Source organism: Oceanicella sp., from assembly GCF_056449545.1.
Window position 1 is genome coordinate 1 of sequence record NZ_JBWOMN010000137.1, and the last position, 57012, is coordinate 57012.

The window sequence follows — 57012 nt, forward strand, 5'->3', positions numbered from 1 at the left end:
CGCGCGCGCCGCCGCCGCCGCCGCGCCCGGCAGATCGCCCCGCGTGGCCAGCATGTCGGCAAGCTTCAGCAGCGTCGCCTCGCTGTCGCCGGCGGCCGCGGCGCCGGGCGCGTCGACCACCGGCATCCACAGCTCGCCGTCCTCGCGATGCGGCGGATGATAGCCGCGAGCGGCGGGCACCGGCGCGAAGGCCGCGCCGTCCTCGTCGGCGAGGTAGTCGTAGCCGATCGCCTGCAGGCGCCGTTCAGGGTCCAGCGCCGCGTAGAGGTCGCGCCGCGCGCGCCGCCGCGCCGGGGCGATCATTTTCAGGTGGTAGAGATTGATGCCGCTGTCGCGGATCTGGTAATCGGGCCCCGGCGGCAGCCATGGCGCATGCAGCGCGCCGGCGTTGCGGCGCTGCCCGTCGATCAGCGGAAACAGCCGGATGACGGTCTTGCCGCCCCAGATGCCGTCGGTGCGATAGGCGTCGGGCGCGTACAGTTCACGCAGGCGAAAGCTCCAGGCCGCCGGGCCATCGGCCGAGATCAGCTCGGGCATGGCCTCGCGCATCCCGGTTTCGAAACGTTCGTCGGGATCCACCGGCAAGACCCAGCGCGCCCCGGCGGCGCGCGCCGCGTCGAGCAGCGCGCCCTGTCGGTCCGGTTCGCTGGACACCGCGTCGCGCGCCTGCCGGTCGTCCAGAGAAATCCAGCCATCGACGAAGGGGCGGATGTTCTCGATCAGATCCGGCACCAGATGCGCGTCATAGCGGAACGCGAACACTGCCAGCACACGCGGATTCGGGACAAGAAGCCGGGTTTCGATCATCGGGCAATCGTTACGGTCGGGACAAGGCGAGGGCCGGCAAATCCAGATCTGCAATTCCGGGTCGAGACTGCGTCTTGATCGGTCATGCGAAGGCGATTGCGGCTGTCTATCGCGCATGGTTGCGGCTGGCAACCGGTCAGGGCGCGCCGCCCGGATCTGGCGGTCGGTCGCGCCGCCGCGCGGGTTCAGTCGTCCACATTGCCGAAAAGCCGGTTATGGGTCGGGCTGACCAGGATCTCGTTGAGGCAGACATGGGGCGGTGATTCGGCGACGAACCGCACCACACGGCCCAGATCCTCGGCCTGCAGCATCAGCGCGCGCGCCGCTTGCGACGGCGGCGAGGGGCGGGCGTCGAGGATCTCGGTCGCCACTTCGCCGGGCATGATCGCCGAGGCGCGGATGCCGTTGCGCCCTTCTTCCTGGTTGAGCGAATGCGCCAGCGCCACCACCCCGTGCTTGGAGGCGTTGTAGGCGCCCCCCGAGAGCGGCAGCGGGTGGCGCCCGGCCCATGAGGCGATCATCGCCACCAGCCCGCCGCGCTGCGCCCGCATCGCCGGCAGCGCCGCGGCCACGCCGTGCATCACCCCGGTGAGGTTGACGTCGATGATGCGCGCCCAATCGGCCATGGAGACTGCGGCGAAGCTGCGCTCGGCGACGTTCATCCCGGCATTGGCGACGAGGATGTCGATGCGCCCATGGCGCGCGAGGATGTCGTCGGCCACGGCCTGCGCGGCCTCGGCGTCGGTGACGTCGAGCGTCGCCGCATCGGCGTCGCCGCCCGCGGCGCGGATGTCGGCGGCGACCTGTTCCAGCGGTTCCGCGCGCCGCCCGCTCAGCACCACGCGGGCGCCGCCCTGCGCCAGCGAATGCGCCGTCGCGGCGCCGATGCCGCTGCCGGCGCCGGTGATCCACGCCACCTGTCCGTCGAGTTTCATGCCGGTCTCCTGCCTGTTGTCGGGGTCGGTTGCAAAGCTTGGACGCCGAAATCCTCGACCGGGCGCAGCGGGCCGCGGTCCAGCCGCCAGACGAAATCCGCCGCGCCCGACGCGCGCGGGAAGATTTCGCGCACCAGCGGGTCGTGGCCGGGGATCACCAGCCCGGGATCCGAGGCCAGCGACTGGATCAGGTCGAACCCGCGCAGCATGTCCTCCATGTCCACAAGGATCGGAAACGGGCTGCGCTTGCGGTAGTTTTCGTAATAATGCGCCGCGTCCGAGGCGAGGCACAGCCACCCCGACGCGGTCTTGACCCGCACCGCCTGCAGCCCGCGCGAATGCCCGCCGATGCGGTGCACGGTGACCCCGGGGGCCACCGCCGCGTCGCCGTCATGAAAAATCACCCGGCCCGAGAACGCATGCCGGACCATTTCGCAGACATGCTCGACGGTGAAGGGGTGGTTGAGCGCCGTGTCGCACATGCAGGGGCCGGTGGCGTAGGCCATCTCGGCGGTCTGCAGGTGGAAATGCGCGTTGGGAAACCGGTGCAGCCCGCCGGCGTGGTCGTAATGCAGATGGGTGATGATGACGGAGTCCACGTCCTGCGCCTCGACGCCCAGCGCCGCCAGCGCCGTCGCCGGGTCGCGCTGGATCGGGCGGCCGCGCCGCCTGGCCTCGACGCCGTCATATCCGGTGTCGACGACGATGACCCGGTCCCCCTGCTTCAGCGCCCAGACATAGTAGTCGATGGGGTGGGGCGCATCATGGTCGTCGGCCATGATGAAGGAATCGCGCCGCGTGCGGGCGTTCCGGTCGGCGTATTTCAGCGCGTAGACTTCCCAGACATCGTCCATGGCCATCCCTTTCCCGGCTGCGGCTATGCGGTTTCAGTAATGCGGCGGCGGCTGGTCGGGCGGGGGCGCGTCGCCGGTCTGCGGGTCGGCCTGCGCCTCGGCCAGCCGCTGCGCCACGAAGGCGAGCCGGCGTTTCAGCGCGTCGATCTCGTCCCATTGGCGGCGCACCGTGTCCGACAGTTCGTCGATGGTCAGGGTCTGGTGGGCGACGTGGATCTCCAGATCCGTCAGCCGCGCCGCCAGCGCCGGCGCGCCGGCCTGCGCCGCATCCCCGGCCCCGCGTTGGTCGCGATCCTGCGTTCCCGTCATGCCTTGCCCCGCCCCTTGCGCCCCGCTGCGCCGAAAGCCACGTTAAATCAGCGAGGCTTTGAAAGCGAAGCCGTTATATGTTCTTGTCGTGGAACCATTCGAACGCCCTGTCGCGGCTGGGCGGGGCCATAGGCATCCTGGGGGGTCGCCGTTGCGTGTAACCATCACCGTCTCGGGCATCGGCGCCGGCGCCGCGCGGGCCGCCGGGGGCGATTTCCGCGAGGTCGAGATCGGCCCCGCGCCTTTTGTCATCGGGCGCGGCGAGGTCAGCGACCTGCAGGTTGAGGATGACGCGCTGGAAATCTCGCGCCTGCATTGCGAACTGCGCGAGCACGAGGGCCGGTTGGTGCTCACCGACCGCTCGTCCAACGGCACCTTTGTCGGCTCGCGGGCGAATCAGCTGGTGAAGAATCAGCCGACGCATCTGCCCGACAGCGCCGTGCTGCTGGTCGGCGGCGCGCGGCTGGAGCTGAAGGTGCTGCGCCCCGGGGCTTCGGCGATCGAGGACAGCGGCGGGCTTGATCTGGATTCCGCCGATGACGGCGACGACGTGTTCGGGGTGCGCAACGTCACCGGCGCGCGGCCCGAGCCCAGGCGCCGCGCCGCGCCGGCGGAACCGCCGCTGGATCTGGACGTGGGCGCGGCGGCGGGCGGGCTGGCCGGGTTCGCGGATGATCCGGCGGGCGCGTCGGATGGCGGCGGCGATCTGGGTTTCGGCGCGAATTCGCTGCTGGCGCGCGAGGCGGCCCGCGCCGCGGCGGCCGAGGACGGCCCCGCCCCGACCAGCGCCGACATGAGTTTCGCCCCGCCGCGGCAGGCGCGCCCGCCGGCCGACGCGGCCCCGATGGCGGGCGGCGCGGCGCGCGCCGGATCGGGCGCCCGATCCGGTGACGTGAAGCTGCCCGATGACTGGATGGATGATTTCGGCGACGGGCCTTCGCTTGACGACGACGATCTTGATCCCGGGGCCCCGGTCGCGCCCGAAGACGACCCGCTGGCCCGGATGGAAATGGATCTCGACGATCTCGATCCCGGCGGGCCTGCGCCCGATCCGACCCCGACCCCGGCCCCAACCCCAACCCCGGCCCCAACCCCAACCCCGGCCCCTGCGGCGTCGATCCCCGATCCGGCGCCGATCGATCTTGAACCTGTTCCCGTTGCGGCGCCCGTCGCCGCGCCCGCGCCTCAGCCCGCCGACTCCGTGGCCCTGCGCGAAATATTCGAGGCGGTGGGGCTCGACTACGACGCCACGCCGCCGGCGCGCCGCGCCGGTCTCGCCATCGAAATCGCCCGCCAGCACCGGGCCATGGCCGACGGGCTGCGTCGCCTGCTGCTCATGCGCCGGGACGCGAAGATCGCGCTCGGGGTGCGATCGAGCCAGGTCGAGGTCGGCATGAATCCGTTGAAATGGGCCCCTGACGCCAACGCCGCGGTGGACGCGCTGCTCGGGTCCGGGACCGGCAGCTACAAGCGCGGCGACGCGGCCATCGACGACGCGGTGCGCTCGCTGGAAAGCCACCAGCTGGCGATGATCGGCGGCGTGAAGGCGGCGTTGCGGATCGCGCTCGGGGCCTTCGATCCCAACGAACTGGAGAAGAAGATCAAGTCCAGGGGCCTGTCCGCGGTGCTTCCGCAATTGCGCCGGGCCGAGCTTTGGGACAAGTTCGTGGAGAATTACACGGGCTTCGTGGAACAGGCGAATGACGACATTCGCATGGTTCTGGGCCGCGAGCTCGACAAGCTGTATTCTGACGACGGCGCTTCCGGGGGCCGCAACAGGCTGGATTGATGCAGGGGCCCGCCGGCTTGGCGGGCGACGAAAGGGAGTGGCATGGCGCTGGAACGTCGCGTGATGTGGGTCGAGGGCATGTTCCTGCGGCAGCATCACTTTCAGCAGCAGGACCGGTATGTGGACGCGACCGTCCGGGACCGCATCGCCGCCCTGTTCCCGTTCGGCTGGGGCCTGCGCCGCGCGCGCGTCGACGAAACCGCGCTGGCCGCCGGGTCCTTCGCGCTGGCGGAGGCCGAGGGGCTGCTGCCCGACGGCGCGCCTTTCGCCTTTCCCGGCCGCGATCCGGCCCCGGCGGCGATCGAGCTTGACCGCGACGTGATCAACCAGAACGTCTATCTGGTGGCCCCCGAAATCCGCCCCGGCCAGTTGCTGGGCGCCGCCCCGCGCGAGGGCGGCGGCCAGGTCGCCACCCGCTACGTGGTCGAGGAGGCGGAGGTTCGCGACAATCTCAACGAGGCGACGCAGCCGGTTGAACTGCAGCTCGGCGCGTTGAACCTGCGCTACGAGATCGGCGACCGCGACCGCCCCGGCTTCGTCGCCATGCCGGTGGCGCGGATCGCGGAACGCGGCGGCGACCGCATGGTGGCGCTGGTCGAAAACTACATCCCGCCGGTGCTCAGCGCCTCGGCCAACCCGGCGCTGACCGGTTATCTGGCCGAGATCGCCACCCTGCTGGACGCGCGCGCCGACGCGCTGGCCGGGCAATACAGCCAGGTTGGCGGGACCGGCGGCGCGGCGATCCACGAATTCATGCTGCTGCAGCTGGTCAACGCCAAATGCTGCCAGTTCAACGCCCTGCGCGACGCCGCCCATCACCACCCCGAACCGATCCACCGCCAGATGCTGGAACTGGCCGGGGCGCTTGCCGCCTTCACCCGCGAGGACACCCGCCGCCCGCCGAGATTCCCCAGATACGACCACGACAACCTGACCGCCACCTTCGCCCCGGTGATGGAGGAGCTGCGCCGCGGGCTCGCCTATCTGGGCGAACAGAAGGCGGTGCGCATCCCGCTCAAGGTCAACCGCCACCAGATCCATTTCGGCCCGATCCCGCATACGGACATCATCGACAACGGCCGCTTCGTGCTGATCGCCAACGCCGCCATGGACAGCGAGGAGTTCCGCGCGCTGTTCCCGCGTCAGGTCTCCATCGGCTCGGTCAACGAGATCAAGTCGATCATCGGCGCAGCGGACCGATCGGTGCGCATCCGCCCGCTGGCGCATCCGCCCCAGGAACTGCCGCGCATGGCCGGGTGGCTGTATCTGGAACTGGACAAGACCACCGCCGGTTGGCAGGACGTGGCCCGCAGCCAGTCCATCGCCATCCACTACGCGGCCCGCTTTCCGGAGCTGGAGATCCAGCTCTGGGGCATCAGGGAATAGGAGCGCGGCATGGCTGACAGCGACCCGCCGGAGTCCGACCCCTTTGACATCGGCGGCCAGAACGGCGGTCAACAGGGGGGCGCCGGCCCGGCGCCGCGCACCGTGGTCATCCCCAACCCCGCCGGGCGGCGCGCGCCGCGCCCCGCCGCGGCGGCCGCGCCCTCGGCCCCCGCCTACGGGCTCAACGAAGCCGACGCCGGGCGCCCCGGGGTCAATCCGCTGGTTGACGCCGCCGCCCCGGTATTCGAGCTGATCGTCTATCTCGGGCGTCAGGCGCAGCCCATGGACCTGGGCGAGCTGCGCAGCCGCATCCTGCTGATCATGCGCCGTTTCGTCGAGGCGGCGACGGCGGCGGGCGAGCCGCGCCAGGTGGTGGGGGTGGCGCGCTACGCGTTGTCGGCGACGCTCGATGACGTGATCCTGTCGCGCCCCTGGTCCGAGGATCTGACGCTGGAATGGGGCGCGCGCACGCTGATTTCGGAACTGGAGAACGAGGTGATCGCCGGCGATCGCTTCTTCGAATTTCTCGAAAAGGCCGAAAGCGACCCGGCGCGGTTCCGCAACCTGATCGAGCTGATGTATATCTGCATCAGCCTTGGCTTCATGGGCCGCTACCGGCGCGAACGCGCGCTGCTGCCCGAACTTGAACGCATCCGCGCCAAGGCGTTTCAGGTCATCAACGACACGCGCGGCGGGCTTGCCGACCGGGTCAGCCTGCATTGGCGGGGCGAGCCCCGCGACCGGCGCAAGATCCGCGAACTGATCCCGCTGTGGCTGGCCTTCGCGGTCTCCGCCGGGGTGGCGGGGCTGATGTTCGTGCTCGCCTACGGCTTTGTCGGCGACGCGGCGGCGCGGTCGGTGGCGGCGGTGTCGGCGATGCCGCTGAAGGGCGTCACCGAGATCGTGCAGTATCAGCCGCCCTACACCCCGCCGCCGGTGATCGTGGCGCCGCCGTCGGAATCCAGCGATCTCGAGGAGGTCGAATTCTTCCTGCAGCCGGAAATCGACGAAGGCCTGGTGCAGGTCTACGAACAATCCGGCGAATTGCGCATCCGCATCGTCACCGAGGTGGCGGGCAAGGCCATGTTCGGATCGGCCAAGGCCGAGGTGCAGGACGCCTACCGCCCGGTTCTGGAACGCGTCGCCAACGCGCTCAACGACAAGGATGGCGGGGTGATCATCGAGGGGCATTCGGATTCGATCCCCCTGAAGCACAACCGGAAATACGCCTCCAACTACCATCTGTCGCTGGCGCGCGCCGAGGCGGCGATGCGGGTGATGTCGGGCTTCATGGCCGAACCGGGGCGGCTCAGCGCCGTGGGCAAGGCCGAAAACGAACCCATCGCCTCCAACAAGACCCGCGAGGGGCGCGCGCTCAACCGCCGCGTCGAAATCGTGCTTGTTCCGCCCGAAGGGGACGCGCAGTGAAGAAGTTTCTGCTCCACCCGGTGTTTCTGGGCTTCGTGGCGCTGGTCATCCTGTCGCTGATCGCCTGGTTCGTCGGCGAATTGTTCGTCGCGACCGAAGGCGTCTGGACGCGGGTCGCCATCATCGCCGGGCTGACGCTGGTCTGGCTGATCTTCGTCGCCATCCGCTGGTGGCGCAAGCGCCGCGCCGCGAGGGCGCTGGTCGAGGGCATGACCGAAGACCCGGACGCCGACGCGATCAGCGACGAGGAAGCCGCCCTGCGCCGCAAATTCGCCGAAGCGGTGAAAAGCCTCGCCAGGCTGCGCTTCAAGTCGCGCTTCGGCGGCACGCGGCATCTGTATGAACTGCCGTGGTATGTGATCATCGGGCCGTCGGGCGCCGGCAAGACCACGGCGCTGAAGAATTGCGGGCTGGAGTTTCCGCTGCAAAAGGACGGCGACGGCGAAATCGCGCTGGACGGCGTCGGGGGCACCCGCAACTGCGACTGGGTGTTCACCAATGACGCGGTGTTCATCGACACCGCCGGGCGCTACGCCTCGCATGGCGCCAACGCCGCGGTGGACAGCGCCGCCTGGGGCAATTTCCTGAAGCTGCTGGAAAAGACCCGCCCGTCCGAACCCATCAACGGCGTGATCGTGGCCATATCCGTGGCCGAGATCGCCACCGCCGGGGCCGAGGAGATCGACGCGCTGGCCAAGGCCCTGCGCGAACGGCTGGGCGAGTTGAACGAGGCGATGTCGGCGGCGGTGCCGGTCTACGTGATGTTCACCAAGGCCGATCTGCTGGTGGGCTTCACCGAGATGTTCCAGTCCCTGCGCAAGGACGAGCGCGAACAGGTCTGGGGCGCCACCTTCCCCATGGGCAAGTTCAAGGATCTGACCGCCGAATGCGCCGAGAGCCTGGCGCTGGTCGAACCGGAATTCGACGCGCTGATCGCGCGCCTCGGCGAATTGCAGTTCGCGCGGCTGCAGGAGGAAACCGACCCCGGCATGCGGGCGCGGATCTTCGGGTTCCCGGCGCAGTTCTCCTCGATGAAGCCGGTGGTGGCGCGGCTCTTGCAAAAGACCTTCGAGCCCGACCGCTTCAGCCGACCGTTCGTGCTGCGCGGGTTCTATTTCACCTCCGCCACCCAGACCGGGCAGCCGGTGGACCGGCTGATCGCCCGCATGGCGGCGAATTTCGGGTTGGAGCGCCAGGCGGTGGGGCTGCTGTCGGGCGCCGGGCGCAGCTATTTCCTCGGCGACCTGCTGCGCAAGGTGGTGTTTCCCGAACAGGGCGTGGTGCGCGCCACCGCGCGCAAGAAACGCGGGCTGGCGGCGCTGAAGATCGCCGGGCTGGCGGCCAGCGTGGCGCTGCCGCTGCTGCTGGGGCTCGGGTTCTGGATGGTCTGGGACCACAACCGCCTGCAGGCGGACCAGTTCACCGCGGCGATGAAGCGATACGAGACGGCGCTGATCGACGGCGATTTCATGACCCTGAACGCCGAGACCGGCGAAACCGAACCCGTGCCGGTCGCCGATCAGAATCTGGAGGCGGCGCTGGCCCCGCTGGCCATCCTGCGCGACACGCGCGACGCGCTGGCCGCGCCGGACTCCGACCCGCCCTTCTGGGGCATGGGCATCGATGACAGCGCCGCGATCCGCGCCCAGGCCCAGCAGGCCTACGAGGAGGCGCTGGACGATCTGCTGCGCACCCGCATGATGTTCCGCCTCGAACAGCAGCTCGACGAACATCTGCACCAGCCGGAAATCGTCTACGACTACCTGAAAAGCTACATGATGATCGGCGGGGTGGCCCCGGCGTTCGACAAGGACTACCTGCGCGACTTTTTCGGCGAGGATTGGGCCGAGGCCTATCCCGGCATTCCCAACGCCTCGATCCGCGCCGCGCTGAGCGAGCATCTCGACGCCATGCTGGCGGCCGGGGTGCGGCCGCGCGATCTCAACAACGACTGGCTGGCCAAGGCGCGCGCCGCCGTCGGTCAGATCTCGCTGGCCGAACGCGCCTACCGGATCATGCGCCGCTCGCCCGAGGCGCGCGCGCTGAAGAACTGGGACCCGGTGACCAGCGGCGGGCGCACCGCGCCGGTGGTGTTCGTGCGCAAGTCCGGCGATCCGCTGGAAACGCCGGTGCGGGGCATCTACACCTATGACGGGTTCTGGGGCTATTTCATCCGCAGCCTCGGCGACGCCGCGCAGGCGGCGGTGGACGAACAATGGCTGGTGGCCGAGGCCCCGCGCAGCGGCGAGGACGAGACCCGCCAGATCATGGGCGACATCCTCGAGCTGTATTACGAGGATTACATATCGGTCTGGAACAAGACCGTCGAGGATCTGCGCTTCGTCACCTTCCGCGACGTTGACCACGCGGCGGACGTGTTCAGCGCCGCCTCCTCGACCACCTCGCCCTGGGTGCGGATCATGATCGACGTGGCGCGCGAAACCGATCTCGCCGCCGCCCCGGCGCAGGATTCGCCGCTGTTCAACGAGGTGCTGGAAAAGGGCATGCTGGCGCTGCGCCGCGGCACGCCCAAGGGCGCCGATCTCATCGGCGCCGCGGCCGCGCAGGCAAGCAGCAGCCTGCCGGGCGCGCCGGTGTCCAACGCGTTCGAGGAACTGCGCGATTTCGTCCGCGACGGGCGCCCCGGGACGGAGATCGACACCGTGCGCCGGGCGCTCAACGCGCTTTACGGGCGGGTGCTCAACATGAAGCGCCGCGGCGAACGGCTGGAAATCCTGTCCGCCACGCAGCAGGGGCAGGATCTGCTGCAGGCGGCCAAGCGCGCGCCGCTGGCGGTGGAGCAGTCGATCGTCGAACTGTTCGAACAGGCGGACGCGTTTTCGCGCGGGCAGAAACGCGCGCAGCTGTCGGAAATCTGGTCGTCGCGCATCTTCCCGATCTGCCAGCAGAACCTGCATGGCCGCTATCCCTTCGGCAAGGGCGCCCCGGCGCCGTTGCTCGACATGGCCTCGACCATCGGTCCGGGCGGCGTCATCGACACGTTCTTTCAGGAAGAACTGGCGCGCTTCGTCAACACAAGGGTCTCGCCCTGGCGCTGGACCGAGGAGGGCGCGGCGCTGGGCGTCTCCGGCAAGAACCTGGCCTTCTTCGAAAAGGCCGACCGGGTGCGCAAGGCGTTCTTCCCCGGCGGGGTGCTGGCGCCGCAGATGCGGCTCAACGTGATCCCGCGCGCCTTCGACCCGGCGGTGACCGTGGCGCGGATGCAGGTGGGCGGCGCGCAGGCGGCGTTCGAAAACGGCAAGCGTCAGGGCCAGCAGCTGATCTGGCCCGGCGCGCAGCCGGGCGCCGGCGCCACCCTGGCGCTGCAATACGGCGATGAGGGGCAGGAATCCTTCGTCTCCGAGCCCGGCGAATGGGGGCTGTTCCGCATGCTCGACAACGCCTCGGTGCGGCCCATGGGCGCCGGCGACCGGGTGCGGGTGCGCTTCATGGTCGAAGGGCGGCCCTTCATGGTGGAGATCAGCCTCGGGACCGCGAACAACCCGCTGTCCCTGAAGAAAGAAATCGGGGGCTTTCGGTGCCCGGCGCGGCTGTGACCCCGCTGGCGGTCGGCTATTGCGGCAAGGCGCCGCGATACGGCGATTTCGTCGCCCGCGGCCTGCCCGCGGCGGCGCGCCGCCAGATCGAGGACTGGCTGTCGGCGGGGCTCGCGGCCTCGCGCAAGGCGCTGGGCGACGGTTTTGACGCGGCCTGGCGGCGCGCGCCGCTCTGGCGTTTCGCCGCCCGCCCCGGCGGGCTGGCGGCGCCGCTGGCGCTGGGGGCGGTCGGGCCGAGCGTGGACAGCGTCGGGCGGTGCTACCCGCTTTGCGTCGCGGCGCTGTTCGACGGCGACGCCGCGCCGGAACGGGCGCTGGCCGCGCAGGCGGCGTTTCTGGCCGCGGCGGAGGATTTTCTGCTCGACGCGCTCGACCCCGGCGCCGATCTCGACGCGCTGTTCGCCGGCCTGCCCGCGCCGGCTGCGATGGCGGCGGGGGGTGACGGCGCCCTGGGCGACGGCGCCAGCGCCTGGGCGACGCTGGGCGTCGGCGGCGCGCCGGTCCTGAGGGTCTCCACCGACGGCCCGCCCGATCCGGCTGCGATCATGCCCCGGCTGCTGGCGGTCGCGCCGCCAACCGATTCCCCCCCCGACCCGCTGGCCGACCTTCCCCCCGGCGCGCCCGACGAGGCCGCCGCGTTAACCGAATCCCAACCTGTGAGGCGTGTCATGACCCCGCCCGAGCCGCTTGAGACCGATCCGGGCGACGACCCGCTTCATGGCCAACCGCTGGGGCTCGATCTTCATGAGGACACCCCATGACCCCGTTGCCCGGCCCAGCCACGCAAAGCCCGATCCACGCCGTGTCGGCGGGGTTGAGCGATGTGGGCGCGGTGCGCGAGCACAACGAGGACGCGCTGCTGCAGCGCGACGACATCGGGTTGTGGGCGGTGGCGGACGGCATGGGCGGCCATGCGCGCGGCGATTTCGCCGCCGCCACCATCATGACGCATTTGCAGGAGGCCGCGCCGGCGCTGCGCCCGCGCGACCGTCTGCGCGAATTGGTGACCCGGGTGGAGGCCGCCAACGCGATCCTGCGCTCGGTCGCCGCCGAGGAGGGCGTGGAGGCCATCGGCGCGACGCTTGTGGCGTTTCTCGAAGCCGGGACCACGGGCCTGTTCGTCTGGATCGGCGACAGCCGCGGCTACCACCTGCGCGACGGGGAGATGCGGCAGATGACCCGCGATCATTCGGTGGTGCAGGAACTGGTCGCGCGCGGCGAGATCTCCGAGGACGAGGCCGAATCGCATCCCCACGCCCATGTGCTGACCCGCGCCATCGGCGCCTCGGAGGACCTGGATTTCGATTTCGAACAGGTGCGGATCGCGCGCGGCGACCGGGTGCTGCTGTGCTCGGACGGGTTGACCCGCGCCCTGCCGCCGCTGCGGCTGGCGGAACTGTTCGACGCCGCCTCGGGGCCTCAGCAGGCGGTGGAGGATCTGATCGGCGCGGCGCTGGACGCGCGCGCTCAGGACAACGTCACCGCGCTGGCGGTGTTCTTCGAATAACCGCCGCCGGGCCGCGCGCCCGGCCACCGTTTGCGCGGCGCGCGTTGACTATCGGCCCTGCGCCCCCCATCTCAGATCCATTGAACGCTTGCAATTGAACGCCATGCACAAGGAGGCGCCCCATGCTGCGCATCATCTTCAGCGGCCTCGTCGCCGCAGCGCTGATCTTTCCGACCCTGTCCGGGGCGGCCGAGATGTCCTCGGATGAAATCCTGCAACGCCTTCAGGCGCAGCGCGCCGATCTGAAGAAGCAGGGCAAGACCCGCCAGGCCCGCACCCGCACCCTGTCCATCGTCGACGACGCCGCCGCGCCCGCGCCGCAAGCCGCCGCGACCCAGGCCCCCGCCGCGACCGTGGCCCGCGCCCAGCCCTCGCCGCAGGATACGGTGGTGGTGATCCCGGCGCAGAAGGAAACCCCGGCGATGCTGGTCTCCGCCGAACCGGGGGTCGCGGCCAGCGCGCCGCCGCCCCAGGCGCTGGACGCGGCGGTGACCATCGACCTGCAGATCCTGTTCGAATTCGACAGCGCCCGGCTCCAGCACCGCGCGCGCGGGCAGGTCGCCAAGCTGTGCAAGGCGCTCGGCGCCGATCGGGGCGAAGGCGTCTACCAGGTCATCGGGCACACCGATTCCTCGGGCTCCTTCGACTACAACCTGACCCTGTCGCGGGCGCGCGCGGCCGAGGTGATCCGGTACCTCACCGGTCCGGAATGCGGCATGCCCAAGCGCCGCTTCATCGCCGTGGGCATGGGCGAGCAGCGCCTCAAGCTCCCCGAATCGCCGCGCTCCGCCGCCAACCGCCGGGTGGAGATCCAGATCGCCGGCTGAGCCGCCCGAAATACGGGTCGTTTACGGTTCGTCAAGAAAGTATCTCCAAGAAAACAGATGATATCCTGTCGGCGCCCGCTATTCTGCGGGCGCCGAATTTGGTCCGGGAGAGTCGCTGCATGACCGACGAGCGGGAATTCACCCTCGACGATGCGTTCTACCAGCCCGTGTCGCCCGACGATCCGGCCGGACCGGATCTGCGCCGCGACGAAGACCACCACGCGTTTCGCCAGCTCTGCACCCCCCGCCCCGAACGCTACGACCCGATCGCCGGCAAGGAGCTGCCCGCCGAACCCGCCCGCTGGAAAGAGGCCCTGCCCGCCGGGCGCGCGCTGCTGGCGCGCACCAAGGACGCGACCGTGCTGGCGCTGGTCGCGCAGGCGGAACTGGCGGTGAACGGCCTGCCGGGGCTGGCCGGGGCGCTCGACCTGATGCGCGCGACCCTGAAGGACCACTGGCAGGCGATGCATCCGCGCGCCGACGAGGACGACGATTACTGGGAACGCGCCGCGGTGTTCCGCGCGCTCAACGGGGTCAACATGCTGGCGCGGCCCATCGAACAGGCGGCGCTGCACGTGTCGCCCGCGGTGGGGCCGCTGAGCTGGCGCACGCTGGCCATCGCCGCCGGCGAACTGGACGCGAAGAAAAACGAGATCGCGCTTGGCGAGGACAATCTGCGCCAGCTGCTGGCCGAGGAGAAGGGCGGCGCCGAAGCTTTCGCGCGCGCCTGGCGCGCGGCGGGGGCGGCCAAGGCGCTGCTGGGCGAAATCGAAACCATCGTGTCCGAGGCCGAGGGCTCCGAGCGCATCTCGCTCGCCGCCCCGGTGGGCGCGTTGGAAAAGCTGGAGGCGGCGCTCGCGCCCTATGCCGACGCCGCCGCCGCGCCGATAGAGGACGCCGCGGCGGACGCCGCCGGCGAGGACGCCGCCGCGCCCAACCGCGCCCGCCCCGGACAGATCGCCGATCGCGACGAGGCGGTGGCGCTGATGAACGCGGTGATCGCCTATTACGCGCGCAGCGCGCGTTCCAGCCCGGTGCCCTTCATCCTGATTCGGGTGCGCGACCTGCTCGACAAGTCGTTTTCCGAGGTGCTGGACGAGGTGGCGCCGGGCGACTGGGCCGACGCGGCGCTGAAGATCGACGGCATGAGCGCCGAGCTGCTCGGCGCGGTGCCTGATTCGCCCGCGCCCGGCGATCGCAGCGCCCCCCGGACCGGCGCCGCCGCGGGCGAGGCCATGTCCGACGCCGCCGCCCGCGTCGCCGCCGCGGTGGAGGCGATCGCGACGGCCGCCGCCGCGCCGGATGCGCCCGCCGCGCCCCCTGACGGCGCCTCCGAGGGCGACGCGGGCGACCGGATCGCCCCCCCCGCGCCGCCCGATCTGGCGCCGCTGATTGCAGAGGCGCGCGAGGCGGTTGCGGCGCTCGAGGCCGTTGCGACCGCGCCCGCCGGCGCCGCGTCGCCCGGCGATGCGCCGGGCGCCGAGTCGCCCGGCGGCATCGACGGGCGCGCCGAGGTGAAGGACGCGCTGGAGCGCCTGGCGCGGTTCTTCGAGGCCAATGATCCCAACAGCCTCGCGCCGGCGTTTCTGCGCCGCGCTCGGCCCTTGGTTGATCAATCGTTTCTGGATATAATCAAGGAACTGGCGCCCAAGGGCGCGGGGAGCGCGAAGCTGCTTTTGCATCGGGAATGACGGGCGATTCGCGTCGCCTCGTTGCGCGCGGGTTTGCTGATTGATCGAGTTCACAGAAATCTGAAGAAATGGGAGACGTCTTGATGGCGAGTGACAGCAGCCAGAAATTCATCGGGCGCAACCGCGCGCCCCGGGTCCAGATCGAATACGACACCGAGGTCTACGGCGCCCAGAAGAAGGTCAACCTGCCTTTCGTCATGGCGGTGATGTCCGACCTGAAGGGCAAGGCGCAGGACGGCGAGGAGGAGGTTCCCGTCGACGAGCGCGAATTCGACGATGTCGATGTCTCCACCTTCAACGCCTACATGAAGGGCACCAAGCCGCGGGTCGCCTTCCGCGTCGCCAACAAGCTCAATGACGAGGGCGGCGAGATCCCGGTGGACATGACCTTCACCTCGATGGACGATTTCACCCCGGCCAAGATCGCCGAGCAGGTGGCGCCGCTGAAGGAATTGCTCGACGCGCGCAATCAGCTGAAAAGCCTGCTGACCTTCATGGACGGCAAGGCCAACGCCGAAAAGCTGATCGAGGATCTGCTGAAAAACCCAACCCTGCTGAAATCCCTGAGTTCGTCCAAGGACGGCGAGTCCGGGGCGGAGGAGTAACCCATGGCCGAAACCGAAAGCGCAGCCGCAGGCGAAGCGCAGGAACTGGGGCTCGACCAGTTCGAGGAGCTGCTTCAGAAGGAATTCAAGCCGAAAAACGACTACGCGCGCGACGAGGTCAACAAGGCCGTGCGCACGCTGGCCGAACAGGCGCTCGACAAGGCCGGGCTGATCCCCGAGGAGGTGGTGTCCACCATCCGCGCCATGATCTCCGAGATCGACGCCACCCTGACCGCGCAGATCAACGAGATCCTGCACGCCCAGGATTTCCAGAAGATGGAGAGCGCCTGGCGCGGCCTGCATTTCCTGGTCAGCAAGACCGAGACCGGGACCGACCTGAAGATCAGGGTCATGAACATTTCCAAGAAGGACATCCGCAAGACCCTGTCCAAGTATCCCGGCACCGACTGGGACCAGTCGCCGCTGTTCAAGAAGCTGTATGAAAGCGGCTACGGCGTGCTGGGGGGCGAACCCTACGGGGCGATCGTCGGCGACTACCAGTTCGACCATTCCGGGGCCGACGTGGACATCCTGCGCGGCATGGGCCAGATCGCGGCGGCGGCGCATTCGCCCTTCATCACCGGCACCGCGCCCTCGCTGCTGGATCTCGACAGCTGGCAGGACATCTCCAAGCGCAAGGACCTGGCGACGCTGTTCGACACGCCGCCCTACGCCGAATGGCGTTCGCTGCGCGAAAGCGAGGACGCGCGCTACATCGGCCTTGCCATGCCCCGCTTCCTGGCGCGCCGCCCCTACGGCAAGAACAACCCGGTGGACGAGTTCGATTTCGAGGAGGAGACCAACGGCGCCGACGAATCCAAATTCGCCTGGTCGAACGCCGCCTACGCCATGGCCGCCAACATCACCCGGGCCTACAAGCAGTATGGCTGGTGCTCGCGCATCCGCGGCGTGGAGAGCGGCGGCGCGGTGGAAAACCTGCCGACGCACTCGTTTCCGACCGAAAAAGGCACTTTCGCCGAACAATGCCCCACGGAAGTTTCGATCACCGATCGGCGCGAAATGGAGCTGGCGAATCTCGGCTTGATGCCGTTAATCTACAAGCAGAACAGCAACATGGCGGCTTTCATCGGCGCCCAGTCGCTGCATCAGCCGGTGGAATACGACAACCCCGACGCAACAAAAAACGCTCATTTGGGCGCTAGATTGCCTTACATGTTTGCATGCTCGCGCTTCGCTCACTATCTAAAACACATGGTCAGGAACAAAGTCGGTTCCTACATGGAAAAGGAGGACATGCAGAAGTGGTTGGGTTCCTGGATCCAACAGTATGTGAATAACCAATCCGGCGCCACCGACGAGCAAAAAGCAAGGCGGCCTTTGTCTTCCGCCGAAGTGCAAGTCGAGGAGGATCCGGAAAATCCAGGCCAGTACTCTGCAAAGTTCTTCTTGCGCCCGCATTATCAGTTAGAGGGCGTTAACGTATCTCTCCGCCTCGTTTCGAAACTGCCATCTGAGGTGTAGGGGTGATTGATCTGATACCAGCCAACTAGAGGAGATTTATCATGGCTGTTCAAATGCTTCTGAAGTTCGACGACGCCGCCGGCATCAAGGGCGAGTCCAAGAAAGACAAGCATGTCGGCGAGATCGACGTCTATTCGTGGTCCTTCGGCATGGTGCAGTCCGGCACCTGGCACACCGGCGGCGGCGGCGGCGGCGGCATCGTCAACATGCAGGACATCACGCTGACCAAGTTGCTCGACGCCTCGTCCTGCGACCTGATGAAGCGCTGCTGCGACGGGTCCCATATCCCGGAAGCCACATTGACCGTCTACAAGGTCGGCGGCGAAAACCTCGACTACTACACGATGACGCTGAAGAAGGTGATCGTGTCCTCGGTCCAGACCTCGGGCGCCGAGGGCGGCGACACCGTCAACGAGACGCTGTCGCTGAACTTCGCTTCGATCGAGATCAAGTACAAGGAGCAGGCGGACGACGGGTCCGCGAAGGCCGAGTACGAGATGGGCTTCGACGTGGAAGCCAACGTCCCGCTCTGATCGGAGCCTGACCACATGTCCCGGAGCGATCCGGGCGCACCGCCGGGGGGCGCGATCCCCTCGGCGGCGCTTGCGTCTCTTCATGCGCGCCGCCGCGCCGTCCGAGGCCGGCCGCTGCGCGCCTGAATATCGCGCAGCGGCGCGAATCGCGGGGCTGGTTCGCCCGCGGCGCTTGCGCTAGGCTCGGCCGCAAGCGATTGAGGCGAAGGGGTTTCACCATGTCACAGGATGCCGCGCAGGACGCGCTGCGCCAGGGCGATCTGACCAAATGCCGGGATCTGCTGTTCAAGCATGTGCGGGCCAACCCCGCCGACCAGCCGGCGCGGATATTTCTGTTCCAGTTCCTCGCCCTGACCGGCGAGACCGAGCGCGCCAGGAAGCAGCTGATGCTCTACGCGCAGATGGACCCCGAATCGCTGGGCTTCGCGGCGATCTATTCCGCCGCGCTCGACGCCGAGGACACCCGCGAGCAGGTGATCGCCGGCAAGATCCCGCCGCCGGTGTTCGGCCAGCCCGAGCAATGGCTGGCCCAGCTCGGCGCGGCGCTGGCCGAGGATTCCGCCGGGCGCGCCGACGCCGCCGCCGCCCTGCGCGCCGAGGCCTTCGCCGCGGCCCCGGCCACGGCGGGAACCGCGGATGGCGAGAAATTCGACTGGATCGCCGACGCCGACGCCCGTTTCGGCCCGGTGCTGGAGGTGGTGATCGACGGCGGATATCACTGGCTGCCGGTCCAGCACGTCGCCAAGCTGACGCTGGAAGCCCCCAGCGACCTGCGCGACGTGATCTGGATGGAGGGCGGGGTGACGCTGGCCAATGGCGGCGAATTCGGCCTGCTGGTGCATTCCCGTTACCCGGGCGCGGCGAAGGCCGCCGACCCCGCCACCGTGCTGGCGCGGCGCACCGACTGGGAGCAGATCGGCGAGGGCATGTATCGCGGATCCGGCCAACGCATGCTTGCCACCGACCAGACGGACCTGTCGCTGATGGATCTGCGCGAGCTGGTCTTTGACAATGGCGGTTGAGACCACCGAGCGGTTCTGGCCATCGCTGCGCGACCGGCTGACCGCCGGCGAGCGCGACGGGCTGCCGCTCGACGATCATTTCCTGTCCGCCGAGGCGCTGCGCGCCCATGTGAAGCGCGATCTGGAAAGCCTGTTCAACGTCACCAATCTGGAGGCCACCGAGGACCTGTCGGGCTACCCGGCGATCCGCCGCTCGATCCTCAATTTCGGCGCCCCCAACCTGATCGGGCAACTGGCCTCGGGCATCGACGCCGGCGCGCTGGAACGCAAGCTGCGCACGGCGATCATCGCTTTCGAACCCCGCCTGCGCCCGGAAACCGTCGGCGTGCGCATCACCACCGTCACCAAGGACGGCCGGGTGGACGCCGAACGCCCGATCCAGTTCGACGTTTCGGGCGAGATCTTCGCCACCCCGGTGCCCGAGCAGATCTTCCTGCGCTCGGTCTGGGACGTGGAGCTTGGCGCCGCCAGCTTCGAGGTCGAATAGATGGAGGAGCGGCTCAAGACGTTCTACGAACGCGAATTGCAGCATCTGGAGGGCCACGCCAAGGAATTCGCCGAGCGCCAGAAATTCCAGAAACTGGCGGCGCGGCTCGGGCTCGGGGCCACGGTGGCGGTGCGCGATCCGTTCGTGGAATGGCTGCTGGAAGGCTTCGCCTACCTGACCGCGCGGGTGCAGCTGAAGCTCGACGAGGAATTCCCCCGCTTCACCCAGAACCTGCTGTCGGTGGTCTATCCGCATCTCTGCGCCCAGACCCCGTCGATGATCGTCGCTGAACTGATCCCCGATCGCAACAACAAGGCGCTGCTCGACGGCCCGGCGGCGCCAAAGGGCGTGCGGCTGCGCGCGAAGGTCTCCGGTCCGGACCGCAAGGAGGTCGCCTATCTCACCGGCCGTTCGCTGCGGCTCTGGCCGCTGGAGACGCGCGGCGCGGAATATCTCAGCGACCGGCCCTCGGTGATGGCGCGCGCCGAACCGACGGTGCAGGCCGCCGAGACCGCGCTGGCCCAGGCGGCGGCGCTGGCCGAGCCGGGATCGCGCCCGGCGCGAAAGGTGGAAAGCGGGCTGGCGCTGCGGCTGGGGCTGACCTGCGACGGGGTGATGGGCGACTGCCTCGCCGACGAGATCGACGTGTTTCTTTCCGGCTCGCCCAGCGTCGCCAACGCGCTGTTCGAGGCCTGCCTGATGGGCTGCGCGCGGGTCGATGCGGTGATCCCCGCGCCGCGCCGGGGCATGCGCGCGCGCCACATCCCGTTGACCGCCACGCCGCTGGGGTTCGAACGCGACCACCATCCCGACGGGCTCGGGGCCGAGGACGACGCGCTGCTGCCCCATGATCTGCGCGGCTTTGACGGCTATCGCCTTCTGCATGAATTCTTCGCCCTGCCGGAGCGGTTCCAGTTCATGCGCCTCGGCGGCCTGCAACGCGCCTTTCAGGCGGTCGAGGGCGACGAGATCCAGATCGTGTTCGCGTTCTCGGCTGAATTCGAGGCCCTGCGCGGGCGCGTCGGCAAGGAACATCTGCGCCTGCATTGCGTGCCCGCCGTCAACCTGTTCGCGCATCAGACCGACGACGTGCGCCTGACCAACAGCGCCGTGGAGCACCATCTGGTGCCCGATCGCGGCGCCCCGGCGGATTTCGAGATCCATTCCATCACCAGCGTCGTCGGGCGCGGCGAGGGCGGGATCGAACAGCGCTTCCTGCCGTTCTTCTCGACAAGGGGCTTTGGCGCGCGCGACCGGGTCAACCAGCGGTTCTTCGCCATCAACCGCGTCCCGCGCGAGGCGTCGATCACCGCCAGCGGCGACGCGCGGCTGAAGGAATACCGGGGCGACGAGCTGTACATATCGATCGTCGACGCCGAATGCGCGCCCTGCGACCCGGCGCTGAAACGGCTGGCGGTGCGCACCTTGTGTTCCAACCGGCACCTGCCGCTTTACATCGGCGGCGAGACCGCGGCGCTGACCTCGGACACCGATCTGGGCTGCGCGTCCATGCGCATCGCCGCCGGGCCGAGCCAGCCGCGATCCGGGGCCCAGTCCGGGGCCCGCATGTGGCATGTGCTCAGCCACCTGTCGCTGAACTACCTGTCGCTGATCGACACCGATCAGGGGGGCGGCGACGCGGCCATGCGCCAGTTGCTGGGCATCTACGCGCCCGAGGAGGACCGCGCCGCGCGCCAGCTTGTGGACGCCCTGCGCGCGGTGGCGGCGCGGCCCATATCCGGGCGCCTGCATCCGCGCGGCGGCGGCGGATCGCGCGGCGCGCCGCAACCCATCGCCTTCGGGCGCGGGCTGGAAGTCACGGTGACGCTGGACGAGCGTCAGGAACGTTCGCCGGTGCTGGCGTCGATCCTCGACCGGTTTCTTGCGGGCTATGCCGGGGCCAACAGTTTCACCCAACTGAAGCTGAATTATCTTGACGGACAGGAGCGTTTTCTGTGGCCGAAGCGATCGGGGACGAGACCGACCCTGTAGCGGCCCCCGCCGCGCAGCAGCTATCCGAGGCGGTCGCGGCGCTGGCCGACCGTCCGGAGGCGTTCGACCTCTACGCCGCCGCGCGCCTGTTGCAGGCGGCGCATCCCGACAAGCCGCGCATCGGGCGTTCGACCCGCATCGAACAGGATTTCGTGCGTTTCGCGCAGGAACCGACCCTGTCCTTCCAGGCCTCGCAGATCGCCGGCTTCGCGCCGCGCGACGGCGACGGGCCGCAGCTGCTGAAAAGCTACGTGTTCGGGCTGTTCGGCCCCAACGGCGCGCTGCCGATGCAGATGACCGAGGATGCGCTGCATGAACGCGTCGGCGGGCGCAGCGGCGCCACCGCCGAATTCGTCGATATCTTCCACCACCGGCTGATATCGCTGCTGTATCGCGCCTGGGAAACCACCCAGATCGCGGTCAGCCGCGACCGCCCCGGGCAGGACCCCTACGAGGGCTGGCTGAACGCCTTCAGCGGCGCCGAACCGCTTGCCATGCGCAACCGCGACGCGCTGCCCGACGATCTGCGCCGCCGGCTTTCGGGGTGGTTTTCCTCCGGGCCCAAAAGCGCCGCCGGGCTCGCCGCCGTGGCCGAGGAGGTGATCGGCGTGAAGGTCGCGATCGAGGAATTCCGCGGCGAATGGCTGGCCATCGCCCCGGACCAGCGCGCGCGGCTCGGCGGTTCGGCCATGGGGCTCGGGACCGACATCGTGGTCGGGGATCGTTACTTCAGCCTGCAGTCGCGCTTGCGGATTCGCACCGGGCGGCTCAACATCGACCAGTATCGCGCCCTGCTGCCGGGCGCGCCGATCTTCGCGCGGCTGCGCGACGCGGCGCGCGCCTATCTGGGGCTGGCGATCGGCTGGGAGGTGCAGCTGGTGCTCGATTCCGACGACGTGCCGCCGCTGCGGCTGGCGCGCGCCGACGAAACCCCGCTGCGGCTGGGTTACGAGACCTGGCTGACCGACGAGACGCCCATGCGCGACGCCGAAGATCTGGTGCTTGAGGGCGCCTATGCGGGGACCGGATGATTTTTTGAATGCGCCCTTCCAGGCATGAAAAATGAGGTTGATACATGTCCACGATCAAACGCTCGGACGTTCTGAACAAGCTCAACGCCCCGGCCCGCCGGGCCATGGAGAACGCGCTGAAATCCGCCAAGCTGCGCGGCAACCCCTATGTGGAGCTGCTGCACTGGATCGAGCAGCTGGCGCTCACCGAAAACGCCGACGTGATGAAGATCGCGCAGCATTTCGGCATCGACCCGTCGCGGCTGATTGCGGATCTGACCGCCAGTCTCGACGCGCTGCCGCGCGGCTCGACCTCGATCTCGGACATTTCGGATCACATTTTCGACGCCATCGAACGGGGCTGGGTGCATGGCTCCATGCGCTTTGACGACAACAAGGTGCGCTCGGGCTACGCGCTGCTGGGCGCGCTGGCGACGCCGGGGCTGGACCGGATCCTGCACCGCATGTCGCGCGAATTCGAAAAGATCGACGTGAAGGACCTGGAGGCCGGGTTCCCCGGCATCGTCAAGGGGTCCGTCGAGGACGGCGAGCCCTCGTTGCAGGCGCAGGGGCTGGACGCCGGCGCGCCCGGCGCGGCTTCGGGCGCCATGCCGCCCGCCGCGGGCAAGGGCAATGCGCTGGCCGTCTATGCCGAGGACCTGACCGAAAAGGCCCGGTCCGGCAAGATGGACCCGATCGTCGGGCGCGACGCGGAAATCCGCGCCATGATCAACATCCTCATGCGCCGGCGCCAGAACAACCCGATCCTCACCGGCGAGGCGGGGGTCGGCAAGACCGCCGTGGTGGAGGGGTTTGCGCAGCGTCTGGCGCGCGGCGACGTGCCGCCGCAGCTGCGCGACGTGAAGCTGCTGGCGCTGGATATCGGGCTGATGCAGGCCGGCGCCTCGATGAAGGGCGAATTCGAGAACCGCCTGCGCCAGGTGATCGACGAGGTGCAGAGCTCCGAAACCCCGATCATCCTGTTCATCGACGAGGCGCACACCCTGATCGGCGCCGGCGGCGCGGCGGGCACCGGCGACGCCGCCAACCTGCTGAAACCGGCGCTGGCGCGCGGCGAATTGCGCACCGTGGCCGCCACCACATGGTCGGAATACAAGAAATACATCGAAAAGGACCCCGCCCTGACGCGGCGCTTCGAAGTGGTGAAGATCGAGGAGCCTGACGAGGCCAAGGCGGTGCTGATGATGCGCGGCATCGCGTCCTCGCTGGAAAAGCACCACCGCATCCAGATTCTCGACGAGGCGCTGGAGGCCGCCGTGCAGCTTTCCGCCCGCTACGTCCCGGCGCGCCAGCTGCCCGACAAGGCGGTGAGCCTGATCGACACGTCATGCGCGCGGGTCGCGGTCAGCCAGCACGCGGTGCCGGCCGAGGTCGAGGACCTGCGCCGGCGGATTTCCGCGCTGGAGGTCGAACAGGCCATAATCGGCCGCGAAAAGGCCATCGGGCTGGAGGTCGCGGAACGCGAGGCCTCGGTGCTGGCCGAACTGGAAGCCGAGGCGGCGGCGCTGGTCGATGTCGAGGCGAAATGGGATCGGGAAAAGGCGCTGGTGGATGAAATCCTCGACCTGCGCGCCCGGCTTCGCGGCGACAGCGCCCCGGTCGAGGGCACGGGATCGGCGGTGGAGGCCCGCGCCGAGGCCGAGGCGGAAACCGAGGAGGCCGAGGCCGAAGCCGCCGGCGAACCGGTCGATGACGGCCCGCTGGAAGGCGAGGCCCGCGACGCGGCCATGGAAACCCTGCAGGGCAAGCTCGCCGAACTGGAGGACTTGCAGGGCGAGGCGCCGCTGATCCTGCCAAGCTGCGACCGCCAGGCGGTGGCGGCGGTGATCCAGGACTGGACCGGCATCCCGGTGGGGCGCATGGTCTCCAACGAGATCGAGAACGTGCTGACGCTGGCCGACCGACTGGCCGCGCGGGTGGTCGGCCAGGACCACGCCATGGAGGCGGTCGCCAAGCGCATCCAGACCAACCGCGCCGGGCTGGACGCGGAAAACAAGCCCATCGGGGTGTTCCTGCTGGCCGGCCCTTCCGGCGTCGGCAAGACCGAAACCGCGCTGGCGCTGGCGGAAATGATGTATGGCGGCGAACAGAACGTGGTCACCATCAACATGTCGGAGTTTCAGGAGGCGCACACGGTTTCGACCCTCAAGGGCGCGCCGCCGGGCTATGTGGGCTATGGCGAGGGCGGCGTGCTGACCGAGGCGGTGCGCCGCAAACCCTATTCGGTGGTGCTGCTCGACGAGGTGGAAAAGGCCCACCCGGACGTGCATGAAATCTTTTTCCAGGTGTTCGACAAGGGCCTGATGGAGGATGGCGAGGGCCGGCGCATCGACTTCAAGAACACCCTGATCCTGCTGACCTCGAATGTGGGCTCGGACCTGATCATGAAGCTGTGCGAGGACCCGGATCTGGCCCCCGAACCCGACGCCATCGCCACCGCGCTGCGCCCGGAGCTGCTGAAGGTGTTTCCGGCGGCGCTGCTGGGGCGGCTGGTGGTGATCCCGTATTTCCCGCTGTCGGATGAAATGGTGGACATGATCGCCGGGCTGAAGCTCAAGCAGATCCAGCGTCGGGTGACCGCGACCCACGGGGCCGAGCTGACCTATGATCAAAGCGTGCTGGATCTGGTGCGCGCGCGCTGTTCGGAACTGGAATCGGGCGGGCGCATGATCGACGCCATTCTCACCAACACGCTGCTGCCCACCATCAGCCGCGAGGTGCTGAACCGCATGGCCGAAGGCGCGCCGATCCGTTCCATCGCGGTCAGCGCCAAGGACGGCGAATTCGCCTACGAGATCGACTAGGCGCAAACGCGCCCCGGGTCAGGCCCGGGGCGCGGCGCGGGTTCGGGCCGCGCGCCCCGACCGCGGATCAGTCGAGCCCGTTGGGCCTGAAGGGCAGGATGTCCTCGCCGCCGTCGCTTTCCACCAGAAAGCGATCCACAACCTTGCCGAACATCTGCCCGATCTGCCCGTCATCGCAGGTGGGCAGGAAATCGCGCAGCACCCGCGGGTCGTAGAAGCGGAAATAGCAGAACTGGCCGTCGGGCATCTCGACGATGGTCAGACGGCGGAAATGCGCCCGCAGGTCCAGCATCTCGGATTCCGAGGTCAGCCACACGTTCCAGCTGTTCCCCCAGCCGTTGTCGAACAGCCAGTCGAAAAACCGATCATCGTCGCGCAGTTCCACCAGATAGGGGGCGACCACGGCGACTTCGGGCTCCAGCTCGCCCAGATACAGGCATTCGCGGGGCGGGGCCATGTCGTCGAAACGATCAAGCAGTTCAAGGCATCGCGCGCCGTCGATGATCGCGTAGGCCTTCAGGAACGGATCCGCGAACAGCGCCTGCTCCAGCGCCGCCTTGGATTTGGTCTGGTCGACTCCGTTGCCACCGGTCATTGCCGCGCCCCCCCGAGCGTTGGCGAGAGCCTGCGCGAATGTCGCAGCGCCGGCAACCTGTTTTCGTTGGTCATCGTCATTGCGCCGCCTCAATTCGTCTTTTGGCAGATGGCGCAGAACGGCGCGCCGGAATCGGCGGCTTTCAGCAGCGCGGCGGCGACCGGATTCTTGTCCAGTTCCAGTCTGGTCGGCGTGCGGCTGCGCGCCTTCAACGCGGGCGAAACCGCGCCGGGCTCCTCTTCGCGGGGCTCGATGGGCGGCTCGGCCTTCGCCGGCGAGGTGCCCGGGCCTGATCCGGCGCTGCCGCCGGAATTGATCTTCACCATGGTTCCGACGATGTCGACCCCGGCCATGCTGATATTGACGAAATTGCCGCCAACCTTCAGCGACAGCTGCATGCCGGCCTCGATGATGACCTTCTGGCCGCCCTTGATGTGAATCGACTGCCCGGCCTGTTCGACGATGTTGCCGCCGGATTTCAGCAGGTGGTCGCTGGTGACATCCACGTGATTGGCGCCCGAGATCGTCAGGTGATTGTCGCCGCCGATGGTTTCGTGCGAATCCTTGCCGACCTCGCGATGCGACTTGGCGTCGATCTGCTGGTGTTCGTCGTTGCCGATCCATTCGATGTGATCGTTCCTGGTGCGCAGATGCGTGTCCTTCTGCGAATGCAGGAACACGTGCTCCTCGCCCGAAACGTCGTTGAACTGCAACTCGTTGAAGCCGCTGCCGTTGACGCTGTTGGTCTTGATCGTGGTGATCTCGGGCTTCTCGGCCGGCGGATAGGGGTATTCCGAGACGTTGTTGTAGACCCGCCCGGTGATGATCGGGCGGTCCGGATCGCCGTTGAGGAATTCGACGATCACCTCCTGCCCGTCGCGCGGGTTGAACACGCTGCCCCAGCCGGCCCCGGCATTGGGCTGCGAGGCCCGCACCCGGCAGGACACCTCCTCGCCGCGCACCCAGTGGAATTTCACGCGCACCCGGCCGAAGTCGTCCAGGTCCAGTTCCTGATTGTTCTCGTTGCTGACGATCGCGGTCTGGGGGCCGTGGACGCGCGGCCAGGGGGTGACGAAGGGCGCGCGGAACACCTCGGTCGCGGGCATCGCCGTGAATGTGTTGGAAAAGGTCACCTCGCCGCCGCCGCCGCCGCGCCCGGATTCGAATTCATCTTGCGACAGCTCGTAACTGGCCGAAGTGATGAGGAATTCGGCTTCAGGTTCCTCGGGATGATCGACGATGGTGAATTTTCGCGCGGTCTCCACGCCGGGCAGGGTGGATTCGGCGAAAACCTGCGTCTGGTTGGCCTGAATCGCCTCCACCCGGGTCTTGGCCAGATCGCCGCCGCGCTGCGCGGTCAGCTGGGCGCCGGGGTAGATGTATTGCTGCAGGGCGCCCATTTTGTACTGGCGGTTGATGGCGCCTTCGTTGCTCAGGTCGGCGCGCGCCTGCTTGAAGTCGAAATTCTGCATCTCCACCCGGTCGGTGAGGATCTGCGAGACGCTGTCCCAGGCCGTGACGCATTGGCGAAGCCGCGCCCCGGCCGCGTCGCGGGTGCGGAATTCGAACCTGTCGTTGTTGCTTGCGGGTTCGTGCTGGCTCATGCTGTCGGCGATGATCATCTTGTGATCGCCGTCCTCGTGCTCGAACCAGTAATAATACCCCTCGCGCTCCATCAGGCGGGACACGAAGGCGAAATCGGTTTCCTGATACTGCACGGTGTATTCGTAGGCCTCGCCGGCGCCGGCCTTGAATTCGAAATTGGCGTTGGCGACCATCCCCAGGACCTCGGTGACGATGTCCTTGGCGGACATGTCGGCGAAGATGCGGGTGTTGGTGGTCTGGGTCAGCAGCCACGGCCACGGCGCCACCTTGGCGCTGTAGACCGAGGACCGCCCCCGGCGGCCGCGATAGCTGAACTGGCGCACAAGACCGTTGAAATGGCGCGTCGCGCCTTCGCCGTCATGGGTGAAGCGCACCGTCAGATTGCGCCCCAGCAGATCGTTGGGATCAAGCCGGGGTTCGCGCGACAGCAGTTCCAGATCCATCTCGAAGAGCTGGCTCAACCCTTCGGAGAAGCTCATCCGGCTGAAGGCGAGGTGATCTTCAGGCAGCGCCGTCTTGACGCTGACCCGTCGGTGCACCTGCTGCACGTTGTGTTCTCGGGCGTTGTTTTCCTGGGCCATTTTCAATCACATCTTTTCTGAGACCAATTTTCGTTGATCCGATGCGTCCAAGCCCGACCAAAAGGGCGTCTACATCGGTTTTTCTGTTCAACAAAGGTAGGGTCGCGGCCGGACCCATGCAAGCTTTTAGCGCCAAAGCCGCCCAATTGACGCGGTTTCGCCATGGTTTGGCGGGGGGCGCGCACCGATCGCCGCAACCCCGCGCTGCCCCCCGTGAAGCGCCCCCCGTGAAGCGCCCCCCGTCAGGCGCCCCCCGTCAGGCGCCGCGCGCCCTCCGGTCCGACGCCGCGCGCCGGGCGCGCCGGTTCCGACCGTAGCGGCGGCGCCCGAGCAGGTAGCGCGCCATGCGCCGGGTGGAGCGCAGCGCCGCGCCCACGTCGTGCTGCATGGTCACCAGCGCCGGGGTCAGCAGCAGCACCAGCACCACCCCGAAGCCCAGCCCATAGGCCAGGGTGATCACCGTCGGCTTCAGGAACTGCGCCTGCTGGCTGCGTTCGAACAGCAGCGGCGCCAGCCCCAGCACCGTGGTCAGCGTGGTCAGCAGCACCGGGCGCAGCCGGTCGCAGGTCGCGTCGAGGATCGCCGGCAGCAGCCCGCGCCGCTTGGCGTAGTCGTCGATGGTGGTCACCAGCACGATGGAATCGTTGATGATGATGCCGGTCATCCCCACCAGCCCGACGATCGAGAACATGGAAAACGGCACCCCGTGGAACCAGTGCCCCCAGGCGGCGCCGATGAAGCCGAAGGGGATGATCAGCATCACCGCGAAAGGCCGGCTCCAGCTTGCGAACACCCAGGCCAGCACGATGAAGATCCCCGCCAGCCCCAGCAGAAACCCGACCATCGCGTCGCCGAGGAACGATTCCTCGTCCTCCGCCAGCCCCGCCAGCCGCCATTCCACGCCAAGGCGTGCGGCGATTTCGGGCAGGATCTGTTCGCGCAGCTGCGTGGTGATCTCGGTGGCGCGCTCGGGGTCGTCCTCCGATATGTCGCCGGTCACCGACACCAGCAGCAGCCCGTTTTCGCGCCGCAGGGTCGAAAACCCGTATTTCGAGGACACGGTGACGATTTCCGACAGCGGCGTGTAGCCGCCCGAGGGCGCGCGCATCAGCGTGCGAAACAGGAAATCGGCGGTCAGTTCGCGCGCCGGCAGGCGCACCACGATCTTGCCGGTGCGCTTGCCCACCGGGAATTCCGCCGCCGTCACGCCGTTGAGCCGGCGGAACAATTCCGCGCCCAGCGCCTCGGTGGTGAAGCCCAGCCGTTCGCCCAGCGGGGTCAGCTGCAGCACCAGCTCGGATTTGTCATAGGCGAGGCTGTCCTCCACGGCGCTGACCTCGGGGATCGGGGCCACCGCCTGCTTCAGCGCCTCGGCGGCCTGTTTCAGCACCGCGGTGTCGGCGCCGAAGAAGCTCACGTCCAGCCCGTCCCCCCCGGGGCCCGCGCGCCAGTGGCGAAAGCTCACGGTTTCGGCCAGCGGGTGGCGCTGGTATTCGTCCTGCACCCGGGCGAGAAACTCGAACGAGGAATAGGGCCGCAGATCGGCGTCGATCAGCTCCACCGCGATCGAGCCCAGCAGGTTCTTGTTCTTGCTTTCCTGCCCGCTGATGCCGCGCCCCGTGGTGCCGCCCACCTCGGCGAGCACGAAGGTCACCGGGTTGGCCCCGTATTCGGCCTCCAGATCGGCGGCGACCTTTGTCACCGCGCGCTCCAGCTCCGCGACCATGGCGCGGGTGTCCTCGCGCTTGGCGCCGGGCAGCATGGCGACGTTGCCCGATATCGACCCGCGTTCGGGCGGGGCCCAGAACCGCCATTGCACGTCGCCGCGCAGGAACAGTTCGGCGGACAGCGCGAGCGCCAGCAGCGCCAGCCCCAGCACCGGGTAGCGCAGCCGGATCACCACCGCCATGAACGGGCGGAACAGCCGGGTGCGAAACCACTTGAAGCCGCGATTGAAGGCGCGGCTGGGCGCGTCGTACCACGGCGCGCGGGTCTTGGCGGCCAGCGCGTGCTTCATGTGCGCGGGCAGGATCAGAAAGCATTCCACCAGCGAGGCCAGCAGCACCAGCGACACAGTGACCGGAATGTCGGAAATCAGCCGCCCGAAATGCCCCCCCACCAGCATCAGCCCGGAAAACGCGATGATGGTGGTGATCGAGGCGGCGAGCACCGGCGCCGCCATGCGCCGCGCCGCGTCCTCGGCGGCGCGCCCGGGGCTGAATCCGCGCGTGCGCGCCTGCTGATCGGCGTATTCGCCGACCACGATGGCGTCGTCCACGACGATGCCCAGACAGATGATCAGCGCGAACAGCGACACCATGTTGAGCGTCAGCCCCAGCGCATACATCAGCCCCAGCGCCGCCAGCATCGAGGCCGGGATCCCCGCCGCCACCCAGAACGCGGTGCGCGCGCTCAGGAACAGGAACAGCAGCGCGGTGACCAGCACCAGCCCCAACGCGGCGTTGTCGAGCAGGATGTTGAGCCGGCCCTTGATCGCCTCGGCGCGGGTGCGGATCAGTTCCACCTGCACGCCCGCGGGCAGGGTGGCCTCCATGTCCGCGGCGACGCGCGCCACCTCGTCCTGGATGTCGATGGCGTCGCCCTGGGCCGATCGATCGACCCGGATCGACACCGCCGGATCGCCGTTGCGGAAATACTGGCGGCCCTCCTCGACGCTGCTGACGCGGATGTCGCCCAGCTGGCGCACCAGCAGCTTCGATCCGTCGCGCCGGGTGCGCACCGCCACGTCGCCGATCTCGGCGGCGCTGCGGCGCTCGACCCCGGTGCGCACCCGCGCGGCGCCCGATCCCACGTCGCCCGCGGGGGAGGTGGCCGCCGCCGCGCCCAGCGCGTCGGCGATTTCGCGCAGGCTCACGCCATGGCGGATCAGCGAGGCCTCGGGGATCGACACCCGCACCACCGGGTTGGGCACGCCGCGAATGCGGGTGCGGGTGATGCCCTCGCGATACAGCCGCCCGGTGAATTCATCGGCGAAGCGGCCGATCTGTTCGGGCGAGACCGGGCCGTGGATCACCACGTCGGTCACCCGGTCGCGCCAGGCGCGGCGGCGGATGATGGGTTCGTCGGCGCCGTCGGGCAGGGTGGCGACGCCGTTGACGGCGGATTTCACCTCGTCGCTGGCGCGGCCCATGTCCCAGCCGGCCTCGAAATTCAGCCGGATCGTCGCCCTGCCCTCGCGCGCGGTGGAGATCGTCTCCTCCACCCCCTCGACCCCCAGCAGCGCCGGCTCCAGCACCGCCACCACGGCGCTGTCGATGTCCTCGGGCCCGGCGCCTTTCCATTTCACGGTGACGGTGACCGCGTTGATGACGATGTCGGGCAGGAATTGCGACCGGATCGACAGCGCCCCGGCCAGCCCCATGACGATCATCGCCGCCAGCAGCAGGTTGGCGGCGGTGCCGTGGCGCACGAAATAGCCGAAGACGCCGGAGACGCCCTTTTCGCCCAGCTTCCCGCCGATCGTGCGGAGGCCGCCGGGCTTGCGCGCGGTCATCGGGTCAGCCCCCCATCCGGGCTTCGATGCGCTCGACCATGGCGCGCGGCGCGCGCGGCGCGGCGATGGCGGACAGGATGCGCGCCTTGGCGTCCTCGGGCATGGAGTCGCTGCCCTGCACCCAGGCGACCAGCCGGGCGCGGCGGTCGGGGTCGAGCGCGATCAGCTCGCCATCCCCCCCATCCCCGGCGTCATCGGCGTCCTGCTCCGCGGGCATGGCGCCATCCGGCGGGTCGGGGCGCGCGGCGGGGCGCACGCGCACGCCCGGGCCAAGCTGGGGCAGGCGTTCGGTGACGATGCGCCGCCCGAAGGGCGCGTCGGCGACGATCAGGTAATCGCCCTGGCGGCGCAGCACGCGGATCGTCGCTTCCTCCAGCCGGTCGTCATCGGTGACGAGCAGGATGCGCCCATCCTCGGTGGCGGCGGTGGCGGGGATGATGGCGGCGTCGCGGATCTCGGGTTCGGGGATCTCCACGGTGACGAAATCGCCGGGGCGCAGGATGGCGCGAAGCTGCGGCGCCAGGCGCGCATAGACCAGCCGCCCGGTCTGGCCCTCGCCGACCTCGGCCCCGGCGCGATCCAGCCGCGCCGGCACGACGATGGGGGCGTTTTCCAGTTCCAGCCGCACCGTGACCTCGGCTTGCGCCAGCGCGTCGCCCTGCAGCAGCAGCCGGGAAAACTGGCTGTTGGAAATCCGGAACGCCGCCTCCAGCGCATCCGGGTCGATCAGTTCGCCGAGCTTTTCATTGACGTTGACCAGCCGCCCGAGCACCGCGTTCACGTCGGCGAGCAGCCCGTCGAACGGCGCGGTGACGGTGGTCTGGGCCAGTTCGCGTTCGGCGTCGGCGACGGCGATGCGCTGGCGGCGCAGGGCGATGCCCGCCCGCGTCACCCGGTTGCGGGCGTTGGCCAGCGCCTGTTCGCGGCCGATGACGATCTGCTCGGCGGCGGACAGGGCCAGCGCCGCCGCCTCCACCGCCGCCTCGGTGCCCACGCCGCGCGTGCGCAGCGATTGCTGGCGGTCGCGGGCCTTGGCCCGCAGCCGCGCCTGGGCCTGCGAGGCCGCGTGCTCCTTGACCGCCAGCTTCACCGCGCCGATCGCCTCCTCGCGTTCGGCCTCGGCCTCGGCCAGCGCGATGCGGGCGCGTTCCAGCGCCGACTGCATTTGCGCCGGGTCGATGCGAAACAGCAGCGCCCCCTTCTTCACCAGCGCGCCGTCGCGAAACTGCGGGGCCACTTCGACGATATGACCCGAAATCGCCGCGCGCAGCTCCAGCGTGCGCGAGCTTTGCAATTCGCCATAGGCGGTGATGATCGAGCGGGCGTTGACCGGCTTCAGCAGCTCCACCGTGACCACGAAGCTGCGTTCGGGCGCGGCGTGGCGGTTGCGGCTGGCCTCCTCCTGCGCCTCGACGGCGTCGCGGATGCGCAATCCGGCATAGCCGAACAGGCCCAGCGTCACCGCCAGGATCAGGAGCCCCGTGAGAGAGCGCGCGATGAATCGCATTCCGGTCTGCCGCCTCCCGCGCGTGATCGCCGGCGCCGGGTCGAGGATCCGCCCGCCGCCTGTTCACCCATCTAGGCGAGTTTACCGCTTAAAACGAGTTTACAAACGCATTTCCCGGGTCGGTCGCGGCGCGGCGGCGCAGTTTTTTCGCCTTTGCGGACCGGGCGCCGCGCCGGATGCGGCGGCGGCGGCGGTTGAAAACCCCGGCGCAGCGCCATATGGCTGCTGTTATGGGCTGCAATGTTGCGCCCTGAAAGGGACGCGCCGCCATGACCGTCAGGGCCCTCAGGCCGATCACGCTCTATCTCGCCGCGCCGCGCGGCTTCTGCGCCGGCGTGGACCGCGCCATCCGCATCGTCGAGATGGCGTTGGAAAAATGGGGCGCCCCGGTCTATGTGCGACACGAGATCGTGCATAATCGCTTCGTGGTCGACGGGCTGCGCGACAAGGGCGCGGTGTTCGTCGAGGATCTGGCCGAATGCCCCCCTGACCGCCCGGTGGTGTTTTCCGCCCATGGGGTGCCGAAATCCGTGCCGGCGGAGGCGCGCCGCCGCGACATGCTGTTCGTGGACGCCACCTGCCCGCTGGTCTCGAAGGTGCATATGGAGGCCGGGCGCCACCATCGCGAAGGCCTGCAGATGGTGATGATCGGCCATGAGGGCCATCCCGAGACCATCGGCACCATGGGCCAGCTGCCCCCCGGCGAGGTGCTGCTGGTGGAAACCGAGGCCGATGTGGCCCGCCTCGCGCCCCGCGACCCGTCGCGGCTCGCCTACATCACCCAGACCACGCTCAGCGTCGACGACACCGCCGACATCGTCGCGGCGCTGAAGGCGCGGTTTCCCGACATCGCCGGCCCGCGCAAGGAAGACATCTGCTATGCCACCACCAACCGCCAGGCGGCGGTGAAGGCGGTGGCCGCGCGCATCGACGCGCTGCTGGTGATCGGCGCGCCGAATTCATCGAATTCCCGGCGGCTGGTGGAGGTCGGCAAACGCGCCGGCTGCGGGTATGCGCAACTGGTGCAGCGGGCGCGCGACATCGACTGGCGCGCGCTCGACGGCGCCCGCGCGGTGGGGGTCACCGCCGGGGCCTCGGCGCCTGAATTGCTGGTGGACGAGGTGCTCGACGCCTTTCGCGATCGCTATGACGTGACCGTCGAAATGGTCGAGACCGCGGTGGAGCGGGTCAGCTTCAAGCCGCCGCGCATCCTGCGCGAACCCGCCGCATGACCCGGGATCGCCGGACGCTGGATTTTTACGAGGCCAACGCGGCGGAATACGCGGCATGGAGCGACCCGGCCTCGCCGCGCGGCAATCTGCGCAAGTTCATCGCCAGGTTGCCGAGCGGCGGCGCGGCGCTGGATCTGGGCTGCGGCGGCGGCTGGGCGGCGGCGGAGATGCGCGACGCCGGTCTGGCGGTGCGCGCCATGGACGGCTCGCCGAAGCTGGCGGCGCAGGCCCGTGCGGCCCACGGGATCGAGGTCGAGACGGCGCTGTTCGCGGATCTCGACGCCGAGGCGGCGTTTGACGGAATATGGGCCAGCTTCAGCCTGCTGCATGACCGGCGCGCCGCCATGCCGGGCAACCTCGCCCGCATCCGCCGCGCCCTGCGCCCGGGCGGCGCGCTGTATCTGGGGCTGAAGGCGGGGGCGGGCGAATCCCGCGACGCGCTGGGGCGGTTCTACGCCTATTTCGGCGCCGAGGAGATCGCCGACCTGCTCGCCAATGCCGGCTTCGAACGCATCGCCGTGCAGGAGCGGCAATCCAGGGGCTATGGCGGCGAGGAATTGACCATCCTCAACGTTTTCGCCCACAGACCAGACCAGGACGCGACCAGAACATGACTGAAATCATCGTCTACACCGACGGCGCATGCTCGGGCAATCCGGGCCCCGGGGGCTGGGGCGCGCTGATGGTGGCGCTGCGCGACGGCGCCCCGGTGAAGGAACGGGCGCTGAAGGGCGGCGACCCCGCGACCACCAACAACCGCATGGAGCTGATGGCGGCGATCATGGCGCTGGAAAGCCTGGGTCGGGCCGCCGACGTGACCGTGGTCACCGACAGCGCCTATGTGAAAGGCGGCATCACCGGCTGGATGTTCGGCTGGAAGAAGAACGGCTGGAAGACCGCGGCGCGCAAGCCGGTGAAGAACGAGGACCTGTGGCGCCGGCTCGACGCCGCCCAGGCGCCCCACAAGGTGACCTGGAAATGGGTCAAGGGCCATGCCGGCCATGCCGAGAACGAACGCGCCGACGAACTGGCCCGCGAAGGCATGGCTCCGTTCAAGCCGAAGACGCGCAAATCCGCCCCCCTCGCGGACTGACAAGCGCCCGGGGCGCCGGCCTTGGGGGCGGCCGTCCCGGCGGAGGCGAAGCCTCCGCACCGGGGCCGCAGGCCCCGGCCAAAACGCGCAAGCGCGTTTTCGGGACGGCCTGGCGCCGCGCTTCGAACCGGGCGGCGGCGCTTGCGGCCGGCGTTCATGTCAGGCGTTGCGCATCATGTCCGCGAGCGCCGCGCATTCTGCGCCCAGCGCCGCGTGGGCCATCGCCTCGGCGGCCCCGCGCCGGGCCGCCTCGGGCTTGTTCTGGCCGAGCTTCCATGTGCCGTCCGCCTGCGCGATCCGCATCTCGATCGGCAGGATCATGCGCTCCAGCCGCGACAGCGCCGCGTCGGTCATCTTGTCCAGCGTCCAGGCCGGCTTGGGCGCCAGGCGGGACTCGAAACGCGCCGACAGCGCCGCCAGATGCCCGCGCAGGCTTTCGGGCGGCGCAAGGCCGAGCGCGCCGCGCAGATGCACCGCGACGTAATTCCAGGTCGGGACCTGATCGTCGATCCCATACCAGTCCGGCGACACGTAGCCGTCGGGCCCGGACACCGCCAGCAGCGCCGGCTGCGGTCCCGCCTCCAGCGCCTTGCGGAGCGGGTTGGATCGCGCGACATGGGCGCGGACCCGATCGCCCTCGATGACGAAGGGCAGATGCGCGGCCAGCGGCCCGTCGGGGCCGTTCATGGTCAGCAGTCCGAAGCCGCGCGCATCGGCGAAGGCGATGTTGCGCGCCGGTTCGACGCCGCGAAAGGCCGGGTTGGGATGCATCAGGCGGGCCCCTCCCCGACAAGCGCCGCGATGCGGTCCGGGAACGTTGCGGCCAGGGCGTCCCGCGTGGCGGCGCAGAGGCCGCGTTCGGTGACGAAGCCGCTCACCAGCCGCGCCGGGGTGACGTCGAAAGCCGGGTTGATCGCCTGCAGCCCGGCGGGCAGCAGCTGCACCGAGCCGATGGTCCCGTCGCGGGCGCGGCCGGAAATGTGGGCCACCTCCTCGCCGGGGCGCTCCTCGATGGGGATGTCGCGCAGCCCGTCGGCGATCGAGAAATCCATGGCGCTCGACGGCGCCGCCACGTGAAACGGAGTCCCGGTGTCGCGCGCCGCCAGCGCCAGCGGATAGGCCCCGATCCCCGAGGCCAGATCGCCCGAGGCGGCGATGCGCGCCGCGCCGACGATGACCATGTCCACCTCGCCGCATTGCATCAGCCGCCCGGCGGCGGCGTCGACGATGACCTTCTGGGGCACGCCGGCGCTGTTCAGTTCCCACGCGACGAGGAAGGCGCCCTGATTGCGGGGGCGGGTTTCGCACACCCGGATGTCGAGCGGCACGCCCGCCGCATGCGCCTTGTAGACCGGGGCCAGCGCCGTGCCCCAATCCACCGTCGACAGCCACCCGGCGGCGCCGTGGGTGAGGATGCGCACCGGATCGCCGCCGCGCCGCGCCGCGATGTCCCGGATCAGCGCCAGCCCGTGATCGCCGATGGCGCTGTTGGCGGCCACGTCCTCGTTGCAGATCTCCGCCGCCAGGCGGTAGGCGGTCTCGGCCCTGGCGTTGGGGGCGAGCGGGCGCAGCGCCGCGGTCATCCGCGCCAGCGCATGCGCCGGGCTGACGGCGGTGGGGCGCACGCTGCGCAGGGTCGCCGCAGCCTCGCGCAGCCGCGCGTCGCCGGGATTGTCGCGCATGGCCAGCGCCAGCCCGTAGGCGGCGGTGGCGCCGATCAGCGGCGCGCCGCGCACCAGCATCTGGCGAATGGCGATCACCGCGTCCTCGGCGCTGGCCAGCCGGGCGGTGCCCAGCCGGTGGGGCAGCCGGGTCTGGTCGAGAATCTCCACCGTCTCGCCGTCATCGGCAAGCCAGATGGTCCGGTAGGGCACGCCGTCTATCTTCATGACTCGATCCTTTGCGGCCGGTCCTTGGCAGAGTCGGGGTGGGATTTACAGGCCTGTTTCCAGGTTCCGGTAGGCGGCCTGGCGAAAGCGCGGGGTGCAGATGCAGTGGAACACCAGGTCCGCCGCGCCGGTGTTGGCGATGCGCTGGGCCGCGCCCGGGGGGATCAGCACCGCGTCGCCGGCGCGAACCCGCGTCGCGACGCCGTCGATCTCGGCCACGCCCTCGCCGCTGACGATCACGTAGCGTTCGGCGACCCCCGCGAGGACATGCAGCGCCGTGGTCACGCCCGGCGCCACCCGCGCTTCGGCCAGCGACACGTCGGGGCAGGCTGGGTCATTGAGCAATTCGACGATCCTGCATCGTTCATCCGTGGTGAACGGGGCGCCGCGCGCGGCGGCGATCACGCGGGCCGACGGCTGTTCGGGCGTTGTTTTTCCGGTTTCAGGCGCAGATTCGCCGAGATTCCGGCCAGCGGACGCCTGTTTCGCAAAATAAGAATCCATGCCTCAAGCTAGGCCGTGACCGCCGGCAAGGAAAGAGCCCATGCGCTCGGGGGTTGATTCGCATCGCCTGCGGGGCTCTGGCCTTGACGCGCGGCCCGCCCTAATGTCGCGCCGGAACAGGCAGGAGCACGCAATGGACCTCGTCATCCGCAACGCCGCCATCGTCACCGCCGACCCCAACCGTGACCCTGACGCCGGGGATGCGGCGCTGCGGGGCGACGTCGCCGTCGATGACGGGACCATCGTCGCCATCGGCGCGGCGCCCGAACGCGCCGACCGGGTGATCGACGCCGCGGGCATGATCCTCGCGCCCGGGCTGGTCAACACCCATTGCCATGCCGGCGACAGTCTGTTTCGCGGGCTGGTGGAAAACCTGCCGCTCGAACCCTGGCTGCAGACGGTCTGGAAGGCCGAGCGCGCCATCCTCACCCCCGAGACCTGCCGCATCGGCGCCCGCCTCGGCTTCGCCGAACTGCTGCTGGGCGGCGTGACCTCGGTCATCGACATGTTCTGGCATCCCGAGGAGACCGTGAAGGCGGCTGACGAGATCGGCCTGCGCGTGGCCTGCGGCGGGCTGTTCTTCGACCCGCCGGGCATGGACGGCAAGACCGCCGACAGCCGCGCCCCCGACGCCGAGGCCTTCTTCGCCGCCCATCCGGCCTCCGAGACCCTGCGCCCCGGGACCTTCCCCCATGGCGCCTACACCGTGGGGCCTGAGAACCTGCAGGCGGCCCACGCCATGAGCCGCCGCCATGGCGGCCTGTTCTCGACCCACGCCGCCGAGACGGCGTTCGAGCAAGCCGACGTGGCCGCCCGCCACGGCGCCTCGGTCATCCGGCATCTCGACGCGCTGGGGGTGCTCGACAAGGCCACGGTGCTCGCCCATTGCGTCCATTGCGACGACGAGGAAATCGCCATCCTCGCCCGCACCGGCGCGGTGGTGGCGCATAACCCGGTCTCCAACCTGAAGCTGGCCAGCGGTTTTGCGCGCATTCCCGACATGCTCGACGCCGGGGTGCAGGTGACGCTGGGCACCGACGGGGCGATTTCGGGCAACGATCTCGACATGTGGCTGGCGCTCAGGCTCGCGGCCACGCTGCACAAGGCGGCGAGCGGTCGGGCCGACGCGGTGACCACGCGGCAGGCGCTGCACATGGCGACGCTGGCGGGCGCGCAGGCCATGGGGCTGGGCGACGTCACCGGGTCGCTGGAAATCGGCAAGCGCGCCGACATGATCCTGCTCGACGCGACCCGCCCGCACGCGACGCCGATGTTCGACCCGCTCACCCATCTGGTCTATTCGGCCAGCAAGTCCGATGTGCGCCATGTGTTCCTGGCCGGCGAGCAGGTGGTGCGCGACGGCGAGCTCACCCGCATCGACATCGCCGAGACCCTGGGCGCGGTGCGCGACCTGACCCCGGAAATCCGCGCCTCCATCGCCTGAATTCTTGTCTGGAAAGCCTCGCCATGCCCAAATCGACAGCACTCCGCGAAAAACTCGACGCCGCCCACGCCGCCGCGGCGGGCCGCGCCGGGGCGCCGGTCGACATCGCGCTGGTGCTCGGCTCCGGCCTCGGCGATCTGGCGGGCGAGGTCAAGGACCCGATCGCCATCCCTTACGAGGACATCCCCGGCTTTCCCGTCTCCACCGCGCCGTCCCACGAAGGCCGGCTGGTGATCGGCGATCTGCACGGGCGGCGCGCGGCGCTGATGCAGGGGCGGCTGCATCTTTACGAGGGCTGGGCGCCGGGCGACATCGCGCTCGCCGTCTACCTGCTGCGCCGGCTCGGGGCGGCGAGCTTTCTGGTCACCAACGCCGCCGGGGCGCTGGACCCGGCGCTGCGGCCGGGGCGGGCGATGCTGATCGCCGACCATCTGAATTTCACCGGGGTCAACCCGCTCACCGGCCCCAATGACGACAGCATCGGCCCGCGCTTTCCCGACATGTCGCGCGCTTATGACCCGGCGCTGCGCGCCCTGGCGCGGCGGGCGGCGCGCGCGGCGGGCGAGGACATGGCCGAGGGCGTTTACGCCGGCGTCGCCGGCCCGTCGCTGGAAACCTCGGCCGAACGCCGCCACCTGCGCGCCGCGGGCGGCGACGCGGTGGGCATGTCGACGGTGATCGAGGTGATCGCCGCCAATCATTGCGGCATGAAGGCGCTGGGGATCTCGGCGATCTGCAACGCCGCCGATGGCGGGCCGGACCAGCAGCCCGACACCATCGAGGAGGTGCTCGCAAACGCCGCGATCGCCGGGCGCAGCATCGCCGCCATCCTGCGCGCGCTGATCCCGACGCTGCCCTGATCCCGGCTATGCCCGGTGGGTGACGCGCCCGTTGCAGATGGTGGCGACGGCGCGCGCCTGCGCGAGGTCCTCGGGCGCGAGGCTCGCCAGATCCTCGGACATCACCGCCACGTCGGCCAGCATCCCGGGGACCAGCCGGCCCTTGTCGTTTTCGGCGAATTCGGCGTAGGCGCCGCCGCTGGCATAGGCCGCCAGCGTGTCGGCGAGGCTCTGGCGCTGGTCCCGCCAGCGCCCGTCATCGGGCAGGCGCGTCGCCACCGCGCCGCGAACCGTCAGCATGGGGGCAAGCGGCGCCACCGGCCAGTCGGTGTTGAAGATCAGCCGCGCCCCGGCGTCGCGCAGGGTCTGCCAGGCGAAGGCGTTCCAGACCTGCGCGTCGCTGAAGATCGCCCCGGGCGGCATCGGTTCGAACAGCCCGCCAAGCGGCGAATGCAGCGGCTGCATGGAGGCGATCACCCCGAGTTGCGCGAAACGCGGGATGTCTGCGTCGGTGACGGTCTCGATATGTTCGATGCGGTGGCGGCTGTCGCGGGCGCCGTTGGCGCGCCGCGCCGCCGCGTAGCCGTCGAGCGCGCGGCGCACCGCGCCGTCGCCGCAGCAATGCACGCTGATCTGCAGTCCCATGGCGTCGGCGCGGATGGCGGCCTCGTTGAACGCCTCCGCCGTGAACACCGCGTCGCCATGGGTGTCGGGGCGGTCCGGGTAGGGGGCGACCATCAGCGCCGTGCGGCTGTCGATCACCCCGTCCATGAACATCTTCACGCGCCCCGAATACAGCATGTTCGACCGGTAGCGGCGGCGCATCTCCTCGGCCTCGTCCAGCTTTGACAGCGGATGGGTGTTGCGCAGATGGCAGGGGATCTGCACGCGGCTGGTCAGGTCGCCCGCCTGCTCCAGTTCATGCAGCAACTGCATCTGGTAAAGGTTGCCGTCCATGTTGTGCAGCGAGGTGACGCCGCATTGCGCGCAATGCGCCAGCCCGCGCCGCAGCGCGGCCTTGTCGCGCGCGCGTTCCGCCGGGGTCGCGGGCGGGTCCGGGTCGTCGCCGGTGACGTAGCCGAGGAAATCCCGGCCGCCCAGTTCCGTGTGGCGGATCACCGGCTGAAAGGCGCTGGTTTCCTGCAGCAATCCGGTGGCCAGCCCGTCATCGCCCATGACGATCTCGGCCCCCGGATCGGTGGTCCCGCCATGCAGGATGCCGCCAAGCTCCAGCGCCGCCGTGTTGGCCCAGGCCGTGTGATGATCCGCCGCCATCAGGGCAAGCGGGCGGTCCGGACTGATCCGGTCCAGCGCGTGACGGTCCAGCGGCGCGTCGGGGCCCAGAACATGATAATCGGCGCAGGTGGCGTAAAGCAGCGCCGCCTCGGGCCTGGCGCGGCTTTCGGCGGCGACGGCGGCCGTCAGCGCGGCTTCGCCCGCGATGTCCGCGAGGTTGAGACAGCCCAGCTCCGCCGACCCCCCGAACAGATGCACGTGGCTGTCGATGAAGCCGGGGATCACCGTGGCCCCCCCGGCGTCGATGATCTCGGTGTCCGGGCCGCGCAGGTCGCCGGGGTCGAAATCGCCGACCCGGATGATGCGATCGCCCCGGATCGCCACCGCCGAGGCGCGCGGCGCCGTCGGCTCCATGGTCATGACATGCGCGTTGACGATCAGGATGTCGGCGCTTGACTCGGCCCCGGATCGGATGCGGTTCTGCATTCAGGCGTCCTCCAGCGCGGCGCGAATGGCGTCGATCGCCAGATACATGTCCAGCGTGCGCCTTGGCATCAGGTAATCCGGCCAGCTCGACAGCTTGACAACCAGCAGGTCCGAGTCCCGGTCCACATAGATCAACTGCCCGAACACTCCGCGCGCGGCGATGTCGCCCCGGGCGTTGTCGCGCACCCACCACTTGTTCCGGTAGGCGCCGTTGGGGGTGGCGTCGGTGTAGGGCGCGGCGAATTTCTCGGCCTCGCCGCGACGGCATGACGCGATCCAGTCCCGCGGGACCGGGTTGGCGCCGCCCGCCGGGCGATCCTCCAGGAACAGCCGCCCGAATCGCGCGTAATCCCTGAGGGTCGCGTTGAAGCCGCCATCGGCCAGCGCGGTCCCGGCGCGATCCACCGTGAAGCAGGCGTCGCGCCCGGCCCCCATGGGGGCCCAGATCTCGCGGCTGACCAGATCGGCGAGCGGCGCCCCCGCCGCCCGTTCCAGCGCCCAGGCCAGCACGTCGGTCTCGACCGAACGGTAATCGAACGCCGTCCCGTGCGCGCGGATCTTGGGCAGCGTCAGGATCACGTCGCGGATGCTCTGATAGGGCCGCCCCGGCGGCAGCGCCCGCCAGCCCGCGGCGATGTCGATGCGGGTCATGTCCGAGTCCGGCGCGCCGTAATCCTCGGTGAACCGCACCCCGGACTGCATGTCGAGCACCTGGCCGAGCGTCGCGTCGCCATAGCCGCATTCCGCCAGTTCCGGCACGACATCCGCCAGCGGCGCGCCAAGGTCCAGCGCCCCGCGCGCGACAAGAATCCCGGCAAGCGTCCCGACCACGGATTTCGCCACCGACTGGGACAGGTGCAGCGTGTCCGGCGTCATGTCGTTGCGGTAGCTTTCATGGCGGACGCGCCCGCCCTGATAGACCAGAAACCCGTCCGTGTAGCTTTCGTCCAGCCAGTCGCCGACGCTGCGCGCCGCCCCCGCGCTGTCGGTGAACGGGGCGCCGAGCAGATCGACCGGATCGGCGGCAAGCGCCGAAACCGGGCCCGCGCCGCGCCCCACATCGGTGGTGGGAAACAGCGCGCGCATGTTCAGGAACGACCAGCGGTTGAATGGCGGCAGGTCCCAGTTGTCGGCCCCGGGCCGCTTGTCGGGCGGCGGCGGGCTGCCCTGCATGATGCCCAGCTCGCGCGCGGTCTTCGGGCGGCTTCGCTTCCAGTCTGTCATGTGTCGCGCCCCGGGGCTTCGCCTGGGCGGCGGGGCGTCCGAAAGCGCCCCGCCGCGGATCGGATCACTGCTTCAGGCGGGTCCAGATCCTGTTGTAGAGGTCCACGACCTCCTGATCGCAGGGCTTGACGAAATCCGGCGCCGGGGCGCCCGCCGGCATGACGATCTCCGGCGCGTTCTTCATGTCCGCGTCCATATACGCTTCAGACCCGGCGATCCCGTTGGCGTAGCGCGCGAAATTCGAAATCAGCGCGGCGTTTTCCGGGTCCATGATGAAATTCACGAACAGCCTGGCATTGTCCAGATTGGGCGCGCCCTTCAGCACCGCCACGTTGTCCATCCAGCCGGTGAAGCCCTCTCTGGGATAGGCGTAGACCAGCGTCGGGCGCTGGGCGCGGGCGCGCATCGAGGCGCCGTTCCAGTTCTGCGACAGGTCCACGTCGCCCGAGGTCAGCTTCTCGATCGTGGAATAATCCATCGTGCGCCAGTTGGCCTTGGCCTTCAGCAGCAGCGCCGTCAGGTCCTTCAGCTGCGCCTTGTTCGAATTGCAGCGCGGATAGCCCAGATAGCGCAGCCCGGCGTTGATCACGTCGTTCATGTCGTTGAGCATGTTGATGCGGCCCTGCAATTCGGCGGGCGGATCGAACAGCAGGGCGAGGGTGTTGACGTCGCCCTTGTAGACCTCGGAATCGACCACGAAAGACGTGGTTCCCCATTGCCACGGCGCCGAATAGGACCGCCCCGGATCCCAGTAGACATCGACCCATTTCGGATCGACGTTCTTGAAGTTCTCCATCTTGTTGGGCTCGATCTTTTCCAGCAGCCCCTGATCGATCATGATGGACACCATGTAATCGCCCGGCACCACGATGTCGTAGCCGGTGGCGCCCTGCTTGACCTTGGCCAGCATGGTCTCGTTGGAATCGTAGCCGTCGATGGTGACCTTCACGTCGTTGGCTTTTTCGAATTTCTCGATCAGCTCGGGGCTGGTGTAGTTGCCCCAGTTGTAGATGTTCAGCACGCCTTCGGCTTGCGCGCCGCCGGCCGCCAGACCAAGCGCCACGCCCAATCCCAAAAGTTTCCGTGTCATTCCGACCTCCTGTTGATGAGTGTTGATCATTTCGCCCGTCGCCTCTGCAAGAAGAAGAACACGGCGACGAAGACGATCGAGGCGACAAGCAGCACCGTCGACACCGCGTTGATTTCCGGAGTGATGCCGCGCCGGATGGCGCCGAGGATGTAGATCGGCAGCGTGGTCTCGCCCGGGCCGGCCACCATCAGCGTGATGATCACGTCGTCCAGCGACACCACGAAGGCCAGCATCGCCCCGGCGACGATCCCCGGCGCCAGCAGCGGAAACGTCACCTTCCAGAACACCTTCGCCGGCGGCGCATACAGGTCCGCCGCCGCCTGCTCCAGCGTCAGGGTCATGTCCTCCAGCCGCGCGCGGATCGGCATGTAGGCGAAGGGGATGCAGAACACCGTATGCGCCAGCATCAGGTAGCCGATGCCGGTGACCCCGGTCAGCTGCTTGATCAGCGCGAACAGCGACAGCGAGGCGATGGCGGTGACGATCTCGGGGATCATCAGCGGCTGGTTGATCACCGCATAGGCCAGATACATGCCACGATAGGGCCGCGTGCGGGTGGTGGCCAGCGCCGCCATGGTGGCGAAGATCGTGCCGAAGACCGCGGCGACGAAGGCGACCTTCAGCGACACCCCGGCGGCGGCGCGGATGCCGTCATTGTCGAACGCCTCGAAATACCAGCGCAGCGAAAATTCGGTGAACTTCACCACCGACCGGTTGTCGTTGAACGAGAACGCCACCAGCATCAGGATCGGCGCGTAAAGCGCGAACAGGCAGAACCAGGCGATCTCGGTGAAGCCGGTCTGGCGGCGCAGGTCGAAGCGTCTAGCCATGGCGTGCGCTCTCCCGCCCGGCATGGCGCGCGTAAAGCATCAGCGCCAGCATCACCACCGCCATCAGGATCAGCGCCGCCGCCGACCCGAAGGGCCAGTTGCGCGAGGATCCGAACTGAATGGCGATCAGGTTGCCGATCATCAGCTTCTTGCCGCCGCCCAGCAATTCGGGCGTGATATAGGCGCCGAGCCCCGGGATGAACACCAGGATGCAGCCCGCGACGATCCCCGGCTTTGACAGCGGCAGGATGACTTTCGTCAGCACTTTCCAGCGGTTGGCGTATAGATCGAAGGCCGCCTCGATCAACCGCAGATCCAGTTTTTCGAGACTGGCGTAGAGCGGCAGCACCATGAACGGCAAATAGCTGTAGATCAGGCCAATGAACACTGCCGTGTCGGTGTAGAGAATCGCGATGGGTTTCTCGATCAGCCCCGCATCCATCAGCGCCAGGTTGACCACCCCCTGATCGCGCAGGATGATCAGCATGGCGTAGGTGCGGATCAGCAGGTTGGTCCAGAACGGCAAGGTGATGAGAAACAGCCAGAAATTGCGCTGATCCGCCGGTTTCGAGGCGATGTAATAGGCGGTCGGATAGCCGAGGATCAGCGCCCCGATGGTGGCTCCGAAAGACAGCCCAACGGATCGCGCGAAGATCGACAGATACGACCAGTTGAAGGACAGGGTGTCGTCGAAGATGTCGCGCTCGACGAAGAACTGGACATAGGCGTCAAGCGAAAACACCCATTCCACGCCGCCGAACGACCCCGGTTTCAGGAACGAATACACCAGCGTGATCGACAGCGGCATCAGCCCGAACAGCCCGATGACGATCAGCCCCGGCGCCAGCAGCAGCAGCCGCGTGTTGCGTCGGCGTCTGGCGTCCAGCGCGCGGGCCGCGGTCAGGGCGGCGCCGGGCGCCTCGGATCCGGACCCCGCCGCCATCAGTCGCCGAGCGCCCGCGCGCCGCCCTCGTCGATGCGAAAGGCGATCCGGTCGCCGACCGCGTGCCCGCCGGCGTCGCCCTGCAGCCGCAGGATGAACGCCGCCCCGTCGCCCAGGGTCAGGTGGATATTGGCCCCGGCCCCGAAAAACACCACATGGGTCACGGTCCCGTGCAGCGCATTGTCCGCGGATGCGTCGCATTCGCGGGCTTTCTCGGGGCGGATCGCGACGCTGACGCGGTCGCCCGCCATGCTCGCCCCGGGCAGGAAAATCTCGGCCTCGCCGCCCAGCCGCACGGTGAGTCCGCCCGCCTGATCCCGCAGGGGCAATCCGGTCAGGATGTTGATGTCGCCGATGAAATCGGCAACGAAACGATTTGCCGGGGCATTGTAGATGTCCTGCGGCGCGCCGATCTGCTGCACTTTGCCTGCATTCATCACCGCAATCCGGTCGGACATGGTCAGGGCTTCCTCCTGATCATGGGTGACGAAAACGAAAGTGATGCCGGTCTCGTCCTGCAGCCGCTTCAGTTCCAGCTGCATCTCCTTGCGCAGCTTCAGATCCAGCGCCGCCAGCGGTTCGTCCAGCAGCAGCACCCGGGGCTGCGGGGCCAGCGCCCGGGCCAGCGCCACGCGCTGCTGCTGCCCGCCCGACAGCTGATCCGGGGCGCGGTCCGCCAGCGGTTCAAGCCGCACCAGTTCCAGCATCCGCTGCACCGCCGCGGCGGTCTTTTCCCTGCTCCAGCCCAGCATCTCCAGCCCGAAACCGATATTCTGCGCCACGTTCAGATGCGGAAACAGCGCGTAGCTCTGAAACACCGTGTTCACCGGGCGCTTGTGGGGCGGCAGATGCGCGATTTCCTCGCCATGCAGCAGCACGCCGCCCTGATCCGGCAATTCGAACCCGGCGATCATCCGCAAGAGCGTGGTCTTGCCGCAGCCCGAGGGGCCCAGAAGGGTGAAGAATTCGTTCTGCCGGATGTCGAGCGACACGTGATCGAGCGCGATGATCCGCGCCGCGCCGCGCCCGAAACCCTTGACCAGGCCGCGCGCTGAAATCGCCGGCGCCTCGCCCGCCGCGTCACCCGTGGAAAAATCCCGCCGCCTGCCCATCGCCGCCCCGTTCCGCGCCCGCCCGCTGGGGCGCGCCATGGGTCCGAGGATAGGAACCCGGCGGCGATGCGGTAAATACCCCCGAGGGGGTAGACCCCCGGCTCAGCCGAACAGGCTGTCGAAGAAGGCGTGGAACAGTTCCCCCTGCGACGAGATCCGCAGCTTGCGATACAGGTTCTTGCGGTGGATCTTCACCGTGCCCACCGACACCCCGGCCCGCGCCGCGATCGAGCGCGAGGAATGGCCTTTCAGGATCAGATTGGCGACTTCGCGTTCGCGCGGCGTCAGCGCCCCCTGCCCGAATTTCGCCAGCGCCGCGTCGACGCCCTGACTGGCGGACGCGTCGGCCCCGGCGCGCCGGGCGCGGGCGAAATGCTGCATGTTGAGCGCCGCGAACACCGGCAGCAGACGGCGAAACGCGTCGATGTCGGCGCGGGAGAACCGGCGTTCCCGCTGCCGCCGGCCCAGCGAATAGAACAGCGCCCGCGCCTCGGTCAACCGCACGAAGATCCCCAGTTCGTCCTGCAGGCGCAGGCTCTTGTAATAGAGCTTGTAATAGGTCGAGCGATGAAACCGGTCCGGCGCCACCTCGGCCAGCGTGGCGACGCGGGTCGCGCGGTCCTTCAGGTGGCTGTCAAAGAACGGATCCAGCAGATAGGCGCGGTCCAGATAGGTGTCGACCACGTCAAAGCGCCGCGCCGCGGGCACGTTGTCATAGACATGGGTCGGCTGGCGGCGGCCGTCCAGTTCGGTGACGAAGACCCCCATGAAGTTCACATTGGCGCGCAGCCAGTCGCTGATCGCGGCGAAGAAATCCTCCGTGCCGATCGCCAGAATCGCGCCCGCCAGCGCATGGTCCGCCTTTGGTCGCGCGCGTTTTTCCGATTTGTCCATGCCAAGGCCGAAGAACCCGATTTCACCGCCGCCGCAATGATGCGCCCGCGGCGGCGGATTGGCCAGAGTCATGCGCCGCCGCTTGTTCTCCGCCGGGGGCGGGCGTAGACAAATGCGAATCAACCGGGCGAATCTGCAGTGAGGGTGAGCAAGGCGATCATGCGTGAACCAATTGGAAACACAGTGAAAATACTGGCGACGGTTTTGGCGGCGCTGATCATGGGCGCCAGCGCCGCGCCGGGGCAGGCGGTGGCGCCGGGCCTGCACAACAGCACCAGGGTCTTCACCGATCCGGCGGAGATGACCGGGCTGGAGGCCTCCGATCCGGCGGAAACGGCCCGGACCTGGGCGGCGGCGATCATCCGGGTTCCCGACGGCGCCGGGGGGTCGCGCGCCACCACGCTCGCCGATCTGAAACGCGACATGGCCGGGCGCGCCGACAAGCTGGCGGCGCTGATCTATCTGCATGGATGCAGCGGCGTCTGGGAGGGCACGCTGCGGCGGATCGAATTCTACGCCGACAACGGCTTTCTGGTGATCGCCCCGGCCAGTTTCGCGCGGCTCAAATATCCGAAATCCTGCGATGTCGCCACCAATCGCGGCGGGCTGTATCGCGGCACGCTGGTCATGCGCCAGAAAGACGCCGGCCACGCCATCGAGCAGGCCCGCGCGCTGCCCTTCGTGGACGGGTCGCGCATCGTGCTGGCCGGGCTCAGTCAGGGCGGTGTCGCCACGGCGACGTTCCGCGCCGAGAACGACCGCCAGAAGACCAGCGCCCGCATCGTCGAGGGCTGGACCTGCAACGCCGGCTGGCCTGAATACAAGGGCGTTGCGGCGGGCCCTGACGAACCGGTGCTGACGCTGGTCGGGGCCAGGGATCCGTGGTTTCAGACCCCGTGGACCAAGGGTGATTGCGGGAGGTTCCTCGACAAGGAAAACGGCAGCAAGTCAGTGGTTTACACCGAGGGAGAGCTGGCCTGGCGGCATGAGCTTCTGGACCTCGGCGCCCCGCGTCGGGAGGTGCTGGATTTCCTCGCCGCGCAGCTGAAGCCCGCCCCGGCGGCGCAGGAGTGACGCCCGCGCCCGCCGCGCCCGCCCCGGTCCCCCGGGACGGGCGCGGCGGGGTCAGTTGACGCCGTTGGCGCGCTGGATCTCGCGCACATAGGCGAGGATGTAGGTGACCTCGTTGTTGGTCACGGTCTTGACCGGCGGCATGTTGCCGAATCGCCAGTGATGGGCCTGCACGCCGCGCTTGGCGGCGATCAGGAACGCCGCGTCCGCGTGATGCCCGGGGCGGTAGATCTGGTGGATGAAAGGCGGCCCCCGGTCGGTGCCCGCCGCGTTGGCCCCGTGGCAGGCGGCGCAATTGGCGTCGAACAGCGCCTTGCCCTGTTGCGCCTTGGCCGACAGCGTCGGGATGGTCAGCGCGCCATCCACCGCGCCGTCATTCACGTCGCTGGCCATGGTGCGGGCGCCGCCGCCGCCGCCGTTGTTCTGGCTCATCCACCAGTAGCCGCCGCCGAGCACGGCCAGCGCCAGCCCGCCGGCGATCAGGAATTGCTTGTTCATGCACTGTCTCCCCGCAGCCCGGGTCCCGGGTCCGCGTCCTTGTCCGATCAGTCGAGCAGCTTGCGGCGCTCATCGAATTCCGCGCTGTCGATCTCGCCCTTGGCGAAGCGTTCGCGCAGGATCTTCAGGGCCTGGTCCGCGTCGTTCGAGGGCGCGTCGCCGCCGCTGGCGCCGCTGGCGCCGCCGCCGAGAAACCGGACGGTCAGGACCACGAGCCCGATGATCAGCCCCAGGAAGACCAGCATCATGATCGGCCCGAAGAACCAGCCGCCCCAGCCCATGCCGCCGCCCCAGCCCATGCCGTGACCGCCGTAATACACGCCGCCCGCATCGGCCAGGGCCGCGCCGGCGATTGTCGTCAGTGCGAGCGTCAGCGTCGCCAGTGTGGTTTTCATTTTCGTCTCCTTGGGTTGGCGCCGGTCCGCGTCGCGGCGGCGATTTGGCGTCGGAAGCATCGGTCGGCGGGGGGCCGGGGCGCGTCGATCCGCGCCCCGGCCGTTGACGTCGCCCCGCCGATTCCGGATCACGCCCCGGATCAAGCGGTGACGGCGAATTGCCCCATCATCCCCGCGTCCTCGTGTTCCAGAATATGGCAGTGATACATGTAGGGGCGATCCGGGTCGGCGTAGTCGGCGAAGCCCAGCAGCAGGCGCACCCGATCGCCGGGGGCGACGACGATGGTGTCCTTCAGCCCCGCTTCGGCGGCGGAAGGCGGCGCGCCGTTGCGGTCGAGCACCCGGAACTGCACGTCGTGGATATGGAACGGATGCGCGAGCATGGTGGGGTTCTCGATCACCCAGATTTCCTCGGTGTCCCGGCGCACCGTCACGTCGACGCGGTTCATGTCCATGGCGCGGCCGTTGATCCCCATGGCGTCGTCGCCGCCCATCATCATCGCCGGCCCCATGGGCATGTCGAGCCGGAAGCGCCGCGTCGCGACGGCGCGCGACGGGTCGGGGGGCGCCAGCGTCGCCAGCGCGGCGGGCAGGATCAGGCGCTTGCGCCGGGCCGCGTCGGGGCGGATGTCGAGCGCGTCGAAATCGATGTCGCCGCCGCCCATCATCCGGCCCATCATGCCGCCGGCCATGCCCGCGGCGCGCGGCGTCCCGGCCAGCAGGCGCACCGGGCGCCCGTCGGACAGGTCGACGACGATCTCCGCGCGCTCGCCGGGGGCGAGGTCGATGGCGGCGGTCTCCACCGGGCGTTCCAGCAGCCCGCCGTCGCTGGCGATCAGATGGAACCGCCGCCCGTCGCTGAACGACAGGGCGTAGAAGCGGGCGTTGGAGCCGTTGAGGATGCGCAGCCGCAAGCTGTCGCTGCGCGCGACGAAATACGGGTTCGCCGTGCCGTTCACCAGCAGCGCGTCGCCGCGCATCCCCATCATCCGATCCGGCATCGAGGACAGGTAGTCGAACGAGCCGTCATCGTTGAATCGCCGATCCTGCAGCACCAGCGGCACGTCGTCCACGCCGTAATCCCGCGGCAGGTCCGGCGCGGCGGCGGCGTCCTCGACGATCATCATCCCGGCGAGCCCATGGAACACCTGCGCGCCGGTCTCGTGCAGCATATGCGAATGATACCAGAAGGTTCCGGCGCGTTGGCGGATCTCGAACTCCGGCCGCCAGACCGCGCCCGGCGCGATGGTCTGGTGCGGCCCGCCATCCTGCGCGGCGGGCAGGTGCAGCCCGTGCCAGTGCAGCGTCGTGGTCCAGTCCAGATCGTTGGCGACGTTGAATCGCACCCGCTCGCCGGCCGTCAGCCGCAGGGTCGGGCCGAGGTAATCGCCGTTGATCCCCAGGGTCGGGGTCTCGACGCCCTCGTAGAACCGCGAGACCCCCTGCCGGATGCGCAGATCGTATTGCCGCGCGCCGTCGCGGGGCGCGCCCTCGGCCAGCGGCGGAATCGCCAGCGGGCGCGGCGGGGCGGCGCGCCGCCCCTGCGACCATCCATAGCCGCCATAGGCGAGCGCGGCGCCGCCCGCGGCCAGCAGCCCGAGCGTGGCGCGTCGCGAAATCCTCATCGACTCCTCCTTGGGCCGGGCGCCGGGCGGTTGACCTTCAAGACATTTGCGATCCGCACGCTCGACCTCCGTGTTTGCGGGCCCGATCCGCCTGGCGGGATCCGGGATCGGGGTTTCGGGCGTTCAACGGACGGCGCCGCGCGTTCCGTCGCCCCGTGTCCGGCCCCTGTCCGGCCCCGTGTCCGGCCCCGTGTCCGGCCCCGTTCGGCGCCCATCGTTCCGGTCCCATGCAGGTAAGGTTTCCACCTGCTGGAAGGTCAAGTCGTCGCCGGCGGCCAATCCGTCGCAGTCGCCGGGCGCGGCCTCAGCCGTGGTGACGGCACAGGCTGTGATCCGAAAGCACGTGCAGGATGTTGCACCTGGCCGAGACATCGCCCTGGCAGTTGGCGATCATCCGCTTCAGTTCCAGCCGCATGGCGGCGAGCCGCGCGATGCGGCTTTCCACCTCGTCCAGATGCATGCGGGCGATGCGGTCGGCCTCGTCGCAGGGGCGGTCCGGGGCGTCGGACAGCGCCAGCAGGCTGCGGATGGCGGTCAGGGGAAACCCCAACTCGCGCGCATGGCGGATGAAGGCGAGCCGGCGGAGATCCTCGTCGCCATAGATGCGCTGGTTGCCGGGCGACCGCCGGGGTTCGGGCATCAGGCCGATGTCCTCGTAGTAGCGGATGGTCTGGACCTTCGCGGCCGCCGCGCGCGCCAGATGCCCGATGGAGAAATTTTTTTCGCTCATGACGCGATCCCCCCCTTGAACCTACAGGAACTGTAGCTGGCATATCTGGGAAGCGACACCCCGGAATGCAAATGAGGGCCTCATGGCCGACAGGCATGTTTTCACCGTCGAGGGCATGGATTGCCCAAGCTGCACCGCCAAGATCGAGGGCGCGGTCTGCGCCATGCCCGGCGTCGGCGCGGTCAGTCTGAACTATTCAAGCCAGCGGCTGAGCCTGGAGCTGGACGCGACCGGAACCAGCGCCGACATGGTGGCGCGGGCGGTGGAAAAGCTCGGCTACAAGGTGATCCGCCCCGGCGACCGGCCGGACGACGCGCCCGAACCGGCCTGGCATCAGACCGCCAAGGGGCGGCTGGTGCTGCTCACCGGTCTGGCGCTGGCGGCGGCGGCGGCGCTGTCCTTCGCCGCTCCTCAATACGCGGGCTGGGTGTTCGCCGCGGCGGCGCTGGCGGCGCTGGCGCCGCTGGCGCGCAAGGCGTGGATGGGGGCGCTGGCCGGACAGCCCTTCACCATCGAGACCCTGGTGACCATCGCCGTGATCGGCGCCGTGATCATCGACGAGGCGCCCGAGGCCGCGGTGGTGGTGTTCCTGTTCTCGGTCGGCGAACTGCTGGAGATGATGGCCGCGTCCCGTGCGCGGCGATCCGTGCGGGCGCTGGCGGATCTGGCCCCGAAAACCGCGTTTCTGGTCCTGGAAGGCGAATCCGTCGAGGTCCCGGCCGACAGCCTGCAGGTCGGCGACGTGGTGGAGATCCGCGCCGGGGCGCGCGCGCCGGCGGATGGCGAGATCATCGAAGGCGAGACCTCGATCGACGAATCCATGATCACCGGCGAATCGATCCCCCGGCGCAAGCAGGTGGGCGACGGGGTCTATGCGGGTTCGGTGAACGCCGACGGGGTGATCCGGGTGCGGGTGGAAAAGACCGTGGCCGACAACATGATCGCGCGCATTCTGCACATGGTCGAGGAGGCGGAGGCCGCCAAGGCCCCGACCGCGCGTTTCATCGACCGCTTCAGCCGTTACTACACGCCCGGCGTGATCGTGGCGTCGGCGCTGATCGCGATCGTCCCGCCGCTGCTGCTGGGGGCCGCGTGGGGCGACTGGATCTACAAGGGGCTGGCGATCCTGCTGATCGGCTGCCCCTGCGCGCTGGTGCTGTCGACCCCGGCGGCGATCACCTCGGGGATTTCGGCCGGCGCGCGACAGGGGCTGCTGATGAAGGGCGGCGCGGTGCTGGAGGCCATCGGCAAGGCGCGGCTGGTCGGGTTCGACAAGACGGGCACGCTGACCGAGGGCAAGCCGAGGGTCACCGACGTGACCGCGTTTCAGGGCGACGAGGCGGGGCTGCTGGGGCTGGCGGCGGCGGTCGAGGCCTCGTCCTCGCACCCGCTGGCCGCCGCCATCACGGCCGAGGCGGCGGCGCGCGGCGTTGAAATCCCGCCGTCGCGCGGGGCCGAGGCGCTGCGCGGGCGCGGGGTGCGCGCGCAGGTGGCGGGGCGCGAGGTCAGCGTCGCCTCGCCCCGCTACGCCGCCGGGATCGCCGCCATGCCGCCTGCCGCGCTTGACGCGGTCGCGGCGCTGGAGGAACAGGGCAAGACCGTCGCCGCGGTGGTCGCGGACGGCGAGGCGCTGGGGCTGATCGCCCTGCGCGACGAACTGCGCGACGACGCGGTCGAGGCCATGGCGGCGCTGGGCGCGCTGGGGGTGCGCGCGGTGATGCTTACCGGCGACAACGCCCGCGCCGGCGCGGCGCTGGCGGCCCGGCTGGGCATCGAGGTCAAGGCCGAACTTCTGCCCCAGGACAAGCTTGCGGCCATCGAGGCGCTGAAGCGCGCCGCGCCGCGCGGCGCCAGCGTCGCCATGGTCGGCGACGGCATCAACGACGCCCCGGCGCTGGCGCGCGCCGATGTGGGCATCGCCATGGGCGGCGGCACGGATGTGGCGATGGAGACCGCCGACGCGGTGCTGCTGCATGACGACACCCGCGACGTGGCGGCGCTGATCGGGCTGTCGCGGGCGACCATGACCAACATCCACCAGAACATTTCCGTGGCGCTGGGGCTGAAGGCGGTGTTTCTGGTCACCACGCTGCTGGGCATGACCTCGCTGTGGATGGCGATCCTGGCGGACACCGGGGCCACGGTGCTGGTCACCGCCAACGCCCTGCGCCTGCTGGGGCATCGCGCCCGCTGAACCGGCCCGATGACCGAGGCGCGTCGCGCAGCCGTGATCCGCGCCGCCCCCCTGCAGGCTTGACGCGCCCGCGGGGGGAAGGTTTACCGAGGGCCACCCTGTTGATCGAGGACTTGCCGAATGGACCCTTCGTCGGGCGTGCTGATCCTGCTGCCCATCGGTCTCGGCCTGCTGGGCTTCGTCGAACCCTGCACCATCGGCGGGCATCTGGTGTTTCTGAAATCGCAGGAAAACCGCACCCGCGCCGCGCGGGCCCGCGCGCTGAGCGTCTTCGTCATCCTGCGCACGCTGGTCAGCGGCCTGTTCGGCGTCGCCGCGGTGCTTGTCGGCCAGAAGCTGATCGGCGCGCAGACCTGGCTGTGGCTGGTCTTCGGGTCGATCTATCTGGCGGTCGGCCTGGCCTTCGCCGCCGGCGGCGCGGGCTGGGTCCGGCACGCGGTCAATCTGGCCCCGTCCAGCTGGAAAACCGCGCAAAGCCCGGCGTTGCTGGGCGTGGCGTTCGGGCTCAACGTCCCGGCCTGCGCCGCGCCGATCCTGTTCGCGCTGCTGGGGCTGGCGGCGACCATGGACAGCCTGTGGTCGGGTTTCGCGATGATGGCGCTGTTCGGGCTGGCGCTGTCGGCGCCGCTGGCGGCGCTGACGCTGTTCGACGGGCTGGCCAGACGGCTGGAGGCGCTGGGCCGGGCGATGACCCGCCGCCGCTGGATCGGCGGCGGCGTCTTCATCCTGCTCGGCCTGTGGTCGATCTGGTTCGGGCTGTTCGTCAATCCCGAGGACTGGTCGGGCCTGTAGGCCGCGCTCAGCGGCTGCCCATCTTGCAGAAACACGATGATTTCACCGCCACGTCGGTGCGCGCCCTGGCCAGAATCAGCCGCTGGTTGATGATCTTGGCCTCCTCGGTCCGGCCCAGCCGTTGCAGGCATTCGTGGTAGCCCATCAGGCTCCAGACGTTGTCGGGGTGCTGACAGGCTCGGCTCAGGGTCGCGTCCAGCCCCAGATCGGCGCGGTAGACGGCGGCGGAATCCTCCACCCGTCCCTGTTCCAGCAGCAGCGCGCCAAGCGCGTGGCGGGTCGGCTGCATCCAGCCCCAGGGCTCGTCATAGGGCAGGTCGTCATCCATCTGCACCGATCTGCGCAGATGCGCGAAGGCGGCGTCGTAATCCTGTTTGCGATAGGCCACCTCGCCCAGCATCATTTCCCGCGCCACGGCGAGGATGTCGAGGCAGGTGTTGTTGAACACCATGCGGCTTTCGGGCACCCGCTTCACCGCCGCGTCGAACAGCGCCGCCTCGCGCTCGCCATTGGGCGCGTCGCCGCTGGCCGCATGGGCCACGGCCTTGGCGTAATGCATCATCGCCGTGGTGACGCAGAACAGGTCCTGGTCATCGGGCAGCTTCTGGTCGATGATCTCCCGCCATTTGCCAAAGCGGATATAGACGTGCTGCTTCATCGAAACGAAGCCTTCCAGCCAGTCGGCCATGGGCGGGGATTGCGTGCGCAGCAGGGCCTCGGGCAGGGTCGCGACCATCTCTTCGGCGGTCTCGATCGCCGGGGCGAACTGGCCGAGAAACATCGCCCCGTAGATCTTGAAATGATAGTCGTGGCAGCGATAGAGCGAGTAGAAATTCAGCGGCCCCTCGCGCTCCAGAAACCGGCGATCGGCGGCGATGGCGGCCGTGTTCGAGGTCACCACCCGTTCGTAATGCCCGCACAGCACGTCGATATGGGTGGGCATGTGCTGCAGATGCCCGGCGTCGGGCGCCAGACCGCGCAGCGCGTCCGCGGCCTTGAGCGCGCGTTCGGGATGCGGCGACATCTCCATCAGGTGGATGTAGATGTGCAAAAGCCCCGGATGGGTCATGCCGCCGGGGCGCGCCAGCGCGGTTTCGAGCACCTCGATGGCCTCGGCGGTGTCGGCGCCTGTCGCGATCTCGCCGGTCTTCAGGTCCCACAAGGCCCAGGGCGTGCGGTTCATGATCGCCTCGGCAAAGAACGTGGCCACGTCCGGGTCGTCGCCGAATTCGGCGTGCACGCGGCGCATGGCGTTGGCGTAATCGTCGTTCCAGAGACACATGTCCTCGCCCGGAACCCGCGCCGGGCAGCGGTGGGGCAGCGCCCCGATCAGCGCCTGTTCCAGCGGCGTCGCGTTCGGCGCGCAGCGCATGGCCTCGGCCGTGGCGTCGAAGGCGGCGGCGACCGATCGCAACGCGTCTTCCCGGTCGAAGGCCTCCCACGGCTTGTTGTAGTTGCAGCCCGAGGCGTAGGCCACGCCCCACCAGGCCATGGCGCAATCCGGGTCGGCGTCGATCGCCCGGCGAAAGCAGGCGACCGATTCCTCGTGGTTGTAGCCAAAGCACCACATCAGGCCGCGGTCGAACCAAAGCTGCGCGTCCGGCGCGGCGGTGGTGACGCGGCGGCTGTAGGCGCCGAGATCGTAATAGTCGCTCATGCATCCCCCCGGGTCGGCGAAGGCGGGCGCGACAGCCGCGCCCGCGGGTCAGTCTTGGATCAAGCGCGGATCAAGCGCGGATCAAGCGCGGATCAAGCGCGGGTCACTCTGGCAGCATCTCGCCAGACCCGCCGAATTCCGCCGGGAAATCCTTCAGCTTGGGCAGGCCGTCCTTGATGCGCAGCACCGTCTCGCCGTAGTTCAGATGCGCACTGGGTTCGAATTTCAGGCTCGGGAGCACCGCCGCGCACACGTCCACCATGCCGAGGGTCGGGTGGTCGGCCATCAGGTGGCCGCCGCATTTGGCGCAGAACTGGCGGCGGCTGAAATCGGTCTTGTTGAAGGATCCTATATGCTCGGCCCCGCGGGTGACGGTGACGGCTTCG

The 57012-nt window shown here is 69.1% G+C and carries 48 protein-coding genes (1 of these 48 only partly in view); 24 read left to right on the forward strand and 24 right to left on the reverse strand.

Annotated elements, in window-relative coordinates; translation table 11 throughout:
- From AC1HC7_RS17120 to AC1HC7_RS17135, 4 genes are all read right to left on the reverse strand, one after another.
- Nucleotides 1-771: glycosyltransferase family protein (locus AC1HC7_RS17120; RefSeq protein WP_479499262.1), on the reverse strand; the 771-nt coding region annotated here is incomplete at its 3' end.
- 221 nt (nucleotides 772-992) lie between these two features.
- On the reverse strand, nucleotides 993-1742 hold the full coding sequence (locus AC1HC7_RS17125) for an SDR family oxidoreductase (RefSeq protein ID WP_479497460.1): 750 nt from the start codon (nucleotides 1740-1742) through the stop codon (nucleotides 993-995).
- A complete protein-coding gene (locus AC1HC7_RS17130) occupies nucleotides 1739-2596 on the reverse strand; it encodes an N-acyl homoserine lactonase family protein (protein ID WP_479497459.1) in 858 nt (285 codons plus the stop codon). The genes AC1HC7_RS17125 and AC1HC7_RS17130 overlap by 4 nt, the downstream gene beginning before the upstream one ends.
- 33 nt (nucleotides 2597-2629) lie before the next feature.
- Nucleotides 2630-2905, reverse strand: a complete 276-nt coding sequence (locus tag AC1HC7_RS17135) for a SlyX family protein (protein ID WP_479497458.1) — start codon at nucleotides 2903-2905, stop codon at nucleotides 2630-2632.
- 151 nt (nucleotides 2906-3056) lie between these two features.
- Here AC1HC7_RS17135 and tagH point away from each other — a divergent pair, with 151 nt between their 5' ends.
- From tagH to tssH, 16 genes are all read left to right on the forward strand, one after another.
- The gene (gene tagH / locus AC1HC7_RS17140; RefSeq protein WP_479499263.1) at nucleotides 3057-4694 is read left to right on the forward strand and encodes a type VI secretion system-associated FHA domain protein TagH; all 1638 of its coding nucleotides are present in this window, start codon (nucleotides 3057-3059) and stop codon (nucleotides 4692-4694) included.
- 42 nt (nucleotides 4695-4736) lie between these two features.
- Nucleotides 4737-6080 (forward strand): type VI secretion system baseplate subunit TssK, encoded by a 1344-nt coding sequence (gene tssK / locus AC1HC7_RS17145; RefSeq protein WP_479498135.1) that lies wholly within the window; start codon nucleotides 4737-4739, stop codon nucleotides 6078-6080.
- Between the two features lie 9 nt (nucleotides 6081-6089).
- On the forward strand, nucleotides 6090-7508 hold the full coding sequence (gene icmH / locus AC1HC7_RS17150; RefSeq protein WP_479498134.1) for a type IVB secretion system protein IcmH/DotU: 1419 nt from the start codon (nucleotides 6090-6092) through the stop codon (nucleotides 7506-7508).
- Entirely contained in the window at nucleotides 7505-11065 is a 3561-nt protein-coding gene (gene tssM / locus AC1HC7_RS17155; RefSeq protein WP_479498133.1) for a type VI secretion system membrane subunit TssM, read from the forward strand. The genes icmH and tssM overlap by 4 nt, the downstream gene beginning before the upstream one ends.
- A complete protein-coding gene (tagF, locus tag AC1HC7_RS17160; RefSeq protein ID WP_479498132.1) occupies nucleotides 11047-11826 on the forward strand; it encodes a type VI secretion system-associated protein TagF in 780 nt (259 codons plus the stop codon). Before tssM ends, tagF begins: the two co-directional genes overlap by 19 nt.
- Nucleotides 11823-12572 (forward strand): PP2C family protein-serine/threonine phosphatase, encoded by a 750-nt coding sequence (locus tag AC1HC7_RS17165; protein ID WP_479498131.1) that lies wholly within the window; start codon nucleotides 11823-11825, stop codon nucleotides 12570-12572. Before tagF ends, AC1HC7_RS17165 begins: the two co-directional genes overlap by 4 nt.
- A 122-nt stretch (nucleotides 12573-12694) precedes the next feature.
- The gene (locus AC1HC7_RS17170; protein WP_479498130.1) at nucleotides 12695-13399 is read left to right on the forward strand and encodes an OmpA family protein; all 705 of its coding nucleotides are present in this window, start codon (nucleotides 12695-12697) and stop codon (nucleotides 13397-13399) included.
- Nucleotides 13400-13518: 119 nt separating this feature from the next.
- Entirely contained in the window at nucleotides 13519-15090 is a 1572-nt protein-coding gene (locus AC1HC7_RS17175) for a type VI secretion system protein TssA (protein WP_479499264.1), read from the forward strand.
- Nucleotides 15091-15173: 83 nt separating this feature from the next.
- Nucleotides 15174-15695, forward strand: coding sequence for a type VI secretion system contractile sheath small subunit (gene tssB, locus AC1HC7_RS17180; protein ID WP_479498128.1), 522 nt, complete (start codon nucleotides 15174-15176; stop codon nucleotides 15693-15695).
- 3 nt (nucleotides 15696-15698) lie between these two features.
- A complete protein-coding gene (tssC, locus tag AC1HC7_RS17185) occupies nucleotides 15699-17177 on the forward strand; it encodes a type VI secretion system contractile sheath large subunit (protein WP_479498127.1) in 1479 nt (492 codons plus the stop codon).
- Nucleotides 17178-17218: 41 nt separating this feature from the next.
- Nucleotides 17219-17710: an Hcp family type VI secretion system effector gene (locus AC1HC7_RS17190; RefSeq protein WP_479498126.1), complete on the forward strand. Its 492-nt coding sequence runs from the start codon at nucleotides 17219-17221 to the stop codon at nucleotides 17708-17710.
- Nucleotides 17711-17928: 218 nt separating this feature from the next.
- Nucleotides 17929-18732 carry a type VI secretion system accessory protein TagJ gene (locus AC1HC7_RS17195; protein ID WP_479498125.1) on the forward strand — a complete coding sequence of 268 codons (804 nt, stop codon included), beginning with the start codon at nucleotides 17929-17931 and terminating at the stop codon, nucleotides 18730-18732.
- Nucleotides 18722-19219 carry a type VI secretion system baseplate subunit TssE gene (locus AC1HC7_RS17200; protein WP_479498124.1) on the forward strand — a complete coding sequence of 166 codons (498 nt, stop codon included), beginning with the start codon at nucleotides 18722-18724 and terminating at the stop codon, nucleotides 19217-19219. The genes AC1HC7_RS17195 and AC1HC7_RS17200 overlap by 11 nt, the downstream gene beginning before the upstream one ends.
- On the forward strand, nucleotides 19220-21211 hold the full coding sequence (tssF, locus tag AC1HC7_RS17205) for a type VI secretion system baseplate subunit TssF (protein WP_479498123.1): 1992 nt from the start codon (nucleotides 19220-19222) through the stop codon (nucleotides 21209-21211).
- Nucleotides 21175-22242, forward strand: coding sequence for a type VI secretion system baseplate subunit TssG (gene tssG / locus AC1HC7_RS17210; protein ID WP_479498122.1), 1068 nt, complete (start codon nucleotides 21175-21177; stop codon nucleotides 22240-22242). Before tssF ends, tssG begins: the two co-directional genes overlap by 37 nt.
- A gap of 44 nt (nucleotides 22243-22286) precedes the next feature.
- Nucleotides 22287-25046 carry a type VI secretion system ATPase TssH gene (gene tssH / locus AC1HC7_RS17215; RefSeq protein WP_479498121.1) on the forward strand — a complete coding sequence of 920 codons (2760 nt, stop codon included), beginning with the start codon at nucleotides 22287-22289 and terminating at the stop codon, nucleotides 25044-25046.
- Nucleotides 25047-25113: 67 nt separating this feature from the next.
- Here tssH and AC1HC7_RS17220 read toward each other — a convergent pair whose 3' ends face one another.
- The 4 genes from AC1HC7_RS17220 to AC1HC7_RS17235 all read right to left on the reverse strand — a co-directional run bounded on the left by AC1HC7_RS17220 (nucleotide 25114) and on the right by AC1HC7_RS17235 (nucleotide 32848).
- Nucleotides 25114-25641 carry a DUF4123 domain-containing protein gene (locus AC1HC7_RS17220; protein ID WP_479498120.1) on the reverse strand — a complete coding sequence of 176 codons (528 nt, stop codon included), beginning with the start codon at nucleotides 25639-25641 and terminating at the stop codon, nucleotides 25114-25116.
- Nucleotides 25642-25730: 89 nt separating this feature from the next.
- Nucleotides 25731-27827: a type VI secretion system Vgr family protein gene (locus AC1HC7_RS17225; RefSeq protein WP_479498119.1), complete on the reverse strand. Its 2097-nt coding sequence runs from the start codon at nucleotides 27825-27827 to the stop codon at nucleotides 25731-25733.
- Between the two features lie 256 nt (nucleotides 27828-28083).
- Nucleotides 28084-31341, reverse strand: coding sequence for an efflux RND transporter permease subunit (locus tag AC1HC7_RS17230; protein ID WP_479498118.1), 3258 nt, complete (start codon nucleotides 31339-31341; stop codon nucleotides 28084-28086).
- Between the two features lie 4 nt (nucleotides 31342-31345).
- Complete coding sequence (locus AC1HC7_RS17235) at nucleotides 31346-32848, reverse strand: efflux RND transporter periplasmic adaptor subunit (protein ID WP_479498117.1); 1503 nt, start codon at nucleotides 32846-32848, stop codon at nucleotides 31346-31348.
- Nucleotides 32849-33117: 269 nt separating this feature from the next.
- Between AC1HC7_RS17235 and ispH the strand changes: the two genes are divergently transcribed.
- From ispH to rnhA, 3 genes are read left to right on the forward strand one after another with little or no spacing between them, the layout of a single operon-like run.
- Nucleotides 33118-34080 (forward strand): 4-hydroxy-3-methylbut-2-enyl diphosphate reductase, encoded by a 963-nt coding sequence (gene ispH, locus AC1HC7_RS17240; protein ID WP_479498116.1) that lies wholly within the window; start codon nucleotides 33118-33120, stop codon nucleotides 34078-34080.
- Nucleotides 34077-34694 carry a class I SAM-dependent methyltransferase gene (locus tag AC1HC7_RS17245; RefSeq protein ID WP_479498115.1) on the forward strand — a complete coding sequence of 206 codons (618 nt, stop codon included), beginning with the start codon at nucleotides 34077-34079 and terminating at the stop codon, nucleotides 34692-34694. Before ispH ends, AC1HC7_RS17245 begins: the two co-directional genes overlap by 4 nt.
- Nucleotides 34691-35173, forward strand: a complete 483-nt coding sequence (rnhA, locus tag AC1HC7_RS17250) for a ribonuclease HI (RefSeq protein ID WP_479498114.1) — start codon at nucleotides 34691-34693, stop codon at nucleotides 35171-35173. The genes AC1HC7_RS17245 and rnhA overlap by 4 nt, the downstream gene beginning before the upstream one ends.
- Nucleotides 35174-35332: 159 nt before the next feature.
- On the opposite strand, the gene AC1HC7_RS17255 is transcribed toward rnhA, so the two are convergent.
- Genes AC1HC7_RS17255 through AC1HC7_RS17265 form a run of 3 tightly spaced genes read right to left on the reverse strand, consistent with a single transcriptional unit; the run spans nucleotide 35333 to nucleotide 37407 of the window.
- Nucleotides 35333-35944 carry an FMN-binding negative transcriptional regulator gene (locus tag AC1HC7_RS17255; protein WP_479498113.1) on the reverse strand — a complete coding sequence of 204 codons (612 nt, stop codon included), beginning with the start codon at nucleotides 35942-35944 and terminating at the stop codon, nucleotides 35333-35335.
- A complete protein-coding gene (gene mtnA, locus AC1HC7_RS17260; RefSeq protein ID WP_479498112.1) occupies nucleotides 35944-37062 on the reverse strand; it encodes an S-methyl-5-thioribose-1-phosphate isomerase in 1119 nt (372 codons plus the stop codon). The genes AC1HC7_RS17255 and mtnA overlap by 1 nt, the downstream gene beginning before the upstream one ends.
- Before the next feature lie 45 nt (nucleotides 37063-37107).
- Nucleotides 37108-37407, reverse strand: coding sequence for a cupin domain-containing protein (locus AC1HC7_RS17265; protein ID WP_479498111.1), 300 nt, complete (start codon nucleotides 37405-37407; stop codon nucleotides 37108-37110).
- 292 nt (nucleotides 37408-37699) lie between these two features.
- Between AC1HC7_RS17265 and AC1HC7_RS17270 the strand changes: the two genes are divergently transcribed.
- Nucleotides 37700-39010, forward strand: a complete 1311-nt coding sequence (locus AC1HC7_RS17270) for an amidohydrolase family protein (protein WP_479498110.1) — start codon at nucleotides 37700-37702, stop codon at nucleotides 39008-39010.
- Nucleotides 39011-39033: 23 nt separating this feature from the next.
- On the forward strand, nucleotides 39034-39870 hold the full coding sequence (locus tag AC1HC7_RS17275) for a purine-nucleoside phosphorylase (RefSeq protein ID WP_479498109.1): 837 nt from the start codon (nucleotides 39034-39036) through the stop codon (nucleotides 39868-39870).
- Between the two features lie 6 nt (nucleotides 39871-39876).
- On the opposite strand, the gene AC1HC7_RS17280 is transcribed toward AC1HC7_RS17275, so the two are convergent.
- The 7 genes from AC1HC7_RS17280 to AC1HC7_RS17310 all read right to left on the reverse strand — a co-directional run bounded on the left by AC1HC7_RS17280 (nucleotide 39877) and on the right by AC1HC7_RS17310 (nucleotide 47736).
- Nucleotides 39877-41571, reverse strand: coding sequence for an amidohydrolase (locus tag AC1HC7_RS17280; protein ID WP_479499265.1), 1695 nt, complete (start codon nucleotides 41569-41571; stop codon nucleotides 39877-39879).
- Nucleotides 41572-42795 carry a serine hydrolase domain-containing protein gene (locus AC1HC7_RS17285; RefSeq protein WP_479498107.1) on the reverse strand — a complete coding sequence of 408 codons (1224 nt, stop codon included), beginning with the start codon at nucleotides 42793-42795 and terminating at the stop codon, nucleotides 41572-41574. It abuts the gene before it with no gap.
- A 64-nt stretch (nucleotides 42796-42859) separates the two neighbouring features.
- Entirely contained in the window at nucleotides 42860-43885 is a 1026-nt protein-coding gene (locus AC1HC7_RS17290; RefSeq protein WP_479498106.1) for an ABC transporter substrate-binding protein, read from the reverse strand.
- Nucleotides 43886-43911: 26 nt separating this feature from the next.
- On the reverse strand, nucleotides 43912-44715 hold the full coding sequence (locus AC1HC7_RS17295; protein ID WP_479498105.1) for an ABC transporter permease: 804 nt from the start codon (nucleotides 44713-44715) through the stop codon (nucleotides 43912-43914).
- A complete protein-coding gene (locus tag AC1HC7_RS17300) occupies nucleotides 44708-45658 on the reverse strand; it encodes an ABC transporter permease (RefSeq protein WP_479498104.1) in 951 nt (316 codons plus the stop codon). Before AC1HC7_RS17300 ends, AC1HC7_RS17295 begins: the two co-directional genes overlap by 8 nt.
- A complete protein-coding gene (locus AC1HC7_RS17305; RefSeq protein WP_479498103.1) occupies nucleotides 45658-46770 on the reverse strand; it encodes an ABC transporter ATP-binding protein in 1113 nt (370 codons plus the stop codon). Before AC1HC7_RS17305 ends, AC1HC7_RS17300 begins: the two co-directional genes overlap by 1 nt.
- 102 nt (nucleotides 46771-46872) lie before the next feature.
- Complete coding sequence (locus AC1HC7_RS17310) at nucleotides 46873-47736, reverse strand: helix-turn-helix transcriptional regulator (protein WP_479498102.1); 864 nt, start codon at nucleotides 47734-47736, stop codon at nucleotides 46873-46875.
- Between the two features lie 111 nt (nucleotides 47737-47847).
- On the opposite strand from AC1HC7_RS17310, the gene AC1HC7_RS17315 reads away from it, so the two are divergent.
- A complete protein-coding gene (locus AC1HC7_RS17315) occupies nucleotides 47848-48738 on the forward strand; it encodes an alpha/beta hydrolase family protein (RefSeq protein WP_479498101.1) in 891 nt (296 codons plus the stop codon).
- 51 nt (nucleotides 48739-48789) lie between these two features.
- Here the strand turns inward: AC1HC7_RS17315 and AC1HC7_RS17320 are convergent, their stop codons facing one another.
- The 4 genes from AC1HC7_RS17320 to AC1HC7_RS17335 all read right to left on the reverse strand — a co-directional run bounded on the left by AC1HC7_RS17320 (nucleotide 48790) and on the right by AC1HC7_RS17335 (nucleotide 51983).
- Complete coding sequence (locus tag AC1HC7_RS17320; RefSeq protein ID WP_479498100.1) at nucleotides 48790-49233, reverse strand: c-type cytochrome; 444 nt, start codon at nucleotides 49231-49233, stop codon at nucleotides 48790-48792.
- Between the two features lie 47 nt (nucleotides 49234-49280).
- Complete coding sequence (locus tag AC1HC7_RS17325; protein WP_479498099.1) at nucleotides 49281-49628, reverse strand: SHOCT domain-containing protein; 348 nt, start codon at nucleotides 49626-49628, stop codon at nucleotides 49281-49283.
- 140 nt (nucleotides 49629-49768) lie between these two features.
- On the reverse strand, nucleotides 49769-51253 hold the full coding sequence (locus AC1HC7_RS17330) for a multicopper oxidase family protein (RefSeq protein WP_479498098.1): 1485 nt from the start codon (nucleotides 51251-51253) through the stop codon (nucleotides 49769-49771).
- A 304-nt stretch (nucleotides 51254-51557) separates the two neighbouring features.
- A complete protein-coding gene (locus AC1HC7_RS17335; protein ID WP_479498097.1) occupies nucleotides 51558-51983 on the reverse strand; it encodes a MerR family transcriptional regulator in 426 nt (141 codons plus the stop codon).
- Nucleotides 51984-52065: 82 nt separating this feature from the next.
- Here AC1HC7_RS17335 and AC1HC7_RS17340 point away from each other — a divergent pair, with 82 nt between their 5' ends.
- Nucleotides 52066-54177 carry a heavy metal translocating P-type ATPase gene (locus AC1HC7_RS17340; protein WP_479498096.1) on the forward strand — a complete coding sequence of 704 codons (2112 nt, stop codon included), beginning with the start codon at nucleotides 52066-52068 and terminating at the stop codon, nucleotides 54175-54177.
- 120 nt (nucleotides 54178-54297) lie between these two features.
- Nucleotides 54298-54969 (forward strand): hypothetical protein, encoded by a 672-nt coding sequence (locus AC1HC7_RS17345; protein WP_479498095.1) that lies wholly within the window; start codon nucleotides 54298-54300, stop codon nucleotides 54967-54969.
- Between the two features lie 7 nt (nucleotides 54970-54976).
- Here the strand turns inward: AC1HC7_RS17345 and AC1HC7_RS17350 are convergent, their stop codons facing one another.
- Together AC1HC7_RS17350 and AC1HC7_RS17355 are read right to left on the reverse strand one after the other, a co-directional pair.
- A complete protein-coding gene (locus AC1HC7_RS17350) occupies nucleotides 54977-56626 on the reverse strand; it encodes a tetratricopeptide repeat protein (protein WP_479498094.1) in 1650 nt (549 codons plus the stop codon).
- 103 nt (nucleotides 56627-56729) lie between these two features.
- On the reverse strand, nucleotides 56730-57012 hold the 3' portion of the coding sequence (locus AC1HC7_RS17355) for a GFA family protein (RefSeq protein WP_479498093.1). Its footprint extends 146 nt past the window's final position; the window shows 283 of its 429 coding nt (coding positions 147-429); its start codon lies beyond the right edge, outside the window; its stop codon occupies nucleotides 56730-56732.

Excerpts from the sequence above, each read along its gene's own strand:
- AC1HC7_RS17305 (WP_479498103.1), bottom strand. The coding sequence starts at position 46,770 with ATGGGCAGGCGGCGGGATTTTTCCACGGGTGACGCGGCGGGCGAGGCG.
- AC1HC7_RS17345 (WP_479498095.1), top strand. The coding sequence starts at position 54,298 with ATGGACCCTTCGTCGGGCGTGCTGATCCTGCTGCCCATCGGTCTCGGC.
- AC1HC7_RS17130 (WP_479497459.1), bottom strand. The coding sequence starts at position 2,596 with ATGGACGATGTCTGGGAAGTCTACGCGCTGAAATACGCCGACCGGAAC.
- AC1HC7_RS17320 (WP_479498100.1), bottom strand. The coding sequence starts at position 49,233 with ATGAACAAGCAATTCCTGATCGCCGGCGGGCTGGCGCTGGCCGTGCTC.
- tssF (WP_479498123.1), top strand. The coding sequence starts at position 19,220 with ATGGAGGAGCGGCTCAAGACGTTCTACGAACGCGAATTGCAGCATCTG.
- AC1HC7_RS17335 (WP_479498097.1), bottom strand. The coding sequence starts at position 51,983 with ATGAGCGAAAAAAATTTCTCCATCGGGCATCTGGCGCGCGCGGCGGCC.
- AC1HC7_RS17295 (WP_479498105.1), bottom strand. The coding sequence starts at position 44,715 with ATGGCTAGACGCTTCGACCTGCGCCGCCAGACCGGCTTCACCGAGATC.
- AC1HC7_RS17310 (WP_479498102.1), bottom strand. The coding sequence starts at position 47,736 with ATGACTCTGGCCAATCCGCCGCCGCGGGCGCATCATTGCGGCGGCGGT.
- AC1HC7_RS17175 (WP_479499264.1), top strand. The coding sequence starts at position 13,519 with ATGACCGACGAGCGGGAATTCACCCTCGACGATGCGTTCTACCAGCCC.
- AC1HC7_RS17135 (WP_479497458.1), bottom strand. The coding sequence starts at position 2,905 with ATGACGGGAACGCAGGATCGCGACCAACGCGGGGCCGGGGATGCGGCG.
- AC1HC7_RS17170 (WP_479498130.1), top strand. The coding sequence starts at position 12,695 with ATGCTGCGCATCATCTTCAGCGGCCTCGTCGCCGCAGCGCTGATCTTT.
- tssB (WP_479498128.1), top strand. The coding sequence starts at position 15,174 with ATGGCGAGTGACAGCAGCCAGAAATTCATCGGGCGCAACCGCGCGCCC.
- mtnA (WP_479498112.1), bottom strand. The coding sequence starts at position 37,062 with ATGAAGATAGACGGCGTGCCCTACCGGACCATCTGGCTTGCCGATGAC.
- AC1HC7_RS17300 (WP_479498104.1), bottom strand. The coding sequence starts at position 45,658 with ATGGCGGCGGGGTCCGGATCCGAGGCGCCCGGCGCCGCCCTGACCGCG.
- AC1HC7_RS17280 (WP_479499265.1), bottom strand. The coding sequence starts at position 41,571 with ATGCAGAACCGCATCCGATCCGGGGCCGAGTCAAGCGCCGACATCCTG.
- AC1HC7_RS17270 (WP_479498110.1), top strand. The coding sequence starts at position 37,700 with ATGGACCTCGTCATCCGCAACGCCGCCATCGTCACCGCCGACCCCAAC.
- rnhA (WP_479498114.1), top strand. The coding sequence starts at position 34,691 with ATGACTGAAATCATCGTCTACACCGACGGCGCATGCTCGGGCAATCCG.
- AC1HC7_RS17255 (WP_479498113.1), bottom strand. The coding sequence starts at position 35,944 with ATGCATCCCAACCCGGCCTTTCGCGGCGTCGAACCGGCGCGCAACATC.
- AC1HC7_RS17165 (WP_479498131.1), top strand. The coding sequence starts at position 11,823 with ATGACCCCGTTGCCCGGCCCAGCCACGCAAAGCCCGATCCACGCCGTG.
- AC1HC7_RS17195 (WP_479498125.1), top strand. The coding sequence starts at position 17,929 with ATGTCACAGGATGCCGCGCAGGACGCGCTGCGCCAGGGCGATCTGACC.
- AC1HC7_RS17225 (WP_479498119.1), bottom strand. The coding sequence starts at position 27,827 with ATGGCCCAGGAAAACAACGCCCGAGAACACAACGTGCAGCAGGTGCAC.
- tssK (WP_479498135.1), top strand. The coding sequence starts at position 4,737 with ATGGCGCTGGAACGTCGCGTGATGTGGGTCGAGGGCATGTTCCTGCGG.
- AC1HC7_RS17190 (WP_479498126.1), top strand. The coding sequence starts at position 17,219 with ATGGCTGTTCAAATGCTTCTGAAGTTCGACGACGCCGCCGGCATCAAG.
- AC1HC7_RS17350 (WP_479498094.1), bottom strand. The coding sequence starts at position 56,626 with ATGAGCGACTATTACGATCTCGGCGCCTACAGCCGCCGCGTCACCACC.
- AC1HC7_RS17220 (WP_479498120.1), bottom strand. The coding sequence starts at position 25,641 with ATGACCGGTGGCAACGGAGTCGACCAGACCAAATCCAAGGCGGCGCTG.
- AC1HC7_RS17285 (WP_479498107.1), bottom strand. The coding sequence starts at position 42,795 with ATGACAGACTGGAAGCGAAGCCGCCCGAAGACCGCGCGCGAGCTGGGC.
- tssH (WP_479498121.1), top strand. The coding sequence starts at position 22,287 with ATGTCCACGATCAAACGCTCGGACGTTCTGAACAAGCTCAACGCCCCG.
- AC1HC7_RS17325 (WP_479498099.1), bottom strand. The coding sequence starts at position 49,628 with ATGAAAACCACACTGGCGACGCTGACGCTCGCACTGACGACAATCGCC.
- ispH (WP_479498116.1), top strand. The coding sequence starts at position 33,118 with ATGACCGTCAGGGCCCTCAGGCCGATCACGCTCTATCTCGCCGCGCCG.
- AC1HC7_RS17275 (WP_479498109.1), top strand. The coding sequence starts at position 39,034 with ATGCCCAAATCGACAGCACTCCGCGAAAAACTCGACGCCGCCCACGCC.
- AC1HC7_RS17125 (WP_479497460.1), bottom strand. The coding sequence starts at position 1,742 with ATGAAACTCGACGGACAGGTGGCGTGGATCACCGGCGCCGGCAGCGGC.
- AC1HC7_RS17230 (WP_479498118.1), bottom strand. The coding sequence starts at position 31,341 with ATGACCGCGCGCAAGCCCGGCGGCCTCCGCACGATCGGCGGGAAGCTG.
- AC1HC7_RS17290 (WP_479498106.1), bottom strand. The coding sequence starts at position 43,885 with ATGACACGGAAACTTTTGGGATTGGGCGTGGCGCTTGGTCTGGCGGCC.
- AC1HC7_RS17245 (WP_479498115.1), top strand. The coding sequence starts at position 34,077 with ATGACCCGGGATCGCCGGACGCTGGATTTTTACGAGGCCAACGCGGCG.
- AC1HC7_RS17200 (WP_479498124.1), top strand. The coding sequence starts at position 18,722 with ATGGCGGTTGAGACCACCGAGCGGTTCTGGCCATCGCTGCGCGACCGG.
- AC1HC7_RS17235 (WP_479498117.1), bottom strand. The coding sequence starts at position 32,848 with ATGCGATTCATCGCGCGCTCTCTCACGGGGCTCCTGATCCTGGCGGTG.
- icmH (WP_479498134.1), top strand. The coding sequence starts at position 6,090 with ATGGCTGACAGCGACCCGCCGGAGTCCGACCCCTTTGACATCGGCGGC.
- tssC (WP_479498127.1), top strand. The coding sequence starts at position 15,699 with ATGGCCGAAACCGAAAGCGCAGCCGCAGGCGAAGCGCAGGAACTGGGG.
- AC1HC7_RS17330 (WP_479498098.1), bottom strand. The coding sequence starts at position 51,253 with ATGAGGATTTCGCGACGCGCCACGCTCGGGCTGCTGGCCGCGGGCGGC.
- AC1HC7_RS17340 (WP_479498096.1), top strand. The coding sequence starts at position 52,066 with ATGGCCGACAGGCATGTTTTCACCGTCGAGGGCATGGATTGCCCAAGC.